This is a genomic window from Amycolatopsis orientalis DSM 43388 (assembly GCF_000411975.1).
In the GTDB taxonomy this organism is placed as follows: Bacteria; Actinomycetota; Actinomycetes; order Mycobacteriales; family Pseudonocardiaceae; genus Amycolatopsis; species Amycolatopsis orientalis_D.
Map to the genome: position 1 here is coordinate 1 of NZ_ASXG01000138.1, position 53788 is coordinate 53788.

The window sequence follows — 53788 nt, forward strand, 5'->3', positions numbered from 1 at the left end:
CGAGATCAGCAAGCGCTTCGACAACGCCGTCGCCGGCGGCAACGGCCTCCTGCTCAGCTGAGCGCGACGCACTGAAGGCACCGGAAACGGGGTCTGGCCCACGCGGCCGGGCCCCGTTTCGCTTTTCGGGGAGTGCGGTCGCCCGGGTGGGGGAAATCGCTGCGGCACAGGTCGGGAACTGCCCGTCCGCCCGCGCCCGTCCGCCCGAAAACCTGGCCGCGCCGCCTGGATCCGGGGTGGATGGCGCACAGCCGCCGAATGCGCACGCCGATTTGTCGTTCGCGAAAGGGCACCCGATTCAGCGAGATTCGGCGGCATTCGGTGGGTTCTTTCCCCGAACGGAAAAAGCGCCTGGACAGAGACCGGCCGGCCCGGCACCCTGGTAGCGCGACCATGCCGGGGGCAGGGGGAGCCACATGGCGTTGCGCGTTCATTTCACCGACGACGATTTCGGCCGGACGAGGCGGCGCACCGGCCCCGATCCGCTGTGGGAACTGGTGCTGAGCCTCACGGCGCTGCAGAGCCGTCGCCCGGCGGGCGGGCCGCGGGTCTGGTCCGCGCGGGTCCGCAAGCAGCTTCGCCGGGAGGGCTTGTTTCCGCGGCCGCGTCCCGCGCTGGAGTTCCGCAACCGGGCGGTGAATGCGCTGCCGTCCGGCCCGGGACTGCTGAGAACGGCGGAGCGGAGGCGCGAGATCGGTCCGGTCGCAGGGGACGGCGTGGTGCGCGTGGAGAAAACCAGGCTGCGCGCCGGTCCTCGGACGTTCTCCGTGCACGGGGCCACTCGCGAGCTGCTCGAATCGGCGTTCACCGCGGCGCGAGAGGCCCCGATCCGGCCGCCCGCCGTCGACCGGCAGAGCGCGCCGATGCGCTGGGAGAGGCCGGAATTGTCCGGCGCACCTCCCGCGGACCGCAGTGTCTACTTCGGAGGGTTGCTCGTGATCCCGGCCTCTTTCCGGCTCGTGGAACCGGCGACCGGGCCGGAGCCGCCGGTGGTACTGGACCGGGCCGCGGAACGTGCGCTCGAAGCCGCCCCGGACCCGTTGCCGGACCTGCTCGGCCCGACCCGGGCCCGCGCGCTCCACGCCCTGGCGGTCCCGCGGTCCACCGCCGAACTGGCCGGGGAGATCGGCGTGACCCCGGTCGCGGCGAGCAAGCACGCGGTCGTCCTGCGTCGCGCGGGACTGGTCGAGACCCAGCAGGACGGGAGTACCGTCCGGCATGCGGTGACGGCTGTCGGACAGGCGTTGCTGAGTGCGTCCTTCGGGTGACAAGGAATGATTGTGCGGGCGGGAAGAATTCCACGTACTAGCGGAGTAGCGCGGCAATTGACGACATGCCCGGAATCCGGTGTGTCCCTTCCGTTCGGAATGGAACACGGTGCCGTGGAAGCGAATCGGCCCTGGCCACCAGGTGGCCTCGGGGTGGCGTTACCCACGAATGAGTGAAAAGAACGGGTGAAATCGGCCGGCCGGGTCGGTGCCGAGTGCCCGCCGCGGGCGCTTTTCCGCGCGACTTGGGCACATTTGTCGGCAACCCCTGCCGCGGCCCTGGTTTTCCGGGCATTCTCGGAGCATGGCTTCTGGTGGTTTCCGCGCGTCCGCGGCGCGCGGGCGCGTGTTCCTCGTGCCGGTGCTGGCCGCGGCGGTCGCGGTCTCGGCGCTGGCCGGGGTCTGGCTGGGGCTGTGGATCCACCGGCAGGGCTCGGCGGCGATCGACCGCGCGCCCGGGAGGTCTGTCGTCGCCGCTGTCCAGCCGGGATCGGGCGCGCTGCGCGGAACCGAGGGTGCCGCGATCCCCGATCCGCGGCGCGTGCGGTGGACCGCCCCGGACGGCGGCGTCGAGGAAGCGACCATCCCGCTGCGCTCCGACCCGGCGGCGCGCAGCCGGACCCGCATCCGCGTGGACGCGCGGGGCCAGCTCCGGTCGTCCTCCCCGGACCGCCTCGACGTGCTGTCGGTGTCGGTGATCACGACGGTCGCCTGGGAACTGGTCACCGCGATCGCGGGATTCGCGCTGTACCGCCGTTTCACGCGGGGCGCACCGCTGCCTGAGGGGCGCGCGGGTTCGCTGCGGTGAGGTCGCGCTTGCGGCGATTGGCGGGTGGGCCTGACCGCGAGGCGGCCGTGGTGAATTGCCGGGTGCGACGTTGTCTTCCGCGGCGAGGCGGCGGGGATGGGCATCGCGGTGGTCAGCGGCGCGGGGCCTGGTCGCGCGGGCGGTGTGCCTGTGGCTGCGGTGAGTCGGCGGGCGCACGGGGCGAGGCTCGCGGTTGCCGGGCCTGGCCGCGCGGATTGCGAGGAGAGCCTCGCATTTGCGGTGACTGGCGGTGCGGAGCCCGGTCGCGGGCGGCGTGCCGCAGTCGCGGTGAGTCGGTGGACGGGGCGGGGCGGCGGGGGTGTGTCTCGCGCTCGCGGTGGTCAGCGGCGCGGGGCCTGGTCGCGCGGGCGGTGTGCCTGTGGCTGCGGTGAGTCGGCGGGCGCACGGGGCGAGGCTCGCGGTTGCCGGGCCTGGCCGCGCGGATTGCGAGGAGAGCCTCGCATTTGCGATAAGGGCCGGTCGCGCGGGCGGCGTGCCTGAAGCTGCGGTGAATCGGCGGGCGCGCGGGGCGCGGGCAACCTCGCGCTTGCGGCAGTCAGAAGTGCGAGGGCTTGCCCGCCGGAGCGATGTGGCGGCGGCCGAGGCGAACCGCCGGGCGAAGCGCGGGACTTCCTGGGCTAGCCATGAGCGATCAAGCGGGGCGGAGCCCGGTCATGCGAGTGCCCCGGCCGAAGCACGCCACCCGGCCCCGGCCAAGCGCGGCCTCAACGCCAGTGACAGCGGTAAAACCAGACGATCGCGAGCGGAACGGCCGTCGTGAGCACCGCGCCGACCGCGATCGGCGGGGCGGAACCCATGCCGAATCCGACCACCAGGGTGACCAGCCCGACGAGGAACACGCTGAGCACCCCGAGGGTGGCCGCGGCGAAGGTGATCACCGGGGTCGGACGGAACTTCTCGAATTTGCGGGCCAGGCGCGGGTTTTCCTGGGCGAGGCGGCGTTCGATCTCGTCCAGCTGGTGTTGTTCGTGGTCGCGCAGCGCCATGGTCCGCTCCGCCCGTCGACCTTGCCGGGAGTTCTCCGCTGATTCTGCCACGAAACGCGGCCGGAATCCGGGGCCGATTCCGATTCGGCGCCCCGGGCGGGGGAGCGGGCGGCCCGCCGCCTGGCAGCGGGCCGCCCGGTCCGGGTCAGTCGCGGCGGCGGCCGCCCACGATGAGCCGGTAGCCGGTCAGGATGACCAGCGCGCCCAGCACCGCGAGACCCCACGTGCGCAGGTCGAAGAACGTCCCGAGCTGGGTGTGGAACAGCGTTTTGCCGATCCACCCGCCCACGAACGCGCCTCCGATCCCGAGCAGGATGGTGATGATGCAGCCGCCCGGGTCCTTGCCCGGCATGAGGGCCTTCGCGATCAATCCGGCGATCAGGCCCAGCACGATCCAGCTGACAACGCCCACGTCGGTCCTCTCCTCGGTACGGCGGCGGCCCGCTGCGGGCCGCCCCTGGCCGGACCAGGATGGCATGGTCCGACCGGGTGGCGCGCGCCAGATGCGGGGCTACTTTCCGTAGTACCGCCCGGAGTCAGCGGCGCAGGGCGGTTTCAGTGTCCATATGCGACAGTTTCGCCGGATTGCGCACCGCGTACAGGCCGGTGATCTTGCCCTCGTCGACGCGCAGGGTGAGGACGGTGTCGACCTCGCCTTCGAGTTCCAGCACCAGCGCCGGGTGCCCATTGACCACCGCCGGGCGCAGCGGCGCGGGGAGCCGGGTGCTTCCGGCGGCCAGCAGCCGCGCGACCTTGTCCGCGCCGACGACCGGCCGCGGCACCGCCTGCTTCACGCCGCCGCCGTCGCCGAGGAAGACGACGTCCGGGGCGAGCAGGTCGAGCAGTCCCTGCAGGTCGCCGGTCTCGACGGCCTTCTGGAACGCGTCGAGCGCGCCGCGGGTTTCGGCGGGCGTGACGTCGCCGCGCGGACGGCGGGCGGAGACGTGCGACCGCGCCCGGTGCCCGATCTGGCGCACCGCGGCCGGGGTTTTGCCGACGGCTTCGGCGATTTCGTCGTAGGGCAGGTCGAAAACCTCGCGCAGCACGAACACCGCGCGCTCGGTCGGCCGCAGCGTTTCGAGCACCAGGAGCATCGCCATCGAGACGCTGTCGGCGAGTTCCGCGTCCTCGGCCACGTCCGGCGCGGTGAGCAGCGGCTCGGGCAGCCAGGTGCCGACGTAGGACTCCTTGCGCCGGTCGAGCGCGCGCAGCCGGGTCAGCGCCTGGCGCGTGGTGATCCGGACGAGGTAGGCGCGGTGCTCGCGGATCTGGGCGAGGTCGACTCCGGCCCACTTCAGCCAGGTTTCCTGCAGCACGTCCTCGGCGTCGGCGGCCGAGCCGAGCATCTCGTAGGCCACGGTGAACAGCAGGTTCCGGTGGGCGAGGAAGGTCTCGGTGGCGAGGTCCGGGCTCGCTTCGCCGGGCGCTGGCATGGGTGGCTCCTTCGCGTTCTGGGGTCGATCGCCCATAGGACGCCGGCCGCCGGGAGTTTGTGACAGCCCCGCCGGGGAGACTCCTCGCACGGACTCCCCGCGGGATGCGAGGGTAGCCGGAAAGGACCTCGGCGGAGAGGAGTTCGCGACGATGGCGGAGCGGGGACCGGACTGGCTGCGGCGGACCTGGGACAAGGCTGCGCCGCGATACGACCGCGACATCGCCTGGCTCGAACGGGCCCTGCTCGCCGACGGCCGCCAATGGGTGTGCGGGCAGGCGGAGGGGGATGTGCTGGAGGTCGCCGTCGGGACCGGCCGGAATCTGCCGTGGTACCCGCCGGACGTGCGCTTGACCGGGATCGACCTCAGCCCCTCGATGCTGGACCTGGCCCGCCGCCGGGCCGCCGAGACCGGCCGCGAGGCGACGCTGACCGAGGCCGACGCGCAGTCCCTTCCGTTCCCGGACCGCACGTTCGACACGGTCGTCTGCACGCTGGGCCTGTGCGGCGTCCCGGACGAACGCGGCGCGATCGCCGAGATGCACCGGGTGCTGCGGCCGGGCGGGCGGTTGCTGCTGCTGGACCACGTCGGCAGCCACCGCCGGTTCGTGCTCGCCGCGCAGCGGCTGCTGGAGAAGCTGACCGTGTGGCAGCTGGGGGACTACCTGACCCGCCGTCCGCTTCCGTTGCTCGCCTCGGCCGGGTTCGAGGTGGAGCGGGCGGAGCGGAGCAAGGCCGGCATCGTCGAGCGGTTGGCCGCACGGAAGTTCGCCTGATCCTGTACAGTCGTATTGTACGTTCGTATGGGAGGGTGCGATGAAGGGGAAACAGGTCCTGGTCGGCGTGCTGATGGTGGTCGCCGGTGCAGTGCTGTACTTCGTGTTCCGCGACGTCGAGACGCCGGTGGTCGGGCTGCGGCAGGTCGGCGTGGTCGTGGGGGTGCTCGGGGTGCTGGAACTCGTCGCGGTCGCATGGCAGGCGCGCACGGGGGCGTCCCGGGAGTGAATCGAGCCACCCACCTGCTCGACGCGGTGCTGAATGTCTTGGCGGAGCACGGAATTGGCGCGCTGAGTGTCCGGACGGTCGCTGCGGCGGCAGGGGTTTCCCCGGCTCAAGTGCAGTACTACTACCGGACGAAGAACGACCTCGTGCGCGCCGGTTTCGAGTACGCGGGCGAGCAATTCCTGGCCGAAATCGAAGCGGCGCAACCGAAATCGATCGCCGGATTCGTCGAACTGTGGCTGCCGCTGGACGAAGCTCGCGCTCGACGGGCTCGGGTGTGGCTCGCGTACGCGGCGGCAGCCGTGGTGGATCCGGTGCTGCGGAAGGAAAACGCGAACCTCGATCGCGAGCTGCGGCAGTGGTGTGTCGAAGCCGGGTTGTCCGAGGACCTGGCGGCGCAGGTGCTCGCGATGATCGACGGCGTGACGCTGCAGTGCCTGTCGTTGCCGATGGCGGACCGGCAGGCGCTGGCGGACCGGACGATCGGCGCGTTCCTGGCTGCGCTACCTGGCCAGATGTAACACGTGCTACATTCAACGCCGTGGCAGAGGACAAGTGGCTCGTGCTGGTCGTGCGGGTGCCGTCCGCGCCGTCGCGGCATCGGGTCGCCGTCTGGCGCGAGCTGCGCCGGGTCGGTGCGTTGTCGCTCGGGCAGGGCGCCTGGGCGGTGCCGGACGTGCCCGGGTTCGCCGGCGGGGTCGCCCGCGTCGCGGAGCTGGCCGAACGCGGCGAGGGCGAGGTCATCGCGCTCGACGCCGCCGAACGCGGCGGTTCGCGCCTGGTCGAGCTGTTCACCGCCGAGCGGGAAGAGGAGTGGACGGAGTTCGTCGCCGACTGCGGGAAGTTCGACGCCGAGATCGCCAAGGAAATCCGGATCGGCAAGTTCACCATGGCCGAACTGGAGGAGGAAGAGCAGAGCCTCGAGCGGTTGCGGCGCTGGCATCGGGAGCTGAAGGCCCGGGACGTGTTCGGCGCGCCCTCGGCGGCGGAGGCCGAGCAGCGGCTGAAGCAGTGCGCGGAGCGGCTGGCAGACTACACCGAGCGGGTTTTCCAAGCCCTGCACCAGATGTGAGGGCGGTGCCGGTGTTGTCTCGTGTCGCGGGTTTCGCCGCGGAGGTAAGGGCGGCGGAGGCGACAGCGGTGCGGGTGGTGTGTCGTGTCGCGGGCTTCGCGGCGGGGGCGGCGCCGGTGTTGTGTCGAGTCGCGGGTATCGCCGCGGAGGCAAGGGTTTCCGATGCGTTCCGCTGAGCTGCGTCCGCTGTACGCTGCCGGGTTCGTCACCGCGTTCGGGGCGCACAGCATCGCCGCCAGTCTCGGTGCGTACACCCACGGCGATTCCTTGCTGACGCTGGGATTGCTGCTCGCGGTCTACGACGGGGCCGAGGTCGTGCTCAAGCCGGTGTTCGGTTCGCTGGCCGACCGGATCGGGCCGCGGCCGGTGCTGCTCGGCGGGTTGCTGGCGTTCGCGGTCGCGTCGGCGGCGTTCGTCGTGGCGGGAAACCCGGCGGCGGTCGGGTTGGCGCGGTTCGGGCAGGGTGCGGCCGCGGCGGCCTTCTCGCCCGCGGCGGGGGCGTTGGTCGCGCGGTTGTCGCCGGCGAAACGGCAGGGCCGGGCGTTCGGCGGCTACGGCGCGTGGAAGAGCGTCGGGTACACAGCCGGCCCGTTGCTCGGCGGCGTGCTGATCACGCTGGGCGGGTTTTCCTTGCTGTTCGGCACGCTTGCGGTGCTGGCCTTCGTGGTCGCCGCGTGGGCGGCGTTGGCGGTGCCCGCGCCGGAGCCCTTGCCGCGGCAGCGCCAGACCGTTCTCGATCTGGCCCGCCGGCTCGTCGAGCCCGGGTTCGTGCGGCCGACCGCGGTGCTGGCCGGGACGACCGGCGCGCTCGCGGTCGGGATCGGGTTCCTGCCGGTGCTCGGGGCGGCGAGCGGGCTGAGCACGGTGGCGACCGGCGCGGTGGTGTCGGTGCTGGCGTTGTGTTCCGCGCTGGTGCAGCCGTGGGCCGGACGGCTGCGGGACGCCGGGCGGATCCCCGACGGATGGGGGATGGCCGGCGGGCTGCTGCTGACCGCGGCGGGATTGGCATTGGGCGCGGTGGTGCCGGGGGTCGTGGGCGTGGTGGTCGCGGCGGTGGCGATCGGCGCCGGAGTCGGGGTGGCGACGCCGATCGGGTTCGCGCATCTGGCGGCTTCCGCGCCGAAGGAACGGCTCGGGCAGACGATGGGGGCGGCCGAGGTCGGCCGGGAACTGGGCGACGCTGGCGGTCCGCTGCTGGTCGGCGCGCTCGCGTCGGCGGCGACGCTGGGTGCGGGGTTCGGCGGGCTGGCGGTGGTGCTGGTGGCGGTCGGACTGCTCGTGGCTGGCTTCCGGAAGCCGTGAGGGGAATAAAAGCGCAGGGTTCCCCGCACGGACGGTCAGGCAGTCGCGATGGCCGGGTCGCTGGTGGACGCTCGGCCGGTTTCCGCGTGGCCCGCGAAGCGACGGATGTACTGGCTGTCGTGGTCGGCTTTCACCGTGATGTCGTACCAGCCATGCGCCACGCCCCACTTCGGCACCGTGCGGGAAGCGCCCGGGGCGAGCAAGTAGCGGTAAGCCTTGTCCGGCGCGTATGCGTCAACGGCGGTGAAGGTGACCGTCCGGCTGGTCGGGTTCGTGAACGTCACGGTCACGTGGCCGGCGTCGTGCCGCGCGGTGACCTCCGGACCCAGCCCGCCGATCGTCCCGGCCTGTTCGCGGAGCCAGCCGTTCGGGCCGAAAACCGAGTACTGGTAACGATCTCCCGCGCCGCTGGGCAGCTGCCAGCTGTCGGTGACCGACTTGTGGCCCTCCACGGTGTAGGGCCACGGGCCGTCGGACCGCATCCGGGACGTCACGTGGAATCCGGCTCCGGCGTCGCCGAAGTTGGCGAAGGTGAAATGCATCCGGCCGCCGCGGGCTTCGGTGTCGGCTGCGAGGTCGTACGGCAGCGGGCGTGCTTTGCGGGTGCCGCGTTCCTGTTTGGGCAGCGAGCCGTTCGACGGGGGAACCGGATGGTAGGTCGGCGGGGTGTGGTGGTCGGCGGGCGGCCGGTACTCGTCGGTACTGGGCAGGGAAGGGATGCCGTGGTGCGCCCCGGTGAAGTCGAATGCCGAGGTGAGGTCTCCGCACACCGCGCGGCGCCACGGCGAGATGTTCGGGTTGTGCACGCCGAACCGCTTTTCCACGAACTGGATCAGCGAGGTGTGGTCGAACGTCTGCGAACAGACCCAGCCGCCGGTGCTCCACGGCGAGACGGCCAGCAGCGGCACGCGCGGGCCGAGTCCGTAAGGCATTCCGGTGGTGTACGACGCGGCCGCGCCGCCTTCGTACCATTCCCCGGCGACGCTCGCCGTCGATTTGCCCCACTTCGCGTCGCGCGGCGGATACGGCGGCACGACGTGGTCGAAGAAACCGTCGTTCTCGTCGTAAGTGATGAGCAGGACGGTTTTGCTCCACACTTCCGGATCGGCCGTGAGCGCGTCCAGCACGCCGGAGACATACCAGGCGCCGTAATTGGCCGGCCAGGCCGGATGTTCGCAGTACGCCTCCGGGGCGACGATCCAGGAAACCTGCGGCAGCCGGTTCGCCTTGACGTCCGCGGCGAGGTGGTCGAAGAAGCCGTCGCCGGCGGTGGCGCGGGTGCCGGTGCGCGCCTTGTCGTAGAGCGGCGTGCCCGGGGCCGATTTCTGGTACTGGGTCAGGTAAAGGAGCGAGTTGTCGCCGTAGTTGCCGATATACGGGTCTTTCGTCCAGCCCCAGCCGTGGTCCTTGTCGAGACCGTCGCCGACGTCCTGGTAGATTTTCCACGAAACCCCGGCCTTTTCCAGGATTTCCGGGAAACTGGTCCAGCCGTAGCCGGATTCTTCGTTGCCCAGCACCGGCCCGTTCCCGGAACCGTCGTTTCCGGTCCAGCCGGTGTACAGGTAGTACCGGTTCGGGTCGGTCGAGGACAGCATCGAGCAATGGTAGGCGTCGCACACGGTGAACGCGTCGGCGAGCGCGTAGTGGAACGGGATGTCCTTGCGCGTCAGATACGCCATCGTGGTGCGGGTTTTCGCCGGGATCCACCTGTCCCACCGGCCGGTGTTCCACGCGGCGTGCGTGCCGTTCCAGTCGTGGTTGAGGTCCTCGATGAAGGTCAGGCCCAGATTGTCCTCGGCGGGCCGGAACGGCAGCGTCTCGGCGCCGCCGGAGTCGGCCTGGTGCCACGCGGGTTTCCCGCTCGGCAGCGAAACCGGGCGCGGGTCGCCGAAGCCGCGGACGCCGTTGAGGGTGCCGAAATAATGGTCGAACGACCGGTTTTCCTGCATCAGCACAACGACGTGCTCGACGTCCGCGATGGTGCCGGTGCGCACGGCGGCGGGCACCGACGCCGCCCGTGCGATGCTCGCGGGCAGGGCGGTGCCGGCCGCGGTGGCCGCGGCCAGGTGCATGAATCTGCGACGGCTGACCGAGGACATCGGTGTCTCCTGGAAAAGTCGGGGACAGTGCGCGGACGCGTTCGGGAATTTCCCACCGGGAAAGCCGGATGAATCATCGACGGATGATCGGCGCGCTGTCAACCGCCGGCCCGGATGGCGCCCGTTCGTACTGCGTCACAGCCGGTTCGCTGCCTGTTTCACCGTTTTGATCACCGGTGCCGTTTCCACGTGGGTGACCGCGGGGAGCGCGGCGACGCTGGTGGTGAGGTAGCGGTAGAGCTCTTGGTGGCTGGCGCACACCACGGTCGCGTACAGGTTGGTCGGGCCGGTGGTCGCGGCGGCGTAGGCGACCTCCGGGTGCGCGGCCAGCGCGAGGCCGGTTTCTTCCATCGCCGCCGGCGCGACCGAAAGCCACAGCAGAGTCCGGATTCCCTTGCCGTACAACCGCCAGTCGAGGTCGAGGTCGAAGTACAGCACGTCCCGTTCGCGCAGTTCCGCCATGCGGCGGCGGACGGTGGTCGGGGACCAGCCGGTCGCGGCGGCGAGCTGTTCGAACCCGGCGCGGCCGTCCTCGGCGAGCGCGGCGAGGAGCTTGCGGTCGCCGTCGTCGAGCGTCGCCGGTCCAGGTCGGAGGGGAAGCGGCGGCGGGCGCAGCCGGGCCACGGCGGCCTCGTCCAGCGTGCCGATTTTGGCGACCACGCTGTCGGAGCCGCCGTAGAAGGCGTGCAGCACCGAATGTGCGGTGACGCCTTCGACCCGTGGCGTGCGGGGGAGTTTGGCCAGCAGCAACGCTTCGCTGTCCGCGGCGTTTTCGAGGCGGACGGTGCAGGTGATCTCGGTGCCGCCGGACGTCAGGCTCACCCAAGCGGTGTCCGGCCGCCGCGCGAGCGCCTCGGCGACCGCTCCCGCGGCGGCAGGCGCGCACCGGATCCGCAGGAACCATTGCACCGCACCCAAAGCGGCCTCGTTGACCGCGCCGATGACCCGGACCGCTCCAGTCGACCGGAGCCGGGCGTAGCGGCGGGCGGCGGTGCGATCCGACACGCCGAGCGCTTCGGTGATCGCGCTGAACGAAGCCCGGGGGTCGATTTGCAGGGCGTGCACGAGCTGGCGGTCGAGATGATCGTAGTCGGAATCCACCTTCCCGAGGGTACAGCTGTCGGAATCCGCCGAAGTCGAGTCGCTTTCTGGTTCGCGACCACTGCCGGACGGAGAGTCGGTTCCGAACTTGCCGACCCAGGAGGGGGAGATCATGACTGCAGAGGTGCTCGTCGTCGGTGCCGGTCCGACCGGGATGACGACGGCGAACGAACTCCGGCTCGCCGGAGTGTCCTGCGTGCTGGCGGACCGGCTGCCGCGGGCCAGCGAACTGTCCAAGGCCGGCGGGCTGCAGTCCCGCACGCAGGAGGCGCTCGATCAGCGCGGGCTGCTCGAACCGTTGCTGGCCACCGGCGATTATCCGGTCACCACCGCGCATTTCGCGGGCACTCCGCTGCCGCTGGTCCGCGGCCGGCACCGGTTCCCGTGGCGGTCGCTGCCCCAGGTGATGCTCGAAGGGTTCCTGGAGAAACACCTTGCCGCCCAAGGAGTCCACGTCCGCCGGAACCACGAACTGGTCGGGCTGGAACAGGACGAGGACGGCGTCACCGGGAACTTCGCCGACGGCACCGCGATCCGGGCACAGTACCTGGTTGCCGCCGACGGCGGGCGGAGCACGGTCCGGAAGCTGCTGGGCGCGGAGTTCTCCGGCCGTCCCGGGACGGCGACCACGGTGGCCGCCGATGTCCGGTTGAGCGCCGAGGTCCCGATGCACACCATCACGCCGGAGGGCTACCGCGCGCAGGTGTTCCCGCTCGGCGTCGACGCCGAAGGGCGGCCGCTGCGCCGTCTCGTGCTCGGCGGGCCTGGCTGGTCGCTGGAACGGGAGGTCCCGGTCACCGAGGACGAGATCCGCGCCGGGCTGAAGACGGTCTTCGGCGACCGCGTCGAACTGATCGAACTCCGTTACGCGCGCCGGATCACGAACGCCGCGTTGCAAGCCGCGCAGTACCGGCACGGCCGGGTATTCCTCGCCGGCGACGCCGCGCACGTGCACCTTCCCCTTGGCGCGCAAGGCATGAACGCCGGCATCCAGGACGCGATGAACCTCGGCTGGAAGCTCGCTGCCGCGGTGCGCGGCACCGCGCCCGAGGGGCTGCTCGACAGCTATCACGCGGAACGGCATCCCGTCGGCGCGGCGGTGCTGCGCAATGTCCAAGCGCAGTCGCTGCTTCTCGACGACGGCCCTGATTCGGCCGCGGCGCGATCGTTGTTCGCCGAACTGGTGCGCTTGCCCGAAGTCCAGTACTTGCTGGACGACATGCTGTCCGGCATGGGTTTCCGCTACGCCATGCCCGGCAGCGAGGGCCATCCGCTGGTAGGGCTGCCCGCGCGCGATCTCGGTTCGCGGCTGCGGGCCGGACGCGGTGTTCTCGTGGATCCCGAACGGCGCTTCGGACCTCTCGCCGCGCGGTGGGCGGACCGGATCGACCGCGTTGAGACAGGTGCCGAGGCGATGCTCGTCCGTCCGGACGGATACGTCGCGTGGGCCGGCGCTCCGGACGGGCTGGAGCCAGCGATTCGCCAGTGGTTCGGCGCGCCGGTGGGCTAGCGTGGCCGTTGTGCAGACCTGGCTGACCGATACCCGCACTTCGTACGACACCGTCGCCGCCAGCTACGCCGACCGATTGCGCGATTCGATCGCCGAAAGCCCGTCTCTGCGGATGACCTTGGGGTTGTTCGCCTCGCTGGTGCGCGAACCCGGCCCGGTCGCCGATGTCGGCTGCGGCACCGGGCACGTCACCGCGCACCTGAACGGCCTTGGCCTGGACGCGTTCGGCCTCGATCTCTCGCCGGGCATGATCGAGGTGGCGCGGCGCGACCACCCGGGGACGCGGTTCGCGGTCGGCTCGATGACCGCGCTCCCGCTGCCCGACGCTTCGGTGGCCGGGCTGCTGTCCTGGTGGTCGCTGATCCACGTCCCGGACGAGGAGGTGCCGACCGCGCTCGGCCAGTTCCATCGCGTGCTGCGGCCGGGAGCGCCGGTCGCGATCGGGTTTCACGTCGGCGACGTGGCCCGGGTGAAAACGCGGGGCTACGGCGGGCATCCGATGCGGGTGCACGTCCACCGCCGCCGTCCCGCGCAGGTGTCGGAGTGGTTGCGCGAGGCGGGATTCACCGTCGAGGCGGAGTGGGTGGAGAGGCTGGACAGCGAGGTGCCGCAAGCGGTGGTCTACGCCCGCCGCCCGGCCGGACCGGTCAGCTGAAGTCCAGCTTCGCCAGCCGCGGCAGCACCACGTCCCGCCAGCCCGGGCCCATCCGCTCGCACGCGCCGGCCTGGCGTTTGTCGTCGAGGTCGAAGCCGGAGTGGTTCAGCAGGAGCCGGGTACCCTGGCCCTCGGCGACGAGCGTCCAGGTGAGGGTCCAGTCGCCGTTGAAGGTGTAGACGAACTTCGACGGCGGCTCGGATTCGACGACACGGCACGGGATCGAGCCGAATCCGGGCATTTCCAGGCGGAACTCGTGTCCGACGTCCGGGCCGATGTCGCCGGGCGCCCACCACTTCGCGTGCAGTTCGGGATCGGTGAGCGCGCGCCAGACCTTTTCCGGCGCGGCGGCGATGAACTGGTCGACCGAGACACTGCCGGTCCGGGCGTACGTCACGGGGTTTCCTCCTCGTTTTCCAGCAGGTCGGCCATGCTGCGCAGGCGGCCGCGCCAGAACCGCTCGAACGGGTGCAGCCATTCGCCGACCTGCTCCAGCGGGTCGCCGCACAGATGGTAAAAGCGTTGCCGCCCCACGGGTTCGTCGCGGACCAGCGCGGCGTCCCGCAGCACCTTGAGATGCTCGGCGACCGCCGGGCGGCTCAGCTCGAACCGCGCCGCGAGGTCGCCCGCCGTGCACGGGCCGTCCGCCAGGATCTCGAGCAGCCGCCGCCGGACGGGACTGGCGAGAGCGAGGAAGACGTCGTCGGGCATGACGCTACGTTACGTCGGAAGTTTCCGACATGTCAACCGGCCCGGTCTTCGTGAGCGGCGATGCCGGTTTTTCTCGGAGCAGCCGCTCCCGGCACGCAACCGCCCGGTGCCGAATTCGGCCAGCGGTCAGGAAAACCGTCAGCTGACCGTCAGGACCGCGCTCCGCAGGGCGCGCACGGCATCGGCGCGCGCCCCGGTCAGTTCGGGGGAGTCGGTCGCGTGCGGGGCACGCAAGGGGACGTTGCGCGGCATTCGCGCGAAATGGTCGGACACCACCTCGAGCACGGCGGGACCCCAGGGGCCGCCCAGTACGACGAGTTCCGGATCGGACACGGTGACCAAGGCCAGGAGCACGCCGCAGATCGCTTCGGCGAGCGTGTCGAGGACGTCGTCGGACGCGAGCGCGGTGCGGAGGGCGGCCACGTCGATCGTGGTCGAGTCCGGTTGGCGTACCCCGAGCTCAGCGAAGACGTCGATGAACGCCATTGCCCGGCCGCCTGGGCCACGGGTGAGGACGTGCGCGATTTCCCCGGCGAAACCGGCGTGTCCCCGCCGCACCTCGCCGTCGGAGACGACCGCGCAGCCGAGTCCTTCGCCGAGGAAGAGGTAGGCGAAATCGTCGGCGGCCTGTTCGGTGCGGGCGGCCCAGTTCACGTCATTGTCCACTGTGACCGGTCCCGCGACGTGCGGAGCCAGCACGTCGGCGGGGGAGAGTTCCCCGAGCAGGAACGGGGAATCGGGCAGGTGGACCAGTTTCCCGGTAGCCCGGTCGACCGGATCGGCGGCGCTCACGACCGCGAGCCGGAGCGGTCCCGCGTCCGCCGCGGCCCGGGCGGCGGCCTTGCGCAGCGCCTGCGCGACTTTCCGCGGACGCACCGGGCGGCCGAGGTCTTCGACGTGCCGGGCGCGCACCTCGCCGAAGACGTCGACGGCTTCGGCGACCGCGCCGTCGTGGCCGATGCTCACCACCAGCGCCGTGCCGAGGTTGTCGGCCAGTGCGTAATACGTGCCGACGCGGCCGCGGCCGGTGGTGCGTCTGCCGGTGTCGCGCAGCAGGCCGGCCTCGGCGAGCCGGGCCACGCTGTCGCCGACCGCGGGCTTGGAAATGCCGGTGCGGGCGGCGATTTGCGCGCGCGTCAGCTGCCGTTCGGCCAGCAGCGCCCGCAGCACGTGCTCGTCGGTCAGCGACCGGAGCAGGTCGAGGGAGGGCTTGGCCGGGGTCACCGGCGCGAGTCTAGCCGATTTAGTCAGGAGTGTTGCCTGAATCGGCTACGGCGCCTTACCGTCGATTCAGTAAGGAGCCCTTCCTGAAGGAGCGAACGCCATGGACCTGCCCGCGTTGCCGCACTGGGAGACCACGCCGGAGGACCTGCCGGCCGCGATCCGGGAGACCAAAGCCGCGCTGCGCGCGCGGATCGCGGCGTCCGGGCGCACCGTGGAAGAGGTGTTCGCGGTCGTCGAGGCCCGGGTCGCCGCCGCGGTCGAGGAGATCGAGTCGGCGAAAGCGCGCGGCGAGGAGATCTGGCCGGAGCTGGACTACGCCGACCTCGAGGCGGGCCGGGTCTCCGAAGAAGACCTCGCCCGGCTCCGCAAGCACGGCTGCCTGGTCGTGCGCGGGCACTTCCCGCACGAGCAAGCGCTGGCTTGGGACCAGGGGATCGTCGACTACGTCGAGGGCAACCGGTTCTTCGAGCACTACCGCGGCCCTGGCGACGATTTCTTCGGCGCCGTCGGTTCGCGGCCGGAGATCTATCCGATCTACTGGTCGCCGCCGCAGATGGAAGCGCGGCAGAGCGACCGGATGGCGCGCGTGCAGGCGTTCTTGAACGCACAGTGGAAGTCCGAATCGGACGGCGTCCGGTGGTTCGACCCCGGCCGGGATTCGCTGTACCCGGACCGGATCCGCCGCCGTCCGCCGGGCGCCGATTCCGGCGGCCTCGGCGCTCATCTCGACCCCGGCACGCTCGACCTCTGGATGACCGAGGCGTACCAGCGGGCGTTCCGGCATCTGTTCGACGGCACCGTCGAGTCTTACGACCCGTGGGACGCCGCGCACCGTACCGCCGGGCCGCAGTTCGAGGGCTCGACGATGTGCTCGGTGTTCCGCACTTTCCAGGGCTGGACCGCGCTGTCGGACATGCGGCACGACCAGGGCGTGCTGCACACGGTGCCGATTCCGGAGGCGATGGGCTACCTGATGCTGCGGCCGCTGCTGTCCGACGTGCCGGAGGACGACATGTGCGGGGTGACGGTGAACCAGGTGTTCCCGGCCAGCGAGAAATGGCACTCGTTGCTGCTGCGGGCTTCCAGCGGCATTCCGGACGTGCGGGCCGGGGATTCCGTGTGGTGGCACTGCGATCTCGTCCACAGCGTCGCGCCGGTGCGGGACCAGCAGGGCTGGGGCAACGTCATGTACATCCCGGCCGCGCCGTGGTGCCCGCGCAACGAGGCGTACGCCGGAGCGGTGCGGGAAGCGTTCGAATCCGGCTCCAGTCCGTCCGACTTCCCGCCCGAGCATTACGAGCGGTCCTGGCCGGACCGGTTCGCCCCCGAGCGATTGAACGCGACCGGACGGCGCGGGCTCGGCATCGGATGACTGCGGTCCGCGCAGCGGCGGTCGGACCGGGCCTGGACCGCTACCCGCCGGCGGCGAGGGTGATGTCCACGAACGCCTGAGTTGCCGCGGTGATCGGCCCGGACCGGTAGATCAGCCACTGCGGAAGCGTCTCCGGCGGCGAAAACCGCAGCACCTCCGCCCCGGCGCGGCGGGCCAGCTCCGCCCAGCCGTCCGGCATCAGGCTCGCGCCGATCCCGCGCAGCACCATCGGCAGCACGACACTCCGGTCGCCCGCCTCGGCAGCGATCGACAAGTCCGGCACGCTCGCGGCGAGCCGGTCGAAGAATCCGCGCACCGCGGTCGCCGGCGTAGTGACGACGAACCGCATGCCGCTGAGTTCGCTCCGCTCCACGGCGCCGTCCGAGCCGATTCCCGTACCCGGCGGGGCGACCAGCAGCAGCTCTTCGTCCCGCAGGTGATGCGCGACCAGGCCCGGCCCGGCCGGGCGTTCCGCGCTCCCGCACACCCCGGCTTCGCACCGGCCCTGCACCACCATCGCGACCACCTCGGCCGCCGACAACGCCGCCGAGGTGCTGACCAAGACGCCCGGATGGCGCGTGCGCATCTCGGCGATGCTGCTGATCACCGGCTCCAGCGCGGACGACGACGTGGCCGCGACGTCGATCCGCCCGGCCGGTCCGTCGCCCGCCATCCGCGCGGCGGCGCGCAAGGCGTCGAGGTCGCGCAGCACCAGCCGGGCGCGCTCGGCCAGCAGCTCGCCGGCGTTCGACAGCACCGCGTTGCGCCCGACCCGGTGGAACAACTCGACGCCCAGGTCCTGCTCCAGCTTCGCGATCGCCCGCGACAGCGACGGCTGCGCCACCCGCAACGCCCGCGCCGCGTGCGTGAACCCGCCGTGCTCGGCGATCGCGACGAAGTACTCCAGCTGGCGGCGTTCCATAGCGATACGCTATCGGATTGGTGCCTCAGATGTCTTTGACGTACCGCCAGCTCACGCGCGACGATAGGGCCCATGGTCCAGACGCGCCCGACGTTGCAGGGCACCTTCGGCATGGTGTCGTCCACCCACTGGCTCGCCTCGGCGGCCGCGATGGCGGTGCTCGAGGACGGCGGCAACGCCTACGACGCCGCGGTCGCCGGCGCGTTCGTGCTGCACGTCGTCGAACCGCACCTCAACGGGCCCGGCGGCGAGGTGCCGATGATCCTCGCCCCGGCGGGCGGCGCGCCGAAGGTGTTGTGCGGGCAGGGCCCCGCACCGGCCGGCGCGACCATCGAGCACTACACCTCGCTCGGACTGGACCTCGTCCCCGGCACCGGCCCGCTCGCCGCCGCGGTGCCCGGTGCGGTCGAGGCGTGGCTGCTCCTGCTGCACGACCACGGCACGAAGTCGCTGCGCGAGGTCCTCAAGTACGCCATCCACTACGCGGCGGACGGCCATCCGGCAGTCGAGCGCGTCGGCGCGACGGTGGAGACCGTCCGCGCGCTGTTCGAGACCGAGTGGACGACGTCGGCCGAGCTGTACCTGCCCGGCGGAGTCGCGCCGAAACCCGGTGCGCTGCTGAAAAATCCGGCGCTTGCCGAGACTTGGCGCCGGCTGATCGCGGAAGCGGAGGCGGCCGGAAGCGATCGGGAAGCGCAGATCGAGGCGGCGCGGAAGGCGTGGCGCGAGGGCTTTGTCGCCGAAGCACTCGCCGCCTTCGCCGCGAAACCGGCGATGGATTCTTCCGGCGAACGGCACGCGGGCACCCTCACCGCCGACGACATCGCCGCGTTCCGCCCGGCCTACGAGGACCCGGTCACCTATTCCTGGAACGGCTGGACGGTCGCGAAAGCCGGGCTGTGGAGCCAAGGTCCGGCGTTCCTGCAACAGCTCGCGCTCCTGCCGGACGAGCTGGAGTACGCGACGCCGGACTACTACCACCGGCTCATCGAGGGCACGAAGCTCGCGATGGCCGACCGCGAAGCCTGGTACGGCGACAGCGCGGAAGTCTCCGTCGAAGCGTTGCTTTCCCCCGAGTACACCGAGACCCGGCGCCGGCTGATCGGCGAGCGCGCGTCGTTCGACCTGCGTCCGGGCAGCCCGGAAGGCCGCACACCGCGCTTGAGCCGGCACGTGCACTACGTCGCGGGCGGCGGGGTCACCGCGTCGGCGATCGGGGCGGGGGAGCCGACCGTCGCGAAGGACGGCCTGACCCGCGGCGACACGTGCCATCTGGACGTGGTCGACCGGTGGGGCAACATGATCGCGGCGACCCCGAGCGGCGGCTGGCTGCAGTCCAACCCGGTGGTGCCGGAGCTGGGCTTCCCGCTGGGCACCCGGCTGCAGATGGCGTGGCTCGACCCGGGTCTGCCCAACTCGCTCGCCCCGGGCAAACGGCCGCGCACCACGCTGTCGCCGTCGCTCGCGCTGCGCGACGGCGTGCCGGTGATGGCGTTCGGCACCCCCGGCGGCGACCAGCAGGACCAGTGGAACTTCCACTTCTTCCTCGGCGTCGCACTGCGCGGAAAGGTCCGCGGCGGGCTCGACCTGCAAGGTGCGATCGACGCCCCGAACTGGCACACCGACAGCTTCCCGAGTTCGTTCTACCCGCGCGGAATGGCGGCGGGCAGCGTGACGGTGGAATCGCGGATCGGCGCGGAAGTCATTGCCGCGCTGGAAAATCGGGGCCACGACGTGACGGTCGGCGAGCCGTGGTCGGAGGGGCGGCTGTGCGCGGTGGCGAAGGATCCGGAGACCGGAGTGCTGTCGGCGGCGGCGAATTCGCGTGGCGCGCAGGGGTACGCGGCGGGGCGGTGACCGGGGGACGTGCCGTGCGGGGAACCCGCGCTTCCCCACGGCCTACCGGGAGACCGCGGCGGCGGAACCCGTGTACCGGGCGCGAAGTTCGCGTTTGAGCAGCTTCCCGGTGGCGTTGCGCGGAAGCTCGTCCACCACCTCGACCCGGCGGGGACACTTGAACGCGGCGATCCGCTCCCGGCAATAGGAGATCACCGCCTCCTCGTCGAGCGCATCATTGGCCGGAACGACCACCGCGACCACCGTTTCGCCCCACTGCGGGTCCGGCACGCCGATCACCGCGACGTCGGCGATGTCCGGATGCCGGTGCAGCACCTGTTCGACCTCGATCGGATAAACGTTCTCGCCGCCGGAAATGATCATGTCTTTCTTGCGGTCGACCAAGGTGACGAACCCGTCGGCGTCGCAGCGGGCGAGGTCGCCGGAGTGGAACCAGCCGCCGCGCAGGGCTTCGGCGCTCGCTTCGGGCAGGCCCCAGTAACCGGCGAAAACGTTGGGGCCGCGCAACACCAGCTCGCCGACCGTCCCGGTGGGTACGTCGTCGTCGCGTTCGTCCACGATCCGGGCCTCGACGTGCAGGAAGGGCCGTCCGACGGACCCGGCGTGCGAGCGCACGAACGCCGATTCCAGCACCAGCGCGGCGGGGGAGAGTTCGGTCATCCCGAAACCCTCCACGAAGGTCAGTCCCTTGCCCTCGTAGAACTCGATCACCGGCAGCGGGCACGGCGCGCCGCCGCACAACAGGTACCGGAGCCGGGACAGGTCGTAGGAATCGAAATCCGGGACCTGTGTCATCGCCGCCCACATCGCGGGCACCATGAAGTGGACGGTGACCTTCTCCCGCTGCAGCAGCGCGAGGGTTTCTCGGGGCTCGAACTTGCCCGCGACCACCACCGTTCCGCCCGCGTACAGCAACGGCAGGGTGAACAGCGCCAGCCCGCCGATGTGGAAAAGGGGAGCCACGGTGAGCGTGATGTCCGACGGGAGGATTCCTTCCCCGGAGGTGAGCACGTTGATCGCGTTCGCCTCGAGGTTGCCGTGCGTGAGCATGGCTCCTTTGGGCCGGCCGGTGGTGCCGGAGGTGTACATCAGCACCGCGACGTCGTCCGGCCCGGTCGGTTCGGGTTCGACGCGGCCCGCTCGCGCGAGTTCGCTGTTGTTGACCAGAGTCCGAGCGCCGGAAGCCTCCTTCGCGAGCGCGGCGAACGTGTCGTCGTGCACCACCACGACCGGCCGGGCGTCGTCGAGGAGGTACTCGATTTCGGCCGCCGCGAGCCGGAAATTGATCGGCAGTGTGATCGCGCCGAGCCAGGCGACCGCGAAGAGCGTTTCGAGGTAGTCCGTGGAGTTCAGGCCGAGCAAGGCCACCCGGTCGCCCTTGCGCACGCCCAGCTCGCGCAGCGCCGCCGCCCGCCCCGCGACCCGGCGTTCGAGGTCGGCGTACGTGATCCGTTCGCCGGTCTCCGCGGCCACGAGCGCAACGGATTCGGGGGTGACGGTGCTGCGCCGGGCAACCCACTGCGCCAAGCTCGATGCCATGCCGAGACTCCTTCGTCGCCGGGGACCACGACGAAGGTAACCGTACGGACGGTCAGTGGTCAAACTTCGGCTACAGTGGGCCGATGCCACCCAAAGGCCGCGCCGGGGACATCCTCGCGACGTTCACCCGCTACGTCGCCGAACGCGGCTACGACGCCACGAACTTCTCCGACATCGCCGGCGAGCTGGGACTGTCGAAGGGCACCATCGTGCACCACTTCGGCACGAAGGACCGGCTGCTCGCCGCGCTGCACGAGTCGTACATGCGCCGCAGGCTCGCCGAGGCCGCGCTGATCCGCGACCGCCTCGCGATGCCGACGCAGCGCCTGGCCGGGCTGCTGTACGCGTTCGTGCTGTACCAGGTGGTGGACCGGGAGGCGACCGTCGCGTTCCAGCGCGAGGTCGTCCGCCTCGCCGACCACGAGGCGATGGCCGAGGGCCGCCGGATGCGCGCGGAATACCTCGGACTGGTGCGCGCGACCTTGTCCGAAGGGATCGCGTCGGGGGAGTTCCGCCCGTGCGACGTCGAGGTGCAGAGCCTGCTGATCTTCGGCTCGGCCCAATGGGCGTGGACGTGGTTCGACCCGGCCGGCACGGTGTCCGCGGAGCAGGTCGGAGCGCAGCTGGTCGAACTGGTCCTCGGCGGACTGCTGACGCGCCGGACGCGGCTCAAGGGGTTGACCGAGGCGGGCGGGAAGGTGGTTCGGGTGGTGCGTCAGTCCATTTCGGACGTCACCGGATCCTGAGCCGCCGCATCATCTTCAGCCCGGACAGCATTCCTTCCACGTACTTTTCGTACTTCTGCCCCGGACGTGGGCTCATCACCGGCTTCTTCAGCACCGCCAGGTTCTGCACGTCGGTGTACTTCAGCAGCCCCTGGTCCCCGTGCCGGGCACCCACGCCGGAGGTCTTCACGCCGCCGGACGGGGTTCCCTTGGCCGCGTACGCGGTCGCCAGGCTGTCGTTCACGTTGACGTTGCCCGTTTCCAACCGCGCAGCCACCGCGGCAGCCGCGCGAAGCTCCTTGCCCCATACCGAAGCATTCAGCCCGTAGTCGGTGTCGTTGGCCAATTCGACTGCCTCGTCTACAGTCCGGTAGCGGTGCAATGCCACGACAGGGCCGAACGTTTCGGTGACCCCGCACAGCATGTCCTTCGTGACGCCTTCCAAAATGGTCGGCTCGAAGAACGCCGGGCCGAGGTCCGGCCGGGGACGGCCGCCGCACAGGACGGTGGCTCCTTTTTCCACCGCGTCGTCCACATGGGACTTGACTCGCTTCATGTGGTCCGCCGAAACCAGCGAGCCCATTTCCGGCCCGAAATCGTAGGCCGCTCGCACGTCCAGCGAGGAAGCCTTGGCCACAAAGGCTTCCTTGAATTCCTCGTACCGCGACTCGGGCAGGTAGATCCGCTCGATGTGCATACAGATCTGCCCGGTGTTGCCGAACGCGCCGAACACCGCGCCCGGGACCGCGTCGGCGAAATCGGCGTCGGGAAGCACGATCATCGGGTTCTTGCCGCCGAGTTCGAGGCAGCAGCCGATCAGGTTCCGGCCCGCTCGCTCGCCGATCACCTTCCCGGTGGCGGTGGAGCCGGTGAACATCACGTAGTCGGCCTGGTCGATCAGCGTGGGACCGACGTCCGGACCCTCGCCGCACACCACTTGGAACAGGCCGCGAGGCAGGCCGGCTTCTTCGAGCAACTGCACGCCGTACAGCGGCGACAGCGCGGTTTTGTTGTCGGGCTTCAACACCACTGCGTTGCCCGCCATCAACGCCGGGACAGCGTCGGAAATGCCGGTGGCGAACGGAAAATTCCACGGCGCGATGATCCCGACCACGCCTTTGGGCACCCGGATCTCGGTCGACGACGACACGAGCGGAACCGGTCCGCCGCGCCGCGTCGGGGCCAGCAGTTTTCGGGCGCGCTTCAGGTAGTGGCTCATGATCATCGGCGGATCGCACGTTTCCTCGATCGCCATCCGCCGGTTCTTGCCGCTTTCCACCTGGATCAGATCGGCGATCGTGCGCGCGCGGTCGATGAACAGCGAATGCGCCCGCCGAAACACCGCTAACCGCTGTTTGAGCGGCGTCGCGGCCCATTTCGCCTGTGCCGCCCGCGCGGTCGCGAAAGCCTGCTCGATGTCGGACGGCGTCGATTGCGGCAGCTCCACCAGGACGTCGCCGGTGTAGACCTCGGTGAGCGGCCACGCCGCGCCGCCCGATCCGGGGACCCGGGCGACGAGCCCGCGTAGGAAGTCTTCGGCCGCCGTAGCCGGGCGGGTGGGCCGGACCGGGGTGAGGGTCATGGTCTTCCGCTCCTTCTCAGTTGCCGGAAAGGACCAGCTGCGCACCCATTTCGCCGATCATGATGCAGGGCGCGTTGGTGTTGCCGCCGGTGATCGACGGCATGATCGAGGCGTCGCAGACCCGCAGGCCGTCGATCCCGCGGACCTTGAGATCCGGGCCGACGACGGCCAGGTCGTCCACGCCCATCCGGCAGGTGCCGACGCCGTGGTACACCGACGTCGCGCGGTTGAGGATCGCGTCGCGCAGCTCCTGGCCGCGCAGGTGCGTGCCCGGGTGGATTTCCTCGTTGACCGAGCCCTTGAACGCCTTCGACGCGAAGATCTCGCGCACCATCTCGGATCCCTCGCCGAGCACTTCGAGGTCGGACGGGTCGGAGAGGTACTGCGGGTCGATGAGCGGCGCCGCGGCCGGATCGGCGGAGGCGAGCCGGATCGTGCCGCGGCTCTTCGGGTAGATCAGCGTGGTGAGCACGGTCAGCGCCGGCCGCTTGTCGACCGGATGCCGGATCGGCGCGTCCTGGTTCGGCGAAACGTACGCCCACGGCAGCAGGTGCAGCTGCAGGTCCGGCACGTCCCCGGCCTGCGACGTCTTGAGGAACGCGAGCGCCTCGAACACCGAGTTCGCCAGGAATGTCGAACCCGGCTTGAGCAGCTCCCGGGCCATCCCGCGCGCGAAATACGGCGCGGTGCCCTTGTTCTTGCACGACGACACCTGGAACGTCAGCGCGTGGAACATGTGGTCGTGCAGGTTGTCGCCGACCGGCAGATCGGCGAGCACCTCGATGCCGTGTTCCTTGAGGTGCTCGGCGTGCCCGATCCCGGACAGCATCAGCAGCTGCGGCGACCCGACGAACCCGGCGGAGAGGATGACCTCCTTGCCCGCCCGGACCGTGCGGCGCCTGCCGTTGGCGTCGGTCACCTCGACGCCGGTCGCGCGGCCGTGCTCGATCACCACCTTCCGCACGAACACGCGGGACTGGATCTCGAGCGTCCGGGGCGCGAGGTGGTGCAGGTAGCCGCGCGAAGCGCTGTAGCGGAGGCCGTCGGCAGCGTTCTGCTGCATCCGGCTGACGCCCTCCTGCGACTCGCCGTTGTAGTCGTCGATGATCTCGCAGCCGATCGCGTCGGCCGTCGCGTCGAGGAACTGGAGCGTGCCTTCCTGCGGCATCTTGTTGCGGGTGATCTTGATCGGCCCGCCCGCGCCGCGGAAGGCGTTCTCGCCGTCCTCGAAGTCCTCCATGCGCTTGTACGCGGCGTTGACGCTGTCGGCGTCCCAGCCGGTGTTGCCCTCCGCCGCCCAGGAGTCGAAATTCGCCCGGTTGCCGCGGACGTAGACCATCCCGTTGACCGAACTGGAGCCGCCGAGCACCTTCCCGCGCGGCACCGGCATGCGCCGATCGAGAACATGTTTCTGCGGGACCGAGTAGAACCCCCAGTCGCTCATTTTCTTCAGCTGGGGCACCGCGTGCAACGGGGCAACCAACCCCGGCTTGCGCAACAGCAGCTGCTCGTCGCTCTTGCCCGCCTCGAGCACGATCACGCTGGCCCCGGACTCCGCGAGCCGCCCCGCGACGGCAGCCCCCGAGCTGCCCGACCCGACGACCACGTAGTCGGCTTCGCTCTTTCGGGCCACCCTCGCCGCCATGTCCGCTCCTCGTCCCGCGCGCCACCGAAACTATAACCTGTTCTAGTTCAGGCACGGTATAGCTTTCCCGCCGGGTGCGCAACGCTTCGCGCGCGGACCCGATCGGCTTGCCCGCAGGGGGATCGGCCGCATCGACCCCGCGTGAGCGGCCTTGCTCCGTTCGGTGCGACCCTCGCCACGCCGAGTACGCAAACGAGGCGATAGCGGACACATCGGACGCACGTGCGATTGACGGCCGGCCGGACACCGCCGTACCGTGCTGCTCGCGCGACGGCTTCCCGAAGCCGGTGAGAATCCGGCACGGTCGCGCCACTGTGTGCCCATCCCGGGCGAGTCAGGTCGAGGAGCCGTCGTCAGGTCCACCCGCAAGGGACGCGTCATCCCGAAGGAGAGCCATGGCCACCATTCCGGCCGACCGGTCCACCCCGGTCGTTCTGCCCGTCTCGAAAGCCGCTTTGCTGCTCGGCGCGACCATCGCCGGCGCGCTGCTGCTGTACTACTTCGTCGGCGTCGACCAGGGCGCGGTCTCGATCTTCGGCAGCGACACCCACGTGCACGAGTTCGTCCACGACGCGCGGCACTTCCTCGGCTTCCCCTGCCACTGACGCGCCCGGAACGGACAACCGAACAATGCAGAACAAACTGATTCTGCGCGGCCTCCTCGCCGGAGCGCTGGGCGGACTGCTGGCGTTCGTCTTCGCCCGGATCTTCGCCGAACCGCTGACCCAGGCGGCGATCGACTACGAAACCGGCCGCGACGAGGCGCAGGCTGCGCTCGACCAGGCCGCCGGGATGGCGAGCGACCACGAGGGCCACGAGGTTTTCAGCCGGGCCGTGCAGGGCAACCTCGGCCTCGGGATCGGCATGGTGCTCTTCGGGGTCGCGATGGGCCTGCTGTTCGCGGTGACCTACACCGTGCTGCTGGGTCGCGTCGGCCGGATCCGCGCGCGGGTGCTGGCGGTGCTCGTCGCCGGGGCCGGATTCCTGACGCTGTATCTCGTGCCGTTCCTGAAATACCCGGCCAACCCGCCGGCGATCGGGCACGAAGCCACCATCGGCGCGCGCACCGGGCTGTACCTGACGATGGTCGTCGCTTCGGTGGTGTTCCTGGTCGCGGCGGTCGTGGCGGGCAAACGGCTCGCTCCGCGGCTGGGCAACTGGAACGCGACGCTCGTCGCGGGCGCCGGGTTCGTGGTGCTGTCCGCGTTGCTGATGGCGCTGTTGCCGTCGCTCGGTTCGCTGGCGTCCAACGTCGCCGAGTACGGTCCGCAGGCCAGCGAAACCCCGTTGCCGCTCAAGGGTCCGGACGGCCGGATCGCGTACCCCGGATTCCCCGCCGACACCCTCTTCGGCTTCCGGCTTTACTCGGTGCTGGCGCAGGCCATCCTGTGGACGACCATCGCGCTCGTGTTCGGCCCGCTCGCCGAACGCGTGCTGGACCGCGGGCGCGCGGTTACCGTCGAGGCGTGAACCCGCTGACCGGACTGGGCCCGTTCTTCGCCGTCGACACGCATCCGGCCGGGGAGCCAGCCGAGCCGTGGCGTCCGCTCGCCGAGGTTTTGGACGACGGCCCGGTGCTGCGCGAACGCGTCGCGCGGAACCGGGCCGTGCTCGGCGGCGATTTCGTGGAACCGCGGGTCGCGGCGTCGATCGCGCATCTCGGGCTGGCGGCGCGGATCATCTCGCCCGCATTGGGGCTCGCGGTCGGTTCGGCCGCGGTGCCGGACTATTCGACGGCGTGGTGGCAGCCGAAGCTCGGCGGTGCGTTTCCGTTGTCGCTGGCGGAAAACCCGCCGGTCGAGTCCGAGGTGGTCGGTGCGTTCGCGGAACGGGTGTTGCGCGGGCCGTTGGCGCGGCTGGACCAGGCGATGGCGGAGTTCTCGCTGGCGCGGAATGTCCGGCGAGGGAATGTGGCGTCGGCGCTGAACGGGGCGGTGACGGTGCTGCGGGCGGAGCGTCCGGAGTGGACTGACCGGGTCGCGGGCATTGTCGCCGAGCTGGAAGAATTGCCGGAATTGGCCGGTGCCGCGACTCGCGAGAACGGCCGGTTCCGCCGTCGCAGCTGCTGCCTGTTTTACCGGGCGACGCCGGATCGCGACGGCCCGAAATGCGGGGATTGCGTGCTGGCCTGACCGGTCAGGGCGCCCGGTTGGCTTGATAGGCGATCATGATTCCGGCGAACCGGTCGGCCTCGTAACAGGGATCGTTGTAGGCGTCCAGTTTGGGGTCTGTCGCGGTGACGGTGACCGTGAGCAGAGTGTCGTCGGCGACGCCGGTTTCCACCGTGCACTGGCCGTCGCGAGTGTCCCGATGGATGCCGGGATAGCTGTGCACGAAGACCGGGGCGAAGCCGGGAATCGAAGCCCGGCGGCGGTAGCGGGCTTCCAAGCCGCCTGAGGTCGTGTCGACGGAAGCGGTGTAAGCGAGCGCCTTTGTGTCGTGGGGAATCCAGGTGCAGGCGGTCTTCCCGGCGACCGGGGCGGTCGTTCCGGGGCTGCTGACGAAGAACATGACCAGTTGGTCGTGGGCCATCAGGTCGCAGGGTTTCGTCGTGAACTGCGCGAGGTCGAGCGGGGCGTCGGGCAGCGGCGGCGACAGACGCGGCGGAGGCGGCGGCGCGGACGAGCAGCCCGCTGCGCCGAGGAGGAACGCGAGCAGCAGGCCCGCACGACGACGGCGGTGCGGAGGCACGATTTTCTTCGGCGCCACGGATTCGAGCATAGCCGCATTCCAGCGCTTTCGGTTTACCGCGGAAAAGCGGCAGAAGCCTGTTTTGTGCGGTCGAATGCCAAAAGATTCGCAATGAACCTGCGATCGAGATCTGCGTGCGCGACACTCGGGAAGAAGAGCACCGGGAGGCGGCCATGCGCAGGTATCGCAACTACTGGACCTACAGCGCCGGGCTGCTCGTCGCGTGGGCGCTGGTCTTCCTGCTCGTCGGCCTGCTTCGCGGCGGGCACGAGGTGCAGGTCGTGCTGCCGGTGTTCGGCGGCTTCTGCATCGGCTGGGTGAGCACGACGATCGCGCGATACGTGTACCCGCCGCCGAAGCAGTGGCTGGGCTGAGCCCGGTCCCGCGATCCCGTCTCCGGCAGCGACCCCGTGCAGTCACCCGAACGGGCGGACCCGCCGGGGGTGGCGCCGCGCCGGGTTTGCCCGGAAACTGCGTATGGTCGAACCCATGCCAGGGGACGACGGCCTGCTCACGCAGGACAGCACGCGCGGGCTCACCGCGGCCGAGGTGGCCGAGCGGGTCGCCGCGGGACGGACCAACGACGTGCCTTCGCGCACGAGCCGCAGCGCGTGGGAGATCGTCCGGTCGAATGTCTTCACCCGGATCAACGCGATCTTCGCGGTGCTCGCGGTCATCATCTTCTCCACCGGCTACCTGCTGGACGGCCTGTTCGCCGGGGTGATCGTCGCGAACAGCGTCGTCGGCATCGTGCAGGAGCTGCGCGCCAAGCGGACGCTGGACCGGCTCGCGATCGTCGGCCAGGTGCGCCCGCGCGTGCGCCGCGACGGGAGCAGCGGCGAACTGGCCCCGGAAGAGGTCGTGGCCGACGACGTGATCGAGGTCGGCGCGGGCGACCAGGTCGTGGTCGACGGCGAGGTGCTGTCCGCGGACGCCCTCGAGGTCGACGAATCGCTGCTCACCGGCGAGTCCGACCCGGTGGTGAAGCGCGCGGGCGACGCGATCATGTCCGGCAGTTTCGTGGTGGCCGGGAACGGCGCGTACCGGGCGACGAAGGTCGGCGCGGAGGCGTACGCGGCCAAGCTCGCCGAGGAGGCGGGCCGGTTCACGCTGGTCGATTCGGAGCTGCGGAACGGGATCAACAAGATCCTGAAGGTCATCACCTACCTGCTGATCCCGGCCGGCGCGCTGTCGATCTACAACCAGCTGTCCGGGGCGCAGGAACTGCCCGCCGCGCTGCGCGGGATGGTCGCGGCGCTGGTCCCGATGGTGCCGGAGGGGCTGATCCTGCTGACGTCGGTCGCGTTCGCGGTCGGCGTGATCCGGCTGGGGCGGCGGCAGTGCCTGGTCAACGAGCTGCCCGCGATCGAGGGACTGGCCCGCGTGGACGTCGTCTGCGCGGACAAGACCGGCACGCTCACCGAGAACACCATGCGGCTGTCCGAACTGCGGCGGCTGCACGACGCGGGCGAGGAGCCGGAGACGGTGCTGGCCGCGCTCGCCGCCGCCGAGCCGCGCCCGAACGCCAGCCTGGTCGCCATCGCGCAGGGCTGCCCGGCCGCACCGGACTGGACGCCGACCGCCGTGGTGCCGTTCTCCTCCGCGCGGAAGTGGAGCGGTGCGGCGTTCGCCGAGCACGGCGACTGGGTGCTCGGCGCGCCGGACGTGCTGCTGCCCGCCGAGTCGGAGGAACGCGCGGAAGCGGAACGGATCGGCGCGCAGGGCCTGCGGGTGTTGCTGCTCGGCCGGGCCGCTAACCCCGTCGACGCGCCGGACGGGCCGGGCACGGTCACGCCGGTGGCGCTGGCCGTGCTGGAACAGAAGATCCGCGGCGACGCCCGCGAGACGCTGGACTACTTCGCCGCCCAAGGCGTTGCGGTGAAACTGATTTCGGGCGACAACGCGGTGTCGGTCGGCGGCGTGGCCCGCGCGCTGGCGCTGCCTGGCGGCGAGGCCCCGGTCGACGCGCGGACGCTGTCCGAAGACCCCGGCGAGCTGGCCGATCAGCTGGAAGGCACCGCCGTGTTCGGCCGCGCGACACCGGCGCAGAAGCGGGCGATGGTCGCGGCGCTGCAGGCGCGCGGGCACACCGTCGCGATGACCGGCGACGGCGTCAACGACGTCCTCGCGCTGAAGGACGCCGACGTCGGCGTCGCGATGGGCGCGGGCAGCCCGGCGACTCGGTCCGTCGCGCAGATCGTCCTGCTGGACAACGCTTTCGCTACTCTGCCGCACGTCGTCGGCGAGGGCCGGCGGGTGATCGGCAACATCGAACGCGTCGCGAACCTGTTCCTCACCAAGACCGTTTACTCGGTGCTGCTGGCGCTGATCGTGGGCGTGCCCGGGCTGATCGGCCTGGACGCGATGCCGTACCCGTTCCTGCCGAGGCACGTCACGATCGTCGGCTGGTTCACCATCGGCCTGCCCGCGTTCGTGCTCTCGCTGGCCCCGAACAACGACCGCGCGCGCTCCGGATTCGTCGGCCGCGTGCTGCGGACGGCGGTCCCGGCCGGGGTGGTGATCGGGGCCGCGTCGTTCGTCTCGTACGTCCTGGTCCATCCCGGCAACGCGACCACCGAAGCCGCGCAGGTCCAGGCGAGCACCACGGCGCTGATGACGCTGATGGCGCTGGCGCTGTGGGTGCTGGCGGTCGTCGCGCGGCCCTACACCTGGTGGAAGGCCGCGCTGGTCGCGACGATGGCGGTGGTGTCGGCGCTGATGTTCCTGCTGCCGTGGACGCGCGAGATCTTCCAGCTGGACCCGGGCAACGCGAGCTACACGCTGACAGCGGTGTGCTGCGCGGCGGCGGGAGTGGTGCTGATCGAGATCGGGCGCTGGATCGGGAACCGGATCGGGAAAGCGGGTTCGTGAGGGGAGACCCGTGACGTAATGCGGGTTCCCCTCGCGAACAGTTCGCGAAGGATCAGGCGCCGCTCGGCAGGTGCTGCTGCAGCGCGCCCAGCCCCTCGACCCGCTCCCGGAGCCGTTCGTCCTGGGCGGCCAGCTCCGCGTCGGTCAGCACGATCGCGTCCGGACCCGGGAAGACCGTCGAGTCGTGGTCCGCGCCCTGCCAGCGGACGGTGAACGGCGGTCCTCCGTCCGGTGAACCCACCGCCACGATGCGGCCCCGGTGCTCCGGCATGTCGACGTGGCTTCCCTTCACGACCAGCCAGTCTCCACGCTGTGCGTGCATGGTTCCTCCTCTCGCGAGTTGCGACGCATCCAGCGATACCCCTGTCGCGCCGGTTGCGAAACCCCGAGGTAGTCCGTTCCGGGGACGCATGCGGCCAACCCGGATACGCCGCGTTCCGGCTGTCCCGGCGACGACACCGGTTCCGGCTCTCGGACGTGTCGCCCCTGGGGCGGAGCTCGGCGAGCGCGAGGAGCGCCGCGGAGAGCGGGCCGCCCCGTCTCGCGAGCGGCAAGGTCGCTGAGCCCCGGCGTGCCCAACCCGCTGACCTGCGGCGAAGAACTACTCTATGGAGGTATACACGGCGCGTATACCTCTGCTGTATAGTGATCTTCACCCCCGGATTCCGGGGTCAAGGGAGGAACAGGGGAATGTCGGTTTCACACACCTTGCTCGCGTTGCTCGAGTCGGGTCCGAGACACGGGTACGACCTGAAACGGGCGTACGACGAGCAGTTCGGGCAGGACCGCCCGCTCGCGTACGGCCAGGTCTACTCGACGCTGTCGCGCTTGCTGCGCAACGGCATGGTCGAGGTCGCGGGGGTCGAGAGCGGCGAAGGGCCGGAACGGAAGCGCTACACGATCACCGACGCCGGGATCACCGACGTCGAGCAATGGCTGAACACTCCGGAAAGCCCGGAGCCGTACCTGCAGAACACGCTGTACACGAAGGTGGTGCTGGCGCTGCTGTCCGGGCGCGACGCCACCGACGTGCTGGACGTCCAGCGCAGCGAGCACCTGAAGGTGATGCGCTCGCTCACCAAGCGGAAGTCCCAGGGCGACCTCGCCGATCAGCTGATCTGCGACCACGCGCTCTTCCATCTCGAGGCGGATCTGCGGTGGCTCGAGCTCACCGCCGCCCGGCTCGGCGAACTCGAGAAGGCGGTGCGCTGATGACCAGGCCGGGGACTCCGCTGCTCGCGGGCAACGGGCTGCACAAAACGTTCGGCCGGACGCGGGCGCTCGACGGGGCGGCGCTGACCGTCTCGGCGGGGGAAGTGCTCGCGATCATGGGCGCGTCCGGTTCGGGGAAATCGACGCTGCTGCACTGTCTCGCCGGGATCGTCCGGCCGGACTCGGGGACCATCCACTACGCCGGCCAGGACCTGGTCGCGATGGACGACAAGGGCCGGAGCGCGTTGCGGCGCACCGAATTCGGCTTCGTGTTCCAGTTCGGCCAGCTCGTTCCCGAGCTGACCTGCCTGGAGAACGTCGCGCTCCCGCTGCGGCTGACCGGGGCGAAGCGGAGGCCGGCCGAGGCCAAGGCGAAGGAATGGCTGGCCCGGCTGGAGGTCGACAACCTGGCGAAGCGGCGTCCGGGCGACGTCTCGGGCGGGCAGGCGCAGCGGGTCGCGGTGGCGCGGGCGCTGGTGACCGGGCCGAAGGTCGTTTTCGCCGACGAGCCGACCGGCGCGCTCGACTCGCTCAACGGCGAGAAGGTCATGCAGATGCTCACCCAGGCGGCGCGGGAAACGCACGCCGCGGTGGTGCTGGTGACCCACGAACCGCGGGTCGCGGCGTACTCCGACCGCGAGATCGTGGTGCGGGACGGGCGCACGGTCGACCGGGAGCTGGTCGCATGACGCGGGATCTGCTGCTGGGGCTCCGGCTGGCCGTCGGGGGCGGCCGGATGTCCGGCTCGGCGCTCCTGCGGCTCGCGATGACCGCGTTCGGGATCGCGCTCGCGGTCGCCGTGCTCCTGCCCGCCGCCTCGGTGAGCCACCTGGTGGACGCGCGGGCGGAGCGCGCGGCGGCGATCAAACAGGACACGACGCCGCGCGAGGGGATCGCGCCGCTGGCGACCTACCGCTGGTACCCGTCGGTCGGCGAGGACTTCGTCCAGCTGACCGCGGTCGCGCCGACCGGGCCGAACTCGCCTGTGCCGCCGGGGCTTTCCCGGCTGCCCGCGCCGGGCGAGGTCGTCGTGTCGCCCGCGCTGGCGGAGAAGCTGAACTCGGCCGAGGGCGCGTCGCTCAAGGCGCGGCTGCCGGGCGCCGTGGTCGGCCAGATCGCCGAGCCGGGCGTGAGCGACGCGGCCGACCTCACGGCGTACTACGGGTCGACCGCCGCGGAGATCAAGGCCGAGGGGGAGAACGCCAGCAGCGTTTACGCCTACGGCAAGCCAGTGGAAGGGTTCGCGCTGTCGGCGATCATGTGGATGGTCGTCGCGCCGATCGCCGCGGTGCTGCTGCTGCCGTTGCTGATCTTCGTGACCACCGCGTCGCGGATGGGCGCGGCGCAACGGGAACGGCGGCTCGCCGCGCTGCGGCTGATCGGGGTGGACGCCCGGCAGATCAAGCGGGTCGCGGCGGCGGAATCGCTGGTCGGCGCGGTGATCGGGCTGGTGGCCGGCGGTGCGCTGTTCTCCGCGCTGCGTCCGTTCATCGGGGACTGGCTCCCGTTCGGCCTCCGGGTGTTCGCGGACGACTTCACGCCGTCATGGGTGTCGCTGCTGGTGATCGTGCTGCTCGTGCCCGGCCTGGCGGTCGGCTCGGCGCTGTTCGGCCTGCGCCGCACGATCGTCGAACCGCTCGGCGTGGTCCGGCAGGGCAAACCGGTGCGGCGGCGGATGTGGTGGCGCTGGACGATCACCGCGATCGGCGTAGTGTTCCTGCTCGGCACGCTCGTCGTCTCGCCGGGTTCGGGGGACCAGGCCGCCGCGCTGGCGCTCACGGTGGGAAGCGTGTTCCTGCTGATGGGCGTCGCGGCGCTGCTGCCGTGGCTGGTGGAGCGGATCGTGGAACGGCTGCGGGGCGGTCCGCCGTCCTGGCAGCTCGCGGTGCGCCGGCTGCAGCTCGACAGCGGCACCGCCAGCCGGGTGGTGTCCGGGCTGGTCGTCGTGCTGGCCGGGACGATCCTGATCCAGGGCGTGCTGACGTCGATGACCAACCGCACCTCCCGGTCCTACGAGACGCCGGCCGGGGTCGCGGCCGCGCCGGTGCGGGTGGACACCACGAGCTCGCACGAGGCCGAGGTCCGGCAGCGGCTGTCCGGCGCGGCCGGGGTGACCGGCGTGCACAGCGCCCAATCCCTGCAGCTCAGCGCTGGCGAACGGGACATCTACGGCACGGTCGGGGACTGCGTGGCGCTGAAGACGGAGGCGAACATCGGCGACTGCGCCGACGGCGACGTCTTCTACGTGACGGGCTCGTCGGCGCAGGCCGTGCCGAAGGGCGAGTACCAGCTGTCCGGCTACCGCAACGGCAAGACGGTTCAAGGTCCTAAGTGGACAGTTCCGGACCGTGTCCGGGTCGTGCCGTCGAGCAACACCGCGAAGGCCGCGGCCAGCATCCTGCTTGTCACGCCCAGCGCGCTCGGCGACGTCAAGCCGCCGATCGAGCGGACGCAGCTGCTGGTGGAAGGCCCCGGAAGCGTCGACGAGCTGGTCGACCGGGTCGCGACCGTGCTGCGCCCGCTGGCGTGGAAGGCCGAGGTCGGCAAGACGGACTACCTGTCCGACTACGCCGGCCGCGACGACCGGATGGTGGCGAGCTTCCGCGCGGTGCTGCTGACTGCGTCGCTGTTCGTGCTGGCGGTGGCCGCGATGAGCCTGCTGATGCTGTCGATCGAGCAGATCAGCGAACGCCGCCGCCCGCTCGCGGCGCTGTCCGCGGCGGGCGTGCCGATCGGCGTGCTGGCCAGGGGATCCCTGTGGCAGACCGCGGTTCCAGTGCTCGTCGGGGTGGTGCTGGCGGTCGGCGCCGGGCTCGGCCTGACCGCGCCGATCCTGCGGCTGGCCAAACTGCCGATGATGGTGGACGGCGGGGTGCTGGCCGGACTCGCCGGGGCCGCGGTGGCCGCGGTGCTGCTGGTGACGGCCTTGACGCTCCCGCTGCTGCGCCAGGTGACGAGGCTGGACACACTGCGCTCGGAGTGAGCCGGGGGTGGTCCGTGAAGGGCTCCTTGAGGGAATCAGATTCCCTCAAGGAGCCCTTCACGGCTTTCGAGGGGGGTTACGGATTCTTCTGTTGCACCAGGCCGAGTTCCGCGCACCCGTCGCGAAGCGCGTCCAGGCCGAACGCGTCGACCGGACCCACCACGCCCGGGGTCGCCGGACCGTCGGTGCTCAACCGGATCGCGGCCCAAGCCAGCAGATCCCCGGTGAGCGTGTACGCGTTCGGCCCGGCAAGCCGCACCTCGACCCGCGAATCGGCGACTGCCACGACCTCCGCCCCGGTTTTCGCGCGGGCGGCCGCGTCCGGTCCGCCGGGCGGACCCACCATCGGCCCGCTCAGCGCGTGCACCACCGGTCCGGCCACCGCGGCCAGCGCGGACACCACGGGCATCGCCCGGCTCAAGGCGGGGAACCAGCCATTGTAGACAGTCACTTCGTCGAGCGACGGGAAGTTTCCCGGCAGGAAAAGCACTTCGGTTCCGGACACCAGGAAAGCCGGTTTGGACCGGCCTCGAACGGGGAACGAGCGAACCCGGCTCCCGGTCCGCTCCTCGATCAGCCGCCGTCCCCGCCAGCGCAGCGAAGGCAAGGTCAGCCCGTCCCGCATGGTCGCCCGGGTGCCTTGGCTCAGCCCCCGGGCGAACGGCCCGGTGGCGAAGTACCCGATCTCCAGCGAGCGCACCGCGTCCCCGGCCTCCCGCGCGGCCAGGGCGCCGGCGAGAATTCCGGGAACGTAGTCGTAGCCGAACGCCGGGACCATCGCCGCACCGGTTTCGACGGCTCGCTCGTGGTGCCGCTCCCGCACCGTGCGGACGAAACCGACCTCGCCGGTCGAATCCAGATAGTGCGCCCCGGAATCGGCGGCGGCCCGCGCGGCGGCGTGCCCGATCCGGTCGAACGGGCCGACGGTGGCGATCAGCACGTCGCCGGGCCCGGCCAGCGAGCGAAGACTCGCCGGATCGCCGACATCGGCGACCGCGGTCTCCAGGCCGCCGTGGTTCGCCGCCAAGGAATCCAGCGCGGACCGGCTGCGTCCGGCCAGAACCGGCCGCACCCCGCGCCGCACCAGCGACTCCAGGACCAGGCCGCCGGTGTAGCCGGTCGCCCCGAAGACCACGATCCGCCCGGTCATGCCGCCACCGGGACGTGCCGGCCGAGGAAGGCGATTTGGTCGGCGACCACTCGTTCGAACGGATCTCCTCGGTAGATCGCGAAATGCCCGTCCGGGTAAGTCCGGATCTCGCCGCGCGGCGCGCGGGCGGCGTAGCGCAGCGTCGGTCCGGAAGGAGCGACGGAATCCTTCTCGCAGACGGCGAACAACGCGGGCACCTCGATCCGTCCGGTCCGGCGGCCCGGCCGGTACCGCAGAATGTCGAACACGACCCGGGCCGCGACCTCGTTGCGGAAATCGCTGCCCGGCGGCACCAGCGCAAGATACCCCGGTTCGGCGTCCGGCGCGGTCATCAGCGCGGTGCCCCGCTCCGGACCGGCCGTGGCGATGAGATGCGGCGGCCGGCCGAGCCAGTGCCCGACCACGTCCCGGGCGGCCGCGGCGGTCGCCTTCGCCGAACTGGCCGGGTGCATGGCCAGCGCGGACGCGATGCCGTCGGTGAACGGGCACTGCGCGATCGCGGCGACGAGCCCGGCCGGACGGTCGGCCGCGGTCGCGAGGACGTGCCCGCCGCCGAAGGACGTGCCCCAGGCGACGACCCGGTCGCCGTCGACCTGGGGGAGTGTGCGCGCGTAGGCGATCGCGGCGGCCCAATCAGCGAGCTGTTTCCGCGGGGACAGCAGATGGCGCGGAGTGCCTTCGCTGTCGCCGAAGTGCCGGTAGTCGAAGACGAGACACGCGTAACCAGCGGCGGTGAAACGTTCGGCGTACGCGGCGAGGCCCATTTCGCGGACCGCACCGAGGCCGTGCGCCATGACGATCACCGGCGGGTTTTCGTACGCGGGCAAGTACAGCGTCGCCGCGCACTGGTCGCCGTCGACCGGGAAAGACACGTTCACGCGGGGAGCCCCTCTCGGGCGGCGGCGCTGGCGACCGGACGATCGGCGGGAGTGCGGCCCGCCGGGCGGCGCGCGCCGCGTCGCCGTTCGAGCCGGAGGTCGCGCATGTAGTCGTCGTAGTCGACTTGGATAGTGTGCCGCTTGGACGCGACATAACGCCGCGCGATCCGCCGCCGGTGCGTGTCGATTTCGCGCTCCATCTCGGCCGCGCCGGGCAAGTGGTAACGCCCTTGCAGATGGTCCGCGATCAGCAGTGCCTGCCGTTCCGCGATCGGCATGATCGCGCCGAGCGGCTGCACCAGCCCGACGAAATACAGTCCGGGCACGCCCGGGTGGAAAACCCGCCGGTACAACCGGATCTCGTTGTCGCCGGAGGGATCGAGGAAATCCCGGTCGAAGAACGGGAAACTGATCTTGTACCCGGTGCAGAACACCACCAGGTCCGCGGCGACCCGGCGGCCGTCGGCGAACACGACGTCGTCGCCGTCGAACCGGTCGATGTTCGGCACCGGCGTGATCGCCCCGTGCGCGAGCCGGTCGAGGATGCGGCTGGACATCGTCGGATGCGCCTGCGCGAACTTGTGGTCCGGCTCGGGCAGCCCGTAGCGCGTCATCGGCCCGGTCGCCGCCGCCATCAGCTTGCGCGCGACCGGCCAGCGCAGCGCCGAGGGCAGCCATTCCTTGCCGGCGATCTGGTCGTACGGCCTGCCCCAGACGTATTTCGGGATCACGTGCACCCCGCGCCGCGCGGAAAGATACGTTTCCGCGGCGTGATAGGAGGCGTCCACGGCGATGTCCATCGCGGAATTGCCCATGCCGACCACCACGACGCGGCGTCCGGCCAGTTGCTCTTCCTCGGTGTAGGAATGCGAATGCATGATCTCGCCGCGGAACCCTTCGGCGCCGGGGAACATCGGTTCCGGCATTCGCGGATCCCAATGGTGGCCGTTCGCGACGAGCACCGCGTCGTAGCGTTCAGTGTCCCCGGTGGACAGAGTGACGGCGAAGCTGCCGTCCGGTTCCGGCTTGACGTGCGCGACCCCGGTGCCGAACCGGATGCGGTCGCCGAATCCGAAATGGTCGACATACGCCGCGAAATAGTCGGCGATCTGGTCGTGCCGGGCGAAATCGGGCAGGTGCCGCGGCATCGGGAAGTCGCTGAACTCCATCCGCTGCCGCGAGGTGTTGATGTGCAGGGACCGATAGGCGGCGGAGACCCCGTTGCGGTTGCCCCACACCCAGTTCCCGCCGACCCGGTCGGACAGTTCGTAGCAGTCGACGTCGATGCCGCGTTCGGCGAGCACCTTGACGGCGGCGATCCCGGACGAGCCCGCGCCGACGACGCAGACTCGGAAGCTGTTCGCGGACATGCGCACTCCTCCTTGTGACCAGTGGTCATATGACCAGTGGTCATAGAGTACGATCGCAGGCAGGGGAGAGTCAAGAAGAGGAGGTCGGCGGTGCCGACGGGAACGTGGGAGCGGCTGCCGGAAAAGCGCCGGGCGGCGGTGCTGGCGGCGGCCGAGGCGGAGTTCGCGGCACGCGGTTTCAGCGGCGGCAGCCTCAACACGATCTGCCGCGAGGCCGGGGTGTCGAAGGGCAGCCTTTTCCAGTACTTCACCGACAAAGCCGACATGTACGTCCACCTGGCCGAGCTGGCGAGCGTGCGGATCCGGGCGGCCATGGAGGCCGAGATCGCGAAGCTCCCGTGGGACACGGATTTCGCCGGTGCGCTCGACCGGCTGCTCGACGCGTGGGTGCGGTATTTCTACGACCATCCGCTCGAACGCGCGATGACCGCCGCGGCCAACCTCGAACCCGATCCGACCGCCCGCACGCCGGTGCGCGCGGCGGTCAACAGCCACTATCTGGCGGTGCTGCGGCCGCTGGTCGAGCGCGCGGTGGCGGCGGGGCAGCTGCGCCCGGACACCGATGTCGAGATCGTGTTGTCCTTGCTGCTGCTGGTCTTGCCGCACCTGGCGCTGGCCCCGCACGTCGCGGGGCTGGACCCGCTGCTCGGTCTGGTCGACGGCGACGCCGCGCACGCGGCGGCGACCGCGCGCCGGCTGACCGGTGCGTTGCTGGCGCCGTATCTCCAGTGAGGGGTCAGTTCAGGACCCGCACCTCGTGCAGGTAAGCCGACAGCCGGATCCGCAATCCGCGCAAATCCCGCAACGCGAGCGGGAGGTGATAAGCCGGGCGGTACCCCACCGCGGTTCCGGGCTCGCCGCACGGCCCGGCGAAGTACACGAACCCGTCGTCGTGGTCGCGGCGGGCGGGGGACCACGGCTGCTCCTGCCAGGCGCGTGCCGCCGCGTGGCAGGCGATCCAGTAGTTGGGCGCCTTCATCGTCTCGGCGATCGCGGCGGCGAAACCGGCGACGTCGGTGTCGCTGACTCCCAGGCCGCGACCCGGCCACAGGCGCGGCAGCACCCGGTCCGCGGTGTGGTCCTCGAGCCACGGCGCGCACGCGAAGATCGCCTGCGCGCCGTCGACGGAGACCGACCAGCGTTGCATGGCCGCCGTGGGCGGGATTTCGTACATGGCGACCACCTGGTGCGGAGACGAAGGTTTGGCGAAGCATAAATGAACTTCACCCCGGTCTGCCGAGGGCGGCGGAAATCCGGTCGGCGACAGAACGGGCGAACCGGCCGGCGGCCGGAAGGCGTCCGCCGAGGCGCGATTTCGGGGCGGACACGTTGACTGCCGCGACAATGTCGCCCCGGAAGCCGTACACCGGCGCGGACACGCCGACCAAGCCCGGTTCGAACTCCTCGTCCACGGTTTCGTAGCCGCGTTTCCGGATTGCCGCCAGCTTCTCGATCAGCTGGTCGAGCGGGATCGGCGGCGGCGCCTCGCCGGCGCCGGGGAGGTCGGGAAGCGGGTGCGCGGCGGCGCCGCCGAAGGTCCGCCACCACTGCCCGACGGTTTCCTCGTCCCATTCGCTCAATAACACCCGTCCGGGGGAGGTCGTGAACGGATCGACGCCGACGCCTTCCCAGCCGAGCCCGCGAAAGGCGTGGGACGCGAGTTCGCTCCGGACGGTGAAGACCTGTCCGGCGCGCAGAACGCACAAATGCGTCGTTTCGTTCAACCGAGCCACGATCGTGCGGAGAAATGGCGCGGCGAGGTGCGCGAGATGCGTTTCGGTGGCGTGCGTGGCCAAGGCGAACAGCCGCCAGCCTGGCCGATAAGCGCGGGTGTGCTCGTCGCGCGACACCAGGCCGGCGTCGGCGAGGGTCGCGAGGGCGCGCGAGACCTGTGCCTTGTCCCGGCCGGAAAGTTCGGCGACGCGGGAGACACCGAGTCCGTCGCGCGCTTCCGGCAGCGCCAGGACTTCGAGCAGGTCGACGTCGCGGACCAGGCCCGAGCCGTAGGTGCGCTGGTTCGGCATGTTGAGGACTGTGCAACAACGATTGGGCACCGGTCAAACCGCGGCTACCGTCCGGAGGGTGAAGATCGCCGACATCCAGCTGCTGAACGGGACGCTGCCGCTCGATCCGCCGTTCGACGCCGCGTGGGACCCGGTTCCGCGCACGCGGTTCGACGCGACGGTGGTCAAGGTCGTGACCGACGAGGGCGTGGTCGGCTACGGCTCCGGCGACACGATGGCGGGCTTCGAGCCCCATGCGGAGTTGTTCCTCGGCCAGGATCCGCTGGCGATCAGCCGGCACGTGCGCGCGCTGGAGACGATCGCGTTCCACGCCGGGCGGTATTGGCCGCTGGAGATCGCGCTGTGGGACGTCATCGGGAAGGTGCTGGGCGTCCCGGTCGCGACGTTGTTCGGGGGCGCGGCGGACGCGCTCCCGGCCTACGCGTCCACCGGCCGGATCCTGCCCGCCGGACAGCGGGCCGAGGTGATGGCCGGAATCCGCGAGCGCGGTTTCGCGGCGGCGAAGATCCGGCTGGCCGCGGACGATTTCGCCGGGGGAATCCGCACCATGCGGGCGGTCCGGGAGGCGGTCGGGCCGGAGATGACGCTGATGGCCGACCTGAACCAGGCGTGGCGGATGCCCGGCGACGTGCGACCGTCGCTCGATCCTGCGGCGGTCCGGCGCTTCGCGGAAGCACTGCGCGAACTGGACGTGTTCTGGCTCGAGGAACCGCTGCCGCTGGACGACCGGCCCGGCCTGCGCGCGGTGCGGGACACCGGGGTCCGCGTCGCCGGGGGAGAAATGGTCCGGACCTTCAGCGAGCTGCTGGACCTGGTCGAATCCGACGCCCTCGACGTCTACCAGCCGGACGTCGCGCTCGCCGCCGGGATGCTGCGCGCCCGCACGCTCGCCGAGCTGGTGCTGGCGCGCAACCGGCTCTTCACGCCGCACACCTGGTCCAACGGCCTGGGCCTGGTCGCGAACCTGCACGTGACCGCGGGCGTCGGCGGGGGACCGTACCTCGAATTCCCCTACGACCCGCCGGTCTGGACGCCGCGGCGGCGGGATTTCCTGCTCTCCGCCCCGCTGGACATCGACGCGGACGGCTTGCTGCACGTGCCGTCCGCGCCCGGGCTGGGCGTCGCGGTCGACGAGGAGCGGTTCGGGAGGAAACCATGACGGACACTCGCATCCCGGCCATCGACATCGGCCCCTATCCGGCGGCCGCCTTCGCCGTCGGCGCGGTTGAACGGTTGCCGCGACTGGTCCGGACGACGGGCGCGCGGAAGGTCGTGCTGGTCAGCGATCGCGGCCTGAGGGCAACGGCATTGCCGGAGCAGGCAACGGATTTGCTGCGGCAAGACGGTCTCGCGGTCGAGGTTTTCGCTGAAGTGCATCCCAACCCGACCACCGACGACGTCGATGCGGGCGGTGCCTTTGTGCGCGCTGCTGGCGCGCAAGCGGTGCTCTCGCTGGGCGGCGGCTCCGCTTTGGACGCTGCGAAGGCGATCGCGCTGGCCGCCGTCAACGACTGCCCGGCCGCTGAGCTGACTTGGAGCACCGAAGCTTCGGCGGAGCTAGCGCCCGCGTTGCCGATCATCGCGATCCCGACGACCTCCGGCACCGGCTCGGAATGCAACGACCTCGGGGTCATCACCGACCCGCGCCGACAACGCAAATGCTATCTGGGCGGCCCGACTTGCCTTGCCCGGTATGCCCTTCTCGACCCGGCACTCACCCGGAGCCTGCCGCCGCGCGCGACGGCCGCGGCCGGAATCGACTGCCTGACCCACGCCGTGGAGTCCTTCCTTTCCGCCCGGCCGAATCCGTGGGCGGATGGTCTGGACCTGCAAGCCTTCCGGCTGGTCGCGGTGAACCTGCGTCGCGCGGTGGCCGCCGGCGGAGATCTGGAGGCGCGGGCGAACCTGATGCTCGCCGCGCATACCGCGGGCCTGGCGATGCGCACCACCGGACTCGGCGTGGTGCACGGCATCGGGCACTCCCTCGGCGGCCGGTTCGATCTGCCGCACGGCCAGGCGCTGGCCCTGGTGCTCGGCGAATGCCTGCGGTTCAACCGCGCGGTGCGGGAAGGCCGCTTGGCGCGCCTGGCGGAACCGCTGGGCGTCGCGGATGCCCGGGCATCGGCCGCGCACAACGCGGACGCGGCGATCGCGGCGGTCGAACGCCTGGTCGCGGAGGTCGAGCTGACCGGCCGGCTGCGCGATTTCGGGGTCGGCGAAGGGGATCTGCCGGATTTGGTGGCTGACACGCTGGCGGACGGGGTGCTGGCGAACACGCCGCGGGAGGTCGCGGCGGGGGACGTGGCTGGGATTCTCCGCTCGGTCTGGTAGTCCGCGGCGGGAACCGGCGAGGTCGAACATGCCTCGCGAATTCCGTTGTGTTGCAACGGTTCGTCGAGCAGGATCGCGGCCGCACATCTCTCGCTGGGGGTGCGGTGGCGCTGCGGAGCGCGGTGCCGGGGAGCGGGTGACGGAGATTCCGGCCGAGCGCGGGGAGGCGGGCGAAGCTCCGGCGTGAGGTGCGGGGATAATCGCTGCGGTGGCGCTGCTGGTGCTGACTGCGGTGGCGCTGCGGAGCGCGGTGCCGGGGAGCGGGTGACGGAGATTCCGGCCGAGCGCGGGGAGGCGGGCGAAGCTCCGGCGTGAGGTGCGGGGATAATCGCTGCGGTGGCCACTCTGCGCTTCGCCTTCCATCCGTCCGCCGAGCTGGACGTCCCGGTCGTAGTGCCCTACGTCGACGACGTCGCGCTCACCGAGCTGATCGACCGGTTCGAACTCGGCGCCGGGATGTCCCCGGCCGGGGAGGCCTATGGCGGCCTCGTCCCGCGCGAGTTCAGCGGCACGATGACGAGCACTTCCACGGTCTCGGCGCGGAGGAAGGCAAGACCGCGCTGCTGGCCTGCGGGTGCGGGCACTCGGGCTGCTGGCCGCTGCTGGCGCGCATCACCGTGACCGAGGACGAGGTCGTCTGGGATTCATTCGGGCAACCGCACCGGCCGGAGCGGGATTACCGCGGGTTCGGGCCGTTCCGGTTCGCCCGGGCCCCGTATGCCGCGGCGGTGCTCCGCTTCGCGTCCGCTCTTGCCCTTTAGTCTGCGCGAAGATAGTCTCTGCGCAGAATAACTGGAGGAGCGATCATGTGGACCACTGACTACCGCGCGGAGACCCCGGCGAGCCCGGAGGCGGTGTGGGCGGCGTTGCGGGACCTGCATAGCGGCACGCCGCTCGGCGAGCGCAGCGACCGGTTCGAACTGCACGGACCGTTCGAGAAGGGCACCGAACTGTCGGTCACGCCGCAGGGGCAGGACACGTTCCGTTCGCGCATCACGGAGTTGCTCGAGAACGAGGTCTACGAGGACGAAACGCGCTTCGGCGAGACAGTGCTGCGGTTCCGGCACACGCTCGTCCCGCTCGCGAACGGCGGCACACGCGTCACGCATCGCCTGGAGATCGAGGGGGAGGCGGGTCCGGAGCTGGGACCGCAGATCAGCGAGGATTTCCCGGCCGCCATGAGCGATTTGCTGGCCAGCGCGGAGCGGTCGGCGCGATGACGCGGTTCGCGGGCCCGGGCGACAGTCCGGGCTTCCTGCTGTGGCACGTGACTCTGGCGTGGCAGCGGCGGATCCGGCAGACGCTCGAACCGCTGGGTCTCACCCACGTCCAGTTCGTGCTGCTCGCGTGCTGCTGGTGGATGGAAACGCACGGCGCTCCGCCGCGGCAGCAGGAGCTGGCGGCGCAGGCGGGCACCGACATCAAGATGACGTCCCAGGTGATCGCCCGGCTGGAGGCGGCCGGGCTGGTGACGCGGACGGTCGACGCGGGGGACACTCGCGCGAAACTGGTGCGGTTGACCGAAAAGGGCCGGGAGCTCGCCGGGCAGGCGGTGACCGCGGTGGAGCGGGTGGACGTGGAGATGTTCGGCGCCGAGGCCGGCCCGTTGCTGCGGACGCTGCGGTCGGTGCTCGACGCGGAGTGATCGCGGCTCGCCGCTGGTGCGGTCGGTTGCCGGGGCAACCGGACTCAGGTTCCCTCGCGGACTTCGGGGCGGGATCGAGGAGGACGACGAATTCGTCACCGCCCATGCGGGCAACCGCGTTCGTGCGCCGGGAACTGACGGGGATTCGGCGGGCAAAGTCCGCCCGAGTCCCTGAGCTGACGATGTGCCCGCTCGCGGTGAGCGACGCGGGGATCACGGGGTCCGGCAGCAGCGGGCCCCGCCTCACGGAAGCGGAGACGGGGCCCGCGTGGCTCAGTGCGCCGCGGCCAGCGCCGCCGTGGCGGGCGGCATCAGCTTCGGGTATTCCTTCTGGAACTTCTCGATCATCTTCGCGGACGGGATGATCCGGTTCGGGTTGTTCTGGCTCACCGCCTGCTTCTCGCCCCACGCGCCGGCGGCCTTGCGCTGGTCGGGAGTGCCGTGGCTGTGGTAACAGTCGCCGATGGAGGCGTCGAGGTAGGTGACCTCCTGCTGGGTGCGGGCGTTCCAGGCCTCGCCCTTCGCGTGCGCGACGAAGTAGCCGCCGTAGGCGTCCGGGCCCATCTCCGCGGACTCATTGCGCGGGTAGTTGTCGTGGGCGAAGTCGACCTGGTGGCCGTACTCGTGGCCGACGACCGCTTCCACCGACACGTCGTCGAAGCCGAGCTGGTTGACCACGTCGAGCAGGCCGTCGCCGAGCATGATGCGCTTGCCGCCGAGGCTGTCGGCCGGGGCGGAGAACGCGTTCAGGGTGAGCAGCGGGTGGCGGCCGCCCTGCAGAGCCGGGACCTCGTACAGCACCTTGGTCGCGAGCGCGCCCGCTTCGGCGGCCCGCTTCGGGTCGAGGCCGAGCTTGAACGTCTGCGTCGTGCGCTCCTGGCTGCCCAGGTCGGTGCCCTTCCAGGCGACCAGCTGGATGTTCCAGCTCTCGATGTCCCAGAACCCGCGCAGCTTGGCGATCGTCGCGCCGGCGCGCGGCGTGTACTGGCCGTCGGTGCCGAAGACCTGCGGGGTCTTGTCGCTGGCGACGGCCTGGGTGTAGAGCTGGCCGATCGCGCTCAGCGCGCTGAGCGCCTTGCCCTCGGTCGGGGTCAGCGCGGAGGCGAGCTTGTTCGCATACGTCAGCAGCGATCCTTCGGTGCAGCCCGGGATCGGGCCCTGCGCGGCGTGCGCCTGCTGGCCGGGCCGCTTGACCGGCGAGTCGAACAGCGGGTCGACGCCGCGCAGCGCGTTCGCCGGCAACCCGTTGTAGAGGTCTTCGACGTCCTGGTAGAGCTGCGCGATGTCCTGGTCGACCGACGTGGGCTCGGCCGCCCGCGGCGCCGCGGTCGCCGGGACGGCCGTGGCCACCGTCAGCGCCGCGAGGGCGCCCGCCGCGGCGAGCGTTCTGCCGAGAATTCTGGTCCGTTTTCGCATGGGCCCCTCATTCCGGTTTCAAGATCACCAAGTACGGCCACCCTAAGACGATCTTGGGCGCGGAAACCGGGCCGGGGAAAAGAACCCCGGGATGGCCCACGCCTTTCGGCGGGTTTTCGCCCGGCGGACATCGGCCGAAAGTACTATCGGGCGACTTCGTCGCCCCTCCGGGAAACGGGACTCGGAAAAACGGCCTGGCTAAGCCCCGATCCGGAACCGCATCCGGCAGACGACGGCGTCGGTCCGGCGGCGCAGCGCCCGCGTCAGCACCGCGCCGCGGCGGTTCTGCAGGACGCGCTGCCAGACGTGCTCCGGCTCGATCTCGGCGACCAGGACGAACACGTGGCATCCGCCGTGCCGGCGAAGGTGTTCCACGATCGGCTCGCCGAGGCGGCGGCGTTCGTCGTGCAGCTGGACCAGCCGGACGTCCGGATGCCACCGTTCCCACGCTTCGACGAATTCGCGCGCGGCGGTCTCTTCTTCGGGATGCGTCACGTGGACGGCCTCGACGCGGTCGCCGAGCGAGAGCGCGGCGGCGAGCGCGTCGCGGGTCAGCCGGGAAACCGTGTGGACCGGGACGACGACCAGTGCCCGGTTGGGACGCGGCGGGGGAGGGATGCGCCCGAGTTCGAGGCGCTCGCCGATCCGGCGGTAGGTGCGGTGGACCCATTCCATCAGCAGCACGAGGACCGGAAGCGAGACGACGATCAGCCAGCCGCCTTCGGCGAATTTCGTCGCGGCGACGACCACCGCGGCGAGCCCGGTCAGCAGCGCGCCGAAACCGTTGAGCGCGGCTTTTCCGCGCCAGCCGCGCGGGCGGGAACGGAACCAGTGCCGCACCATTCCGGTTTGCGACAAGGTGAAACCGACGAACACTCCGATCGCGAACAGCGGAACCAGAGTGTTCATGTCGCCCTTCGCGAGGAGCAGCAGCAACGCCGAGGCGAGAGCGAGGAAACCGACGCCGTAGCGATACACCTGCCGTTCGGCGCGCAGGGCGAAAACGTGCGGCAGGTTGTGGTGTTTCGCGAGCAGTTGCGCCAGCACCGGAAGCCCGCCGAAGGACGTGTTCGCGGCCAGCGCCAGCAGCACCACGGTGGAGAATTGCACCACGTAGTAACCGAAACCGTTCCCGAGCGATGCGGACGTCACTTGCGACAGCACGGTCACGCCGTCGACTGGATGGAGGGAGAACTTGCCGATCAGCACGGCGATTCCGAGCAGCATCACCGCCAGCAGGCCGCCGAGCGCGACCTCGGCTCGCTGCGCCCGGCGGACCCGCGGGGCGCGGAAGGACGGGACGGCGTTGGCGATCGCTTCGACGCCGGTCAAGGCCGCGCAGCCGTTCGCGAAAGCCTTGAGCAGCAACAGGATGCCGACCGGCTGGAGATTCTGCAGCGGTCCATTCGCGACAGTCGCGGCCGGAGCGTCGCGGAAGAGCCCGATCACGACCACTAGGAGAATCGACGCGACGAACACCGCCGTCGGCACGATGAACGCCCGCGCGCTTTCGGCGATGCCGCGGAAGTTGACGGCGGTGAGCAGCGCGAGCACGCCGAGGCAAAGCCACAGCCGGTACGGCAGCAGCGCGGGAAACGCCGAGGTCAACGCGGCGACCCCGGCGGCGACCGACACCGCGACGTTCAGCACGTAGTCGACGATCAGCGAGGCCGCCGCGACGAGCGACGCGCGGCGGCCGAGATGGGCGCGGCTCACCCCGTAGGCCCCGCCGCCGTCCGGGAACGCGGCGATGACCTGCCGGTACGACAGGGTCAGCACGGCCAGCAGGAGGGCGATCGCGAGCGTGACGGGCAGGGTGAAGCCGAGCCCGGCGCCGCCCGCGACGGCCAGGACGAGCACGATCGCCTCGGGGCCGTAGGCGACCGACGCCATCGCGTCGAGGGACAGCGCGGCGAGGCCGCCGACGACGGAGAGCCGGTGCCGGTCGGCGGCTCGCGGCGTTTCCGGGCGGGACAAGGTTGCGGTCACCCGCTCAGGCTGGCCCCCGGAACGCGTGGGACGGGCGGTTGTTGACGCTTTCCTGACAGTGATCTAGCGAACGGCGATCTAGCGAACGGCGGCGATCGAACGCGGCCTCAGCGGGACGGCCCTGCTTTCCAGTGCCGCACCGCGAACGGCCCGCCCAGGAGCAGCGCGAGCCCGACGACCCCGGCCACGATCATGCCCGGCCGCGAGTCGAACGCTCCGGTCGCGACCAGCACCACGCTGGTGACGATCGCCAGGACCTCCAGCGCGGAGCGGCGCCGTGTCCGACGCCCGGATCCGCGGGCCAGCTTGGCGCTGAGCCGCGGATCCGTGGCGGACAAATCGCGTTCGATTTCGTTCAGGGCACGCTGTTCCCGGTCGGTCAGCATGCCTCACCCTGCTTCCGGTGCGAGTGCCGGCGGCGGAGCAGCAAGCGGAGCACGACCACCCCGCCGAGGACCGCCGCGAACAGCGGCAGCGGGTTGTTCCGGACCGCCTGCGCGCCGGTGCGGACCTTCTCCGCGGCCGGGGCCGAGACGGTCTTCTCCACCTGTTTGGCCGCCCGGTCGATGGTTTCGTCGACCTTCTCGCCGGCCCGCGTGCGCACGTCGAGCTTCTGTCCCAGCGCGTCCAGCGTTTCGGCCAATTCCTCGCGGGTGACGTCCCGGTCCGCCCGGGCCTGCTCAACCTTGCGGTCGGTCATGACTGGCCCCCTGTTTCATCGTCTCGACGTCCTCGCGGACCCTTTCCACGGATTCCTCCGGCACCACCGGCCCGGCCCGGCTCGCCTCCTTGCCGCCGACCAGCGCGGCGATCCCCGCGGTCAGCAGCAGCGCGGCCGCGACGATCAGCGCGGACAGCCAGCCGGGGAGCACGAGCGCCAACGCGAGCACGGCGGCGGCGACGAGGGTCGCGCCGCCGAACAGGGCCAGCACGCCGGCGAATCCGACGAGCCCGGCGCCGATGCCGAAGCGCTTCCCCTTGGTCTGCAGTTCCGCCATGGCCAAGCGGAATTCGTCCTGGAGCAGGCGTTTGATCGAAGCGGTCAGATCGGCCGCGAGGTCCGCGGTGGACTTCTCGTGCGCGGGCGTCCGGTTCATTTCCTCCAGCACGGCATCCTCCCTTCGTGTTCGAGGCGTACCCGGCCTGGAGGCGGCGAAACGGGTCAGCGTCCGGCGGATTCCAGGCGGGCGAGGGTTTCGCGGAGCGCGTCGACGACCCAGTCGTGGCCGAGCGGCAGCGGGCTCGGGATCTGGTCGTCCGGGTCGTCGGAGCTGTGCGCGAGCACCTCGACCTCGACGCCGGACTCGCGCAGCGCGGCGATCTCGGCGTCGTGCTGCGCCAGCCAGGCTTCGTCGGCGACGGCGGCGTCGCCGGGGCTGAGCACGCCCTCGGCGGCCGGGTCGACCAGAAGGACGGAACGCACCGACCCGGAGTGCTCGGCGGCGAGCCGCAGGGCGTCGGCGGCGAGCGGGCCGCTCGTGACGAGGTCGCTGCGCTCCGGCGCGGCCAGGGTTTCCCCGGTTCCGGACCACGCGCCCTCCACCGGGATCCGGTACCAGAGGATCTCGTGGTCCTGCTCGAGCGGCCGCCAGGTGGCGGGCAGGCCCTCGTGCTTGGCCAGGCCGGCCGGGTCGAGCACGACCAGCCGGGGCGAGCCGGGCCGGCCCGCGGTGACCAGCGGCGGGCCGTCGGCGCGGACCGGGTCGGACGGTAACGGTTCTGGCATGTCGGCTCCTTCCACGCGCCTCGGTTACCCGGGCCGGGGATGGAGAAACGGCTCGGCACGCGTAACGGAGCCGAACGCGGGTAGCCGGGGAGTGAGCGGAGGAAGGAGACGATCTGATGACCACTGCCCGCGACCTGATGACTCCGCACGCCGTGTGCGTGCGGGAGTCCGAGACCGTGCACGACGCCGCGCAGAAGATGGCGCACGAACAGCTGGGTGCGCTGCCGGTGTGCGGCGAGGACAACCGGCTCAAGGGAATGCTGACCGACCGCGACATCGTGGTGAAGGTGATCGCCGAGGGCAAGGACCCGCGCGCGGTGCACGCAGGCGAGCTGGCGCAAGGCGAAGCGGTGACGATCGGCGCGGACGACGACGTCGCCGAGATCCTGCAGACCATGTCGCAGCACCGGGTCCGCCGGCTGCCGGTGATCGACGGCCACGACCTGGTCGGCGTCGTCGCGCAGGCGGACGTCGCCCGGGCGATGCCGAACCCGGACACCGGCGTGCTGGTGGAGGCCCTGTCGCACGACTACTGATCGTCCCCGCGTTTGCCGGTCGCGGACCCGGGTAATCGCCGGGAATCCGCAGAGCGGGCCAGGGGGCGAGCGGCCGCGCGACCGTCGCGGAGGGACGGTCGCGCGGCCGTCGCGGAGGGACGGTCGCGCGGCCGTTTCCCGGTTGAACCGCGGCGCAGCGGGTAGCCGGAAGGGAGCAGAACCGACTTTCCGGGGAGGATTTCCGTGGCCGACCGCATCCGACCGCCGCAGCAGCAGGACCCGCCCGGCGCCACCGCGGACATGGACCCGCGGCCGCGCGATTCGATGACCGACTACGAGGGCCGCGGCCTTCTCGCCGGGCAGCGCGCGCTGATCACCGGCGGGGATTCCGGCATCGGCCGCGCGGTGGCGATCGCCTTCGCCAAGGAAGGCGCGGACGTCGCGATCTCCTATCTCGACGAGCACGAGGACGCCGAGTACACCGCCGATCGCGTGCGCGCCGAGGGCCGGGAATGCCTGCTGCTCCCCGGCGATCTCGCCGAGCCGCGGCAGTGCCGGGACATCGTCGAACGCACTCTGTCCGATTTGGACGGACTGGACATCCTGGTCAACAACGCGGCGACGCAATGGCCGGTCGACCGTCCGGAGGACCTGACCGAAGAGCAGTGGATGCACACGTTCGACGTGAACCTGCACAGCTACTTCCGGGTCACCGCGGCCGCGCTGCCGCATCTGGGCGACGGGGACGTCATCATCAACACCGGTTCGGTGAACGGCTTGCGCGGCAACAAGAGCCTCATCGACTACTCGGCGACGAAGGGCGCGATCCACGCCTGGACGTATTCGATGGCGCAGGCGCTGGCCGAGCGCGGGATCCGGGTGAACTGCGTCGCGCCGGGTCCGGTGTGGACGCCGCTGATCCCGTCGACGTTCCCGCCGGAGAAGGTGGAGAAGTTCGGCTTGCAGGTGCCGCTGGAACGGGCCGCGCATCCGGACGATCTCGCGCCGTCGTACGTCTTCCTGGCTTCCAACCGGCTTTCGTCGTACTACAGCGGGGAAGTGCTGGCCGCGCTGGGCGGCGAGACCGTGCCCGGCGGATAGTTTCGCCCAGGTCCGGGAAGGGCTCCTTGCGGGAATTTGGTTCCCGCGAGGAGCCCTTCCCGGACTTCAGCGTTCTTGTGCGTCGAGCCCGGCGGCCAGCAGCTCGGCGAGGTGGATGCCCTCCCGGCCGCCGCTGTCCAGTTCGTGCAGCTGGGTGCGGCAGCTGAACCCGTCCGCCAGCACCGCGGTCCGCCGATCTGCTTGGCGGACCCGGGGGAGCAGCACTCGTTCGGCGCACGCTTTGCTGACTTCCAGATGCCCGCGCTCGAAGCCGAAGTTCCCGGCGAGCCCGCAACAGCCGGAATCCAGCCGTTCGACGTCGACCCCGGCGGCCTGCAGCAGTTCCTTGTCCGCGTCCCAGCCGAGCACCGCGTGCTGGTGGCAATGCACCTGCGCGAGCGCGTGTCCGGGAATCCGCGGCGGCCGGTAGCCGGGGGAATGCCGGGTCAGCAGCTCCGCGAGGGTCACGGTCTGGTCCCGCAATCGCCGGACGTCCTGGTCGCCGGGGAACAATTCGGCGACGTCGGAGCGGAAGACCGCGGTGCAGCTGGGTTCGAGGCCGAGGACCAGGCCGCCGTCCCGCAGATGCGGGGCCAGCGTCCGCACGGTGCGGGTCAGGACCCGCTTCGCGACTCCCAGCTGGCCGGTGGAAATCCAGGTCAGGCCGCAGCACGCGGACGGCTCCGGCAGCGTCACCCGCCATCCAGCGTCCTCCAGCACCCGCACGGCCGCCTCGGCGATGTGCGGATGGAAGTAGGACGTGAAGGTGTCCGGCCACAGCAGCACTGTGCCGCGCGCACCGGTCCCGGCGGGTTGGTGCCGGGCGAACCACCGCGGCAGCGGTTTCGGGGCGAAGCGGGGGATTTCCCGTTCTTCGACCCCGGCGGCGCGGGTCGCGAACCTGGTCTTGCCGAGCAGGTTGACCAGCCGGGCCGTACGGGTTTTGCCCACCAGCCGGGCGACGAGCGGCAGCCAGCCCATGCTGAAGTCCGACCGCGGCCGTTTCCAGGGCCGGCCCGCGTAGTGGTGGGCGAGGAATTCCGCCTTGTAGGTGGCCATGTCCACATCGGCCGGGCAGTCGGATTTGCAGCCTTTGCAGGAAAGGCACAGGTCGAGCGCGTCGCGGACCGCAGTGGAGCGCCAGCCGTCGGAGATCGGGCCGTCGTGGTGCCCGTCGAGCATCTCGAACAGCAGGCGCGCCCGGCCGCGCGTGGAGTGTTCCTCCTCGCCGGTCACCTGGTACGACGGGCACATCACGTCGCCGCTTTCCGAAGTGGACTGCCGGCACCGGCCGACGCCGACGCACCGGTTGGCGGCCTGGGAGAACGAGCCGCCGTCGTGCGGGAAGCGGAAGTAGAGGTCCTGCGGCTCGGCGGGGGACCACGAGCCGCCGAGCCGCAGGTGCTGATCCAGCGAATAGGGCGCGACGACCTTGCCCGGGTTCATCCGGTCGGCCGGGTCGAAGATCGCCTTGAGCCGGCCGAACGCGGTGACCAGGTCGTTGCCGAACATGCGCGGCAGCAGTTCGCCGCGGCTCTGCCCGTCGCCGTGTTCGCCGGAGAACGAGCCGCCGAACTCCGCGACCAGGTCGGCGGCCCGTTCCATGAACCGCCGGTAGGTCGCGACGCCGGACGCGGTGTAGAGGTCGAACGGGATCCGCGTGTGCACGCAGCCCTGTCCGAAGTGGCCGTAGAGGCTCGGGCCGGTTTCGTCGGCGTAGCCGAATTCCGCGTACAGCGCGTCCAGCCTGCGGAGGTAGTCGCCCAGTTTTTCCGGCGCCACCGCGGAATCCTCCCAGCCCTCGAAGGTGTCCCGCTCGCCGGGGACGTGCGCGGTCGCGCCGAGCCCGGCCTCGCGGACCTGCCAGAGCTCGGCTTCCTTGGCCGGGTCGTCGAGGAAAGCGACCTCGGCGCCCTCGATCGAGTCGAGCAGCCCGCGGGCCTGTTTGTCGGCTTCCTCGAGCGTCTGCGCGCCGAACTGGACCATCAGGAACGCCCGGCCGCGCGGCAGCTCTTCGCGGGCCTTTTCGTTGAGGTGCTTCAAGCGCTCGTCGTAGAGCAGCCGGTGGTCGACGCCTTCGAGCGCGATCGGTTCGTGCGGAAGGATGTCCGGCACCGCGTCGGCGGCGGTCGCGACGTCCGGATAGCCGAGCACGACCATCGCGCGCTCGGGCAGCACCGGCACCAGCTCCAGTTCCGCGCGCAGCACGGTGACCAGCGTCGATTCGCTGCCGACGAGCAGCCCGGCCACGTCGAAGCCGTGTTCGGGCAGCAGCGAGTCGAGGTTGTAGCCCGACACCCGGCGCGGAATGTCCGGGAAGCGGCGGCGGATCTCGCCGGCGTACTCGTCGCGCAGCCGGCGCAGCTGCCGGTAGACCGCGGCGCGCCGGTCTCCGTGGTGCTCGATCTCGGCGTACTCGTCGTCGCTGGTTTTGCCGCACCAGAACCGGGTTCCGTCCGCCAGCAGCACTTCGAGGCGCACGATATTGTCCACGACCTTGCCGGTGCGCTGGGCGGTCGCGCCGCAGGAGTTGTTGCCGATCATGCCGCCGAGGGTGCAGTTCATGTGCGTGGCGGGCTCCGGGCCGAAGCGGAGCCCGGTGTCGGCGAGCTGCCGGTTGAGGTCGTCCAGCACGATGCCCGGCTGCACGACGCAGGTGCGGTTCTCGGCGTCGACGGATTCCAGCTTCGAGCAGTATTTGGACCAGTCGAGCACGACGGCGGTGTTGGTGCACTGGCCGGCGAGGCTCGTGCCGCCGCCGCGCGAGAGCACCGGCGCGCCGAACTCCCGCGCGACCGCCAGCGCTTCGACGGCGTCGTCGGGGGAGCGCGGCACCACGACGCCGATCGGGACCTGGCGGAAATTGGACGCGTCGGTGGAGTAGGCGGCGCGGCTCCCGTCGTCGAAACGGACCTCGCCCTCGACCCGCTCGCGCAAGGCGGCGGCGAGGGCAGCGGGGTCGAGTTCGGCCGGTTCCGGCACGCGCACAACCGGATTGGGGAGTTCAGCGGTGCTGATAGCGGTACCTTCTTTCATGGCTGGGACCTCCGGGGAACGCTTCTGGTGCTTGT

Annotated in this window: 54 protein-coding genes and 1 riboswitch; of the genes, 28 read left to right on the forward strand and 26 right to left on the reverse strand. The window is 70.9% G+C overall.

All coding sequences use genetic code 11. From position 1 onward, the window contains the following. Nucleotides 1–416: 416 nt before the first annotated feature. Together L942_RS45580 and L942_RS28310 are read left to right on the forward strand one after the other, a co-directional pair. Complete coding sequence (locus L942_RS45580) at nt 417–1268, forward strand: winged helix-turn-helix domain-containing protein (RefSeq protein WP_037366285.1); 852 nt, start codon at nt 417–419, stop codon at nt 1266–1268. Nucleotides 1269–1572: 304 nt separating this feature from the next. Further along, a complete protein-coding gene (locus L942_RS28310) occupies nt 1573–2076 on the forward strand; it encodes a hypothetical protein (protein WP_200862946.1) in 504 nt (167 codons plus the stop codon). Nucleotides 2077–2801: 725 nt separating this feature from the next. Here the strand turns inward: L942_RS28310 and L942_RS28315 are convergent. The 3 genes from L942_RS28315 to L942_RS28325 form a co-directional block, all read right to left on the reverse strand. Continuing rightward, a complete protein-coding gene (locus L942_RS28315; protein ID WP_037366286.1) occupies nt 2802–3083 on the reverse strand; it encodes a DUF3040 domain-containing protein in 282 nt (93 codons plus the stop codon). A gap of 145 nt (nt 3084–3228) precedes the next feature. Beyond that, a complete protein-coding gene (locus L942_RS28320) occupies nt 3229–3495 on the reverse strand; it encodes a GlsB/YeaQ/YmgE family stress response membrane protein (protein WP_009077073.1) in 267 nt (88 codons plus the stop codon). A gap of 124 nt (nt 3496–3619) precedes the next feature. Further along, nucleotides 3620–4516: an RNA polymerase sigma-70 factor gene (locus tag L942_RS28325; RefSeq protein WP_037366294.1), complete on the reverse strand. Its 897-nt coding sequence runs from the start codon at nt 4514–4516 to the stop codon at nt 3620–3622. Nucleotides 4517–4667: 151 nt separating this feature from the next. Between L942_RS28325 and L942_RS28330 the strand changes: the two genes are divergently transcribed. From L942_RS28330 to L942_RS28350, 5 genes are all read left to right on the forward strand, one after another. Then, on the forward strand, nt 4668–5291 hold the full coding sequence (locus L942_RS28330; protein ID WP_037366296.1) for a class I SAM-dependent methyltransferase: 624 nt from the start codon (nt 4668–4670) through the stop codon (nt 5289–5291). Nucleotides 5292–5331: 40 nt separating this feature from the next. Then, entirely contained in the window at nt 5332–5520 is a 189-nt protein-coding gene (locus L942_RS44495) for a hypothetical protein (RefSeq protein ID WP_037366298.1), read from the forward strand. Further along, nucleotides 5517–6038, forward strand: coding sequence for a TetR/AcrR family transcriptional regulator (locus tag L942_RS28340; protein WP_158684550.1), 522 nt, complete (start codon nt 5517–5519; stop codon nt 6036–6038). The genes L942_RS44495 and L942_RS28340 overlap by 4 nt, the downstream gene beginning before the upstream one ends. Nucleotides 6039–6058: 20 nt before the next feature. Beyond that, nucleotides 6059–6589 (forward strand): Chromate resistance protein ChrB, encoded by a 531-nt coding sequence (locus L942_RS28345; RefSeq protein WP_037366301.1) that lies wholly within the window; start codon nt 6059–6061, stop codon nt 6587–6589. 162 nt (nt 6590–6751) lie between these two features. Then, nucleotides 6752–7891: an MFS transporter gene (locus tag L942_RS28350; RefSeq protein WP_037366303.1), complete on the forward strand. Its 1140-nt coding sequence runs from the start codon at nt 6752–6754 to the stop codon at nt 7889–7891. Between the two features lie 35 nt (nt 7892–7926). Here L942_RS28350 and L942_RS28355 read toward each other — a convergent pair whose 3' ends face one another. Together L942_RS28355 and L942_RS28360 are read right to left on the reverse strand one after the other, a co-directional pair. Beyond that, entirely contained in the window at nt 7927–9990 is a 2064-nt protein-coding gene (locus L942_RS28355; RefSeq protein ID WP_037366305.1) for a phosphocholine-specific phospholipase C, read from the reverse strand. A 135-nt stretch (nt 9991–10125) separates the two neighbouring features. After that, nucleotides 10126–11091 carry an Lrp/AsnC family transcriptional regulator gene (locus L942_RS28360; RefSeq protein ID WP_037366398.1) on the reverse strand — a complete coding sequence of 322 codons (966 nt, stop codon included), beginning with the start codon at nt 11089–11091 and terminating at the stop codon, nt 10126–10128. Between the two features lie 112 nt (nt 11092–11203). Here L942_RS28360 and L942_RS28365 point away from each other — a divergent pair, with 112 nt between their 5' ends. Both L942_RS28365 and L942_RS28370 read left to right on the forward strand, forming a co-directional pair. Further along, on the forward strand, nt 11204–12601 hold the full coding sequence (locus tag L942_RS28365) for an FAD-dependent monooxygenase (protein ID WP_037366308.1): 1398 nt from the start codon (nt 11204–11206) through the stop codon (nt 12599–12601). A gap of 1 nt (nt 12602) precedes the next feature. Further along, on the forward strand, nt 12603–13256 hold the full coding sequence (locus L942_RS28370) for a class I SAM-dependent methyltransferase (RefSeq protein ID WP_051166310.1): 654 nt from the start codon (nt 12603–12605) through the stop codon (nt 13254–13256). Here the strand turns inward: L942_RS28370 and L942_RS28375 are convergent. The 3 genes from L942_RS28375 to L942_RS28385 form a co-directional block, all read right to left on the reverse strand. Beyond that, nucleotides 13249–13653, reverse strand: a complete 405-nt coding sequence (locus L942_RS28375; RefSeq protein WP_037366310.1) for an SRPBCC family protein — start codon at nt 13651–13653, stop codon at nt 13249–13251. The two genes, L942_RS28370 and L942_RS28375, sit on opposite strands and share 8 nt — an antisense overlap. Then, nucleotides 13650–13967, reverse strand: coding sequence for an ArsR/SmtB family transcription factor (locus L942_RS28380; RefSeq protein WP_037366313.1), 318 nt, complete (start codon nt 13965–13967; stop codon nt 13650–13652). Before L942_RS28380 ends, L942_RS28375 begins: the two co-directional genes overlap by 4 nt. 138 nt (nt 13968–14105) lie before the next feature. Further along, the gene (locus tag L942_RS28385; protein ID WP_037366315.1) at nt 14106–15191 is read right to left on the reverse strand and encodes an ROK family transcriptional regulator; all 1086 of its coding nucleotides are present in this window, start codon (nt 15189–15191) and stop codon (nt 14106–14108) included. Between the two features lie 100 nt (nt 15192–15291). Between L942_RS28385 and L942_RS28390 the strand changes: the two genes are divergently transcribed. Then, the gene (locus tag L942_RS28390; protein WP_037366318.1) at nt 15292–16563 is read left to right on the forward strand and encodes a YbiU family protein; all 1272 of its coding nucleotides are present in this window, start codon (nt 15292–15294) and stop codon (nt 16561–16563) included. A 40-nt stretch (nt 16564–16603) separates the two neighbouring features. On the opposite strand, the gene L942_RS28395 is transcribed toward L942_RS28390, so the two are convergent. Then, nucleotides 16604–17485, reverse strand: coding sequence for a LysR family transcriptional regulator (locus tag L942_RS28395; RefSeq protein ID WP_037366321.1), 882 nt, complete (start codon nt 17483–17485; stop codon nt 16604–16606). Between the two features lie 72 nt (nt 17486–17557). Between L942_RS28395 and L942_RS28400 the strand changes: the two genes are divergently transcribed. Then, the gene (locus tag L942_RS28400; protein ID WP_037366323.1) at nt 17558–19342 is read left to right on the forward strand and encodes a gamma-glutamyltransferase family protein; all 1785 of its coding nucleotides are present in this window, start codon (nt 17558–17560) and stop codon (nt 19340–19342) included. 42 nt (nt 19343–19384) lie between these two features. On the opposite strand, the gene L942_RS28405 is transcribed toward L942_RS28400, so the two are convergent. After that, on the reverse strand, nt 19385–20881 hold the full coding sequence (locus L942_RS28405; RefSeq protein WP_037366327.1) for an acyl-CoA synthetase: 1497 nt from the start codon (nt 20879–20881) through the stop codon (nt 19385–19387). Nucleotides 20882–20964: 83 nt separating this feature from the next. On the opposite strand from L942_RS28405, the gene L942_RS28410 reads away from it, so the two are divergent. Beyond that, nucleotides 20965–21627: a TetR/AcrR family transcriptional regulator gene (locus L942_RS28410; RefSeq protein WP_037366330.1), complete on the forward strand. Its 663-nt coding sequence runs from the start codon at nt 20965–20967 to the stop codon at nt 21625–21627. Here L942_RS28410 and L942_RS28415 read toward each other — a convergent pair. Both L942_RS28415 and L942_RS28420 read right to left on the reverse strand, forming a co-directional pair. Continuing rightward, on the reverse strand, nt 21614–23188 hold the full coding sequence (locus L942_RS28415; RefSeq protein ID WP_037366333.1) for a succinic semialdehyde dehydrogenase: 1575 nt from the start codon (nt 23186–23188) through the stop codon (nt 21614–21616). The two genes, L942_RS28410 and L942_RS28415, sit on opposite strands and share 14 nt — an antisense overlap. Before the next feature lie 16 nt (nt 23189–23204). After that, nucleotides 23205–24833 carry a GMC family oxidoreductase gene (locus L942_RS28420; protein ID WP_037366336.1) on the reverse strand — a complete coding sequence of 543 codons (1629 nt, stop codon included), beginning with the start codon at nt 24831–24833 and terminating at the stop codon, nt 23205–23207. Between the two features lie 268 nt (nt 24834–25101). Beyond that, nucleotides 25102–25186, forward strand: a riboswitch (adenosylcobalamin (AdoCbl) riboswitch). 42 nt (nt 25187–25228) lie between these two features. On the opposite strand from L942_RS28420, the gene L942_RS28425 reads away from it, so the two are divergent. From L942_RS28425 to L942_RS28435, 3 genes are read left to right on the forward strand one after another with little or no spacing between them, the layout of a single operon-like run. After that, nucleotides 25229–25438 (forward strand): CbtB domain-containing protein, encoded by a 210-nt coding sequence (locus tag L942_RS28425; RefSeq protein WP_037366402.1) that lies wholly within the window; start codon nt 25229–25231, stop codon nt 25436–25438. Between the two features lie 25 nt (nt 25439–25463). Continuing rightward, a complete protein-coding gene (locus tag L942_RS28430) occupies nt 25464–26303 on the forward strand; it encodes a CbtA family protein (RefSeq protein WP_037366339.1) in 840 nt (279 codons plus the stop codon). Continuing rightward, entirely contained in the window at nt 26300–26965 is a 666-nt protein-coding gene (locus tag L942_RS28435; protein WP_037366341.1) for a (2Fe-2S)-binding protein, read from the forward strand. Before L942_RS28430 ends, L942_RS28435 begins: the two co-directional genes overlap by 4 nt. A 4-nt stretch (nt 26966–26969) precedes the next feature. On the opposite strand, the gene L942_RS28440 is transcribed toward L942_RS28435, so the two are convergent. Next, nucleotides 26970–27554 carry a DUF3558 family protein gene (locus L942_RS28440; protein ID WP_037366344.1) on the reverse strand — a complete coding sequence of 195 codons (585 nt, stop codon included), beginning with the start codon at nt 27552–27554 and terminating at the stop codon, nt 26970–26972. A gap of 143 nt (nt 27555–27697) precedes the next feature. Here L942_RS28440 and L942_RS28445 point away from each other — a divergent pair, with 143 nt between their 5' ends. Together L942_RS28445 and L942_RS28450 are read left to right on the forward strand one after the other, a co-directional pair. Beyond that, nucleotides 27698–27898 carry a hypothetical protein gene (locus L942_RS28445; RefSeq protein ID WP_037366347.1) on the forward strand — a complete coding sequence of 67 codons (201 nt, stop codon included), beginning with the start codon at nt 27698–27700 and terminating at the stop codon, nt 27896–27898. A 115-nt stretch (nt 27899–28013) separates the two neighbouring features. Next, nucleotides 28014–30395, forward strand: coding sequence for an HAD-IC family P-type ATPase (locus tag L942_RS28450; RefSeq protein WP_037366404.1), 2382 nt, complete (start codon nt 28014–28016; stop codon nt 30393–30395). A gap of 52 nt (nt 30396–30447) precedes the next feature. On the opposite strand, the gene L942_RS28455 is transcribed toward L942_RS28450, so the two are convergent. Next, a complete protein-coding gene (locus L942_RS28455) occupies nt 30448–30717 on the reverse strand; it encodes a DUF1918 domain-containing protein (protein ID WP_037366350.1) in 270 nt (89 codons plus the stop codon). A gap of 368 nt (nt 30718–31085) precedes the next feature. Between L942_RS28455 and L942_RS28460 the strand changes: the two genes are divergently transcribed. The 3 genes from L942_RS28460 to L942_RS28470 are packed head-to-tail and all read left to right on the forward strand — an operon-like array spanning nt 31086 to nt 34590. Continuing rightward, on the forward strand, nt 31086–31607 hold the full coding sequence (locus tag L942_RS28460; protein ID WP_037366353.1) for a PadR family transcriptional regulator: 522 nt from the start codon (nt 31086–31088) through the stop codon (nt 31605–31607). Continuing rightward, nucleotides 31607–32296 (forward strand): ABC transporter ATP-binding protein, encoded by a 690-nt coding sequence (locus L942_RS28465; protein ID WP_037366356.1) that lies wholly within the window; start codon nt 31607–31609, stop codon nt 32294–32296. Before L942_RS28460 ends, L942_RS28465 begins: the two co-directional genes overlap by 1 nt. Then, nucleotides 32293–34590, forward strand: coding sequence for an FtsX-like permease family protein (locus L942_RS28470; RefSeq protein WP_037366359.1), 2298 nt, complete (start codon nt 32293–32295; stop codon nt 34588–34590). The genes L942_RS28465 and L942_RS28470 overlap by 4 nt, the downstream gene beginning before the upstream one ends. A gap of 76 nt (nt 34591–34666) precedes the next feature. On the opposite strand, the gene L942_RS28475 is transcribed toward L942_RS28470, so the two are convergent. Genes L942_RS28475 through L942_RS28485 form a run of 3 tightly spaced genes read right to left on the reverse strand, consistent with a single transcriptional unit; the run spans nt 34667 to nt 37988 of the window. After that, on the reverse strand, nt 34667–35740 hold the full coding sequence (locus tag L942_RS28475) for a saccharopine dehydrogenase family protein (protein ID WP_037366362.1): 1074 nt from the start codon (nt 35738–35740) through the stop codon (nt 34667–34669). Next, nucleotides 35737–36618 carry an alpha/beta hydrolase gene (locus L942_RS28480; RefSeq protein WP_051166312.1) on the reverse strand — a complete coding sequence of 294 codons (882 nt, stop codon included), beginning with the start codon at nt 36616–36618 and terminating at the stop codon, nt 35737–35739. The genes L942_RS28475 and L942_RS28480 overlap by 4 nt, the downstream gene beginning before the upstream one ends. Next, nucleotides 36615–37988: a flavin-containing monooxygenase gene (locus tag L942_RS28485; protein ID WP_037366365.1), complete on the reverse strand. Its 1374-nt coding sequence runs from the start codon at nt 37986–37988 to the stop codon at nt 36615–36617. Before L942_RS28485 ends, L942_RS28480 begins: the two co-directional genes overlap by 4 nt. A gap of 90 nt (nt 37989–38078) precedes the next feature. Here L942_RS28485 and L942_RS28490 point away from each other — a divergent pair, with 90 nt between their 5' ends. Further along, on the forward strand, nt 38079–38720 hold the full coding sequence (locus L942_RS28490) for a TetR/AcrR family transcriptional regulator (RefSeq protein WP_037366368.1): 642 nt from the start codon (nt 38079–38081) through the stop codon (nt 38718–38720). Nucleotides 38721–38724: 4 nt separating this feature from the next. On the opposite strand, the gene L942_RS28495 is transcribed toward L942_RS28490, so the two are convergent. Beyond that, the gene (locus tag L942_RS28495; RefSeq protein WP_200862948.1) at nt 38725–39162 is read right to left on the reverse strand and encodes a hypothetical protein; all 438 of its coding nucleotides are present in this window, start codon (nt 39160–39162) and stop codon (nt 38725–38727) included. Nucleotides 39163–39211: 49 nt separating this feature from the next. Beyond that, complete coding sequence (locus L942_RS28500; RefSeq protein WP_037366373.1) at nt 39212–40012, reverse strand: IclR family transcriptional regulator; 801 nt, start codon at nt 40010–40012, stop codon at nt 39212–39214. Nucleotides 40013–40070: 58 nt separating this feature from the next. Here L942_RS28500 and L942_RS28505 point away from each other — a divergent pair, with 58 nt between their 5' ends. From L942_RS28505 to L942_RS28525, 5 genes are all read left to right on the forward strand, one after another. Beyond that, entirely contained in the window at nt 40071–41171 is a 1101-nt protein-coding gene (locus L942_RS28505; RefSeq protein WP_037366374.1) for a mandelate racemase/muconate lactonizing enzyme family protein, read from the forward strand. Next, nucleotides 41168–42343 (forward strand): iron-containing alcohol dehydrogenase family protein, encoded by a 1176-nt coding sequence (locus tag L942_RS28510; RefSeq protein WP_051166313.1) that lies wholly within the window; start codon nt 41168–41170, stop codon nt 42341–42343. The genes L942_RS28505 and L942_RS28510 overlap by 4 nt, the downstream gene beginning before the upstream one ends. Before the next feature lie 336 nt (nt 42344–42679). Beyond that, nucleotides 42680–42964, forward strand: a complete 285-nt coding sequence (locus tag L942_RS28515) for a hypothetical protein (RefSeq protein WP_200862949.1) — start codon at nt 42680–42682, stop codon at nt 42962–42964. A gap of 185 nt (nt 42965–43149) precedes the next feature. Then, nucleotides 43150–43563 (forward strand): SRPBCC family protein, encoded by a 414-nt coding sequence (locus L942_RS28520; protein WP_037366376.1) that lies wholly within the window; start codon nt 43150–43152, stop codon nt 43561–43563. Further along, nucleotides 43560–43988 carry a MarR family winged helix-turn-helix transcriptional regulator gene (locus L942_RS28525; RefSeq protein ID WP_037366377.1) on the forward strand — a complete coding sequence of 143 codons (429 nt, stop codon included), beginning with the start codon at nt 43560–43562 and terminating at the stop codon, nt 43986–43988. The genes L942_RS28520 and L942_RS28525 overlap by 4 nt, the downstream gene beginning before the upstream one ends. 273 nt (nt 43989–44261) lie before the next feature. Here L942_RS28525 and L942_RS28530 read toward each other — a convergent pair whose 3' ends face one another. From L942_RS28530 to L942_RS28555, 6 genes are all read right to left on the reverse strand, one after another. Next, nucleotides 44262–45404, reverse strand: coding sequence for a M48 family metalloprotease (locus tag L942_RS28530; protein WP_037366378.1), 1143 nt, complete (start codon nt 45402–45404; stop codon nt 44262–44264). A gap of 198 nt (nt 45405–45602) precedes the next feature. Continuing rightward, nucleotides 45603–47393, reverse strand: coding sequence for an APC family permease (locus tag L942_RS28535; RefSeq protein ID WP_037366379.1), 1791 nt, complete (start codon nt 47391–47393; stop codon nt 45603–45605). 107 nt (nt 47394–47500) lie between these two features. Beyond that, nucleotides 47501–47779, reverse strand: coding sequence for a DUF3040 domain-containing protein (locus tag L942_RS28540; RefSeq protein WP_051166314.1), 279 nt, complete (start codon nt 47777–47779; stop codon nt 47501–47503). After that, nucleotides 47773–48093, reverse strand: a complete 321-nt coding sequence (locus L942_RS28545; RefSeq protein ID WP_037366381.1) for a DUF3618 domain-containing protein — start codon at nt 48091–48093, stop codon at nt 47773–47775. The genes L942_RS28540 and L942_RS28545 overlap by 7 nt, the downstream gene beginning before the upstream one ends. Next, complete coding sequence (locus L942_RS28550; protein WP_037366382.1) at nt 48074–48502, reverse strand: phage holin family protein; 429 nt, start codon at nt 48500–48502, stop codon at nt 48074–48076. The genes L942_RS28545 and L942_RS28550 overlap by 20 nt, the downstream gene beginning before the upstream one ends. 53 nt (nt 48503–48555) lie before the next feature. Beyond that, a complete protein-coding gene (locus L942_RS28555) occupies nt 48556–49119 on the reverse strand; it encodes a hypothetical protein (RefSeq protein ID WP_037366384.1) in 564 nt (187 codons plus the stop codon). 116 nt (nt 49120–49235) lie between these two features. Here L942_RS28555 and L942_RS28560 point away from each other — a divergent pair, with 116 nt between their 5' ends. Together L942_RS28560 and L942_RS28565 are read left to right on the forward strand one after the other, a co-directional pair. Continuing rightward, the gene (locus tag L942_RS28560; protein ID WP_037366386.1) at nt 49236–49655 is read left to right on the forward strand and encodes a CBS domain-containing protein; all 420 of its coding nucleotides are present in this window, start codon (nt 49236–49238) and stop codon (nt 49653–49655) included. Nucleotides 49656–49859: 204 nt separating this feature from the next. Further along, complete coding sequence (locus tag L942_RS28565) at nt 49860–50717, forward strand: SDR family oxidoreductase (RefSeq protein ID WP_037366389.1); 858 nt, start codon at nt 49860–49862, stop codon at nt 50715–50717. A 66-nt stretch (nt 50718–50783) separates the two neighbouring features. Here L942_RS28565 and L942_RS28570 read toward each other — a convergent pair whose 3' ends face one another. Further along, a complete protein-coding gene (locus L942_RS28570) occupies nt 50784–53753 on the reverse strand; it encodes an FAD-binding and (Fe-S)-binding domain-containing protein (RefSeq protein ID WP_200862950.1) in 2970 nt (989 codons plus the stop codon). Nucleotides 53754–53788 lie beyond the last annotated feature (35 nt).

Excerpts from the sequence above, each read along its gene's own strand:
- L942_RS28495 (WP_200862948.1), bottom strand. The coding sequence starts at position 39,162 with ATGTACGAAATCCCGCCCACGGCGGCCATGCAACGCTGGTCGGTCTCC.
- L942_RS28520 (WP_037366376.1), top strand. The coding sequence starts at position 43,150 with ATGTGGACCACTGACTACCGCGCGGAGACCCCGGCGAGCCCGGAGGCG.
- L942_RS28430 (WP_037366339.1), top strand. The coding sequence starts at position 25,464 with ATGCAGAACAAACTGATTCTGCGCGGCCTCCTCGCCGGAGCGCTGGGC.
- L942_RS28445 (WP_037366347.1), top strand. The coding sequence starts at position 27,698 with ATGCGCAGGTATCGCAACTACTGGACCTACAGCGCCGGGCTGCTCGTC.
- L942_RS28355 (WP_037366305.1), bottom strand. The coding sequence starts at position 9,990 with ATGTCCTCGGTCAGCCGTCGCAGATTCATGCACCTGGCCGCGGCCACC.
- L942_RS28530 (WP_037366378.1), bottom strand. The coding sequence starts at position 45,404 with ATGCGAAAACGGACCAGAATTCTCGGCAGAACGCTCGCCGCGGCGGGC.
- L942_RS28545 (WP_037366381.1), bottom strand. The coding sequence starts at position 48,093 with ATGACCGACCGCAAGGTTGAGCAGGCCCGGGCGGACCGGGACGTCACC.
- L942_RS28460 (WP_037366353.1), top strand. The coding sequence starts at position 31,086 with ATGTCGGTTTCACACACCTTGCTCGCGTTGCTCGAGTCGGGTCCGAGA.
- L942_RS28420 (WP_037366336.1), bottom strand. The coding sequence starts at position 24,833 with ATGGCGGCGAGGGTGGCCCGAAAGAGCGAAGCCGACTACGTGGTCGTC.
- L942_RS28450 (WP_037366404.1), top strand. The coding sequence starts at position 28,014 with ATGCCAGGGGACGACGGCCTGCTCACGCAGGACAGCACGCGCGGGCTC.
- L942_RS28485 (WP_037366365.1), bottom strand. The coding sequence starts at position 37,988 with ATGTCCGCGAACAGCTTCCGAGTCTGCGTCGTCGGCGCGGGCTCGTCC.
- L942_RS28555 (WP_037366384.1), bottom strand. The coding sequence starts at position 49,119 with ATGCCAGAACCGTTACCGTCCGACCCGGTCCGCGCCGACGGCCCGCCG.
- L942_RS28380 (WP_037366313.1), bottom strand. The coding sequence starts at position 13,967 with ATGCCCGACGACGTCTTCCTCGCTCTCGCCAGTCCCGTCCGGCGGCGG.
- L942_RS28510 (WP_051166313.1), top strand. The coding sequence starts at position 41,168 with ATGACGGACACTCGCATCCCGGCCATCGACATCGGCCCCTATCCGGCG.
- L942_RS28500 (WP_037366373.1), bottom strand. The coding sequence starts at position 40,012 with ATGCCGAACCAGCGCACCTACGGCTCGGGCCTGGTCCGCGACGTCGAC.
- L942_RS28365 (WP_037366308.1), top strand. The coding sequence starts at position 11,204 with ATGACTGCAGAGGTGCTCGTCGTCGGTGCCGGTCCGACCGGGATGACG.
- L942_RS28310 (WP_200862946.1), top strand. The coding sequence starts at position 1,573 with ATGGCTTCTGGTGGTTTCCGCGCGTCCGCGGCGCGCGGGCGCGTGTTC.
- L942_RS28405 (WP_037366327.1), bottom strand. The coding sequence starts at position 20,881 with ATGGCATCGAGCTTGGCGCAGTGGGTTGCCCGGCGCAGCACCGTCACC.
- L942_RS28315 (WP_037366286.1), bottom strand. The coding sequence starts at position 3,083 with ATGGCGCTGCGCGACCACGAACAACACCAGCTGGACGAGATCGAACGC.
- L942_RS28540 (WP_051166314.1), bottom strand. The coding sequence starts at position 47,779 with ATGCTGACCGACCGGGAACAGCGTGCCCTGAACGAAATCGAACGCGAT.
- L942_RS28415 (WP_037366333.1), bottom strand. The coding sequence starts at position 23,188 with ATGACCCTCACCCCGGTCCGGCCCACCCGCCCGGCTACGGCGGCCGAA.
- L942_RS28395 (WP_037366321.1), bottom strand. The coding sequence starts at position 17,485 with ATGGAACGCCGCCAGCTGGAGTACTTCGTCGCGATCGCCGAGCACGGC.
- L942_RS45580 (WP_037366285.1), top strand. The coding sequence starts at position 417 with ATGGCGTTGCGCGTTCATTTCACCGACGACGATTTCGGCCGGACGAGG.
- L942_RS44495 (WP_037366298.1), top strand. The coding sequence starts at position 5,332 with ATGAAGGGGAAACAGGTCCTGGTCGGCGTGCTGATGGTGGTCGCCGGT.
- L942_RS28455 (WP_037366350.1), bottom strand. The coding sequence starts at position 30,717 with ATGCACGCACAGCGTGGAGACTGGCTGGTCGTGAAGGGAAGCCACGTC.
- L942_RS28570 (WP_200862950.1), bottom strand. The coding sequence starts at position 53,753 with ATGAAAGAAGGTACCGCTATCAGCACCGCTGAACTCCCCAATCCGGTT.
- L942_RS28425 (WP_037366402.1), top strand. The coding sequence starts at position 25,229 with ATGGCCACCATTCCGGCCGACCGGTCCACCCCGGTCGTTCTGCCCGTC.
- L942_RS28410 (WP_037366330.1), top strand. The coding sequence starts at position 20,965 with ATGCCACCCAAAGGCCGCGCCGGGGACATCCTCGCGACGTTCACCCGC.
- L942_RS28400 (WP_037366323.1), top strand. The coding sequence starts at position 17,558 with ATGGTCCAGACGCGCCCGACGTTGCAGGGCACCTTCGGCATGGTGTCG.
- L942_RS28325 (WP_037366294.1), bottom strand. The coding sequence starts at position 4,516 with ATGCCAGCGCCCGGCGAAGCGAGCCCGGACCTCGCCACCGAGACCTTC.
- L942_RS28350 (WP_037366303.1), top strand. The coding sequence starts at position 6,752 with ATGCGTTCCGCTGAGCTGCGTCCGCTGTACGCTGCCGGGTTCGTCACC.
- L942_RS28560 (WP_037366386.1), top strand. The coding sequence starts at position 49,236 with ATGACCACTGCCCGCGACCTGATGACTCCGCACGCCGTGTGCGTGCGG.
- L942_RS28475 (WP_037366362.1), bottom strand. The coding sequence starts at position 35,740 with ATGACCGGGCGGATCGTGGTCTTCGGGGCGACCGGCTACACCGGCGGC.
- L942_RS28440 (WP_037366344.1), bottom strand. The coding sequence starts at position 27,554 with ATGCTCGAATCCGTGGCGCCGAAGAAAATCGTGCCTCCGCACCGCCGT.
- L942_RS28465 (WP_037366356.1), top strand. The coding sequence starts at position 31,607 with ATGACCAGGCCGGGGACTCCGCTGCTCGCGGGCAACGGGCTGCACAAA.
- L942_RS28390 (WP_037366318.1), top strand. The coding sequence starts at position 15,292 with ATGGACCTGCCCGCGTTGCCGCACTGGGAGACCACGCCGGAGGACCTG.
- L942_RS28525 (WP_037366377.1), top strand. The coding sequence starts at position 43,560 with ATGACGCGGTTCGCGGGCCCGGGCGACAGTCCGGGCTTCCTGCTGTGG.
- L942_RS28470 (WP_037366359.1), top strand. The coding sequence starts at position 32,293 with ATGACGCGGGATCTGCTGCTGGGGCTCCGGCTGGCCGTCGGGGGCGGC.
- L942_RS28330 (WP_037366296.1), top strand. The coding sequence starts at position 4,668 with ATGGCGGAGCGGGGACCGGACTGGCTGCGGCGGACCTGGGACAAGGCT.